General features: G+C 63.2%; 61 protein-coding genes and 2 pseudogenes. 32 read left to right on the top strand and 31 right to left on the bottom strand.

Features of this window, described 5'->3' with window-relative positions; genetic code table 11:
• Positions 1-240 precede the first annotated feature (240 nt).
• On the bottom strand, positions 241-459 hold the full coding sequence (locus B5X82_RS24115) for a hypothetical protein (RefSeq protein WP_020818471.1): 219 nt from the start codon (positions 457-459) through the stop codon (positions 241-243).
• 554 nt (positions 460-1,013) lie between these two features.
• On the opposite strand from B5X82_RS24115, the gene B5X82_RS24110 reads away from it, so the two are divergent.
• The 5 genes from B5X82_RS24110 (at position 1,014) to B5X82_RS24090 (ending at position 7,646) form a co-directional block, all read left to right on the top strand.
• Positions 1,014-1,304, top strand: coding sequence for a hypothetical protein (locus tag B5X82_RS24110; RefSeq protein ID WP_025160433.1), 291 nt, complete (start codon positions 1,014-1,016; stop codon positions 1,302-1,304).
• Positions 1,294-3,600, top strand: a complete 2,307-nt coding sequence (locus B5X82_RS24105; protein ID WP_020818473.1) for a type IV secretion system DNA-binding domain-containing protein — start codon at positions 1,294-1,296, stop codon at positions 3,598-3,600. Before B5X82_RS24110 ends, B5X82_RS24105 begins: the two co-directional genes overlap by 11 nt.
• Positions 3,600-6,671, top strand: a complete 3,072-nt coding sequence (mobF, locus tag B5X82_RS24100) for a MobF family relaxase (RefSeq protein ID WP_020818474.1) — start codon at positions 3,600-3,602, stop codon at positions 6,669-6,671. The genes B5X82_RS24105 and mobF overlap by 1 nt, the downstream gene beginning before the upstream one ends.
• A gap of 49 nt (positions 6,672-6,720) precedes the next feature.
• Positions 6,721-6,921: a hypothetical protein gene (locus B5X82_RS24095; protein ID WP_020818475.1), complete on the top strand. Its 201-nt coding sequence runs from the start codon at positions 6,721-6,723 to the stop codon at positions 6,919-6,921.
• A 71-nt stretch (positions 6,922-6,992) separates the two neighbouring features.
• The gene (locus B5X82_RS24090) at positions 6,993-7,646 is read left to right on the top strand and encodes a hypothetical protein (RefSeq protein ID WP_020818476.1); all 654 of its coding nucleotides are present in this window, start codon (positions 6,993-6,995) and stop codon (positions 7,644-7,646) included.
• Between the two features lie 20 nt (positions 7,647-7,666).
• On the opposite strand, the gene B5X82_RS24085 is transcribed toward B5X82_RS24090, so the two are convergent.
• A complete protein-coding gene (locus B5X82_RS24085; protein WP_020818477.1) occupies positions 7,667-8,866 on the bottom strand; it encodes a tyrosine-type recombinase/integrase in 1,200 nt (399 codons plus the stop codon).
• A 145-nt stretch (positions 8,867-9,011) separates the two neighbouring features.
• Complete coding sequence (locus B5X82_RS27150; RefSeq protein WP_063619123.1) at positions 9,012-9,542, bottom strand: ribbon-helix-helix domain-containing protein; 531 nt, start codon at positions 9,540-9,542, stop codon at positions 9,012-9,014.
• A 132-nt stretch (positions 9,543-9,674) separates the two neighbouring features.
• Here B5X82_RS27150 and B5X82_RS24070 point away from each other — a divergent pair, with 132 nt between their 5' ends.
• On the top strand, positions 9,675-10,349 hold the full coding sequence (locus tag B5X82_RS24070; RefSeq protein WP_020818478.1) for a type IV toxin-antitoxin system AbiEi family antitoxin domain-containing protein: 675 nt from the start codon (positions 9,675-9,677) through the stop codon (positions 10,347-10,349).
• Entirely contained in the window at positions 10,342-11,205 is an 864-nt protein-coding gene (locus tag B5X82_RS24065; protein WP_020818479.1) for a nucleotidyl transferase AbiEii/AbiGii toxin family protein, read from the top strand. Before B5X82_RS24070 ends, B5X82_RS24065 begins: the two co-directional genes overlap by 8 nt.
• 20 nt (positions 11,206-11,225) lie before the next feature.
• Here B5X82_RS24065 and B5X82_RS24060 read toward each other — a convergent pair whose 3' ends face one another.
• A complete protein-coding gene (locus B5X82_RS24060) occupies positions 11,226-11,825 on the bottom strand; it encodes a hypothetical protein (protein ID WP_020818480.1) in 600 nt (199 codons plus the stop codon).
• 178 nt (positions 11,826-12,003) lie between these two features.
• On the opposite strand from B5X82_RS24060, the gene B5X82_RS24055 reads away from it, so the two are divergent.
• The 3 genes from B5X82_RS24055 to B5X82_RS24045 all read left to right on the top strand — a co-directional run bounded on the left by B5X82_RS24055 (position 12,004) and on the right by B5X82_RS24045 (position 14,303).
• Entirely contained in the window at positions 12,004-12,924 is a 921-nt protein-coding gene (locus B5X82_RS24055) for a hypothetical protein (protein WP_020818481.1), read from the top strand.
• A gap of 282 nt (positions 12,925-13,206) precedes the next feature.
• The gene (locus B5X82_RS24050; RefSeq protein WP_020818482.1) at positions 13,207-13,680 is read left to right on the top strand and encodes an Hsp20 family protein; all 474 of its coding nucleotides are present in this window, start codon (positions 13,207-13,209) and stop codon (positions 13,678-13,680) included.
• Between the two features lie 104 nt (positions 13,681-13,784).
• The gene (locus B5X82_RS24045) at positions 13,785-14,303 is read left to right on the top strand and encodes an Hsp20/alpha crystallin family protein (RefSeq protein ID WP_025160432.1); all 519 of its coding nucleotides are present in this window, start codon (positions 13,785-13,787) and stop codon (positions 14,301-14,303) included.
• A gap of 123 nt (positions 14,304-14,426) precedes the next feature.
• Here B5X82_RS24045 and B5X82_RS24040 read toward each other — a convergent pair whose 3' ends face one another.
• From B5X82_RS24040 to B5X82_RS27145, 3 genes are read right to left on the bottom strand one after another with little or no spacing between them, the layout of a single operon-like run.
• Positions 14,427-14,798 carry a hypothetical protein gene (locus tag B5X82_RS24040; RefSeq protein WP_223308157.1) on the bottom strand — a complete coding sequence of 124 codons (372 nt, stop codon included), beginning with the start codon at positions 14,796-14,798 and terminating at the stop codon, positions 14,427-14,429.
• Between the two features lie 8 nt (positions 14,799-14,806).
• The gene (locus B5X82_RS24035; protein ID WP_020818485.1) at positions 14,807-15,076 is read right to left on the bottom strand and encodes an usg protein; all 270 of its coding nucleotides are present in this window, start codon (positions 15,074-15,076) and stop codon (positions 14,807-14,809) included.
• On the bottom strand, positions 15,073-15,309 hold the full coding sequence (locus B5X82_RS27145) for a hypothetical protein (protein ID WP_021224284.1): 237 nt from the start codon (positions 15,307-15,309) through the stop codon (positions 15,073-15,075). The genes B5X82_RS24035 and B5X82_RS27145 overlap by 4 nt, the downstream gene beginning before the upstream one ends.
• Before the next feature lie 272 nt (positions 15,310-15,581).
• On the opposite strand from B5X82_RS27145, the gene groES reads away from it, so the two are divergent.
• The 3 genes from groES to B5X82_RS24015 all read left to right on the top strand — a co-directional run bounded on the left by groES (position 15,582) and on the right by B5X82_RS24015 (position 18,117).
• On the top strand, positions 15,582-15,896 hold the full coding sequence (groES, locus tag B5X82_RS24025; protein ID WP_020818486.1) for a co-chaperone GroES: 315 nt from the start codon (positions 15,582-15,584) through the stop codon (positions 15,894-15,896).
• Positions 15,897-15,952: 56 nt separating this feature from the next.
• The gene (gene groL / locus B5X82_RS24020; RefSeq protein ID WP_020818487.1) at positions 15,953-17,572 is read left to right on the top strand and encodes a chaperonin GroEL; all 1,620 of its coding nucleotides are present in this window, start codon (positions 15,953-15,955) and stop codon (positions 17,570-17,572) included.
• 158 nt (positions 17,573-17,730) lie between these two features.
• Positions 17,731-18,117 carry a SpoIIAA family protein gene (locus tag B5X82_RS24015; RefSeq protein WP_020818488.1) on the top strand — a complete coding sequence of 129 codons (387 nt, stop codon included), beginning with the start codon at positions 17,731-17,733 and terminating at the stop codon, positions 18,115-18,117.
• 46 nt (positions 18,118-18,163) lie between these two features.
• Here B5X82_RS24015 and B5X82_RS24010 read toward each other — a convergent pair whose 3' ends face one another.
• The gene (locus B5X82_RS24010) at positions 18,164-18,592 is read right to left on the bottom strand and encodes a hypothetical protein (protein WP_125445839.1); all 429 of its coding nucleotides are present in this window, start codon (positions 18,590-18,592) and stop codon (positions 18,164-18,166) included.
• Positions 18,593-18,727: 135 nt separating this feature from the next.
• Between B5X82_RS24010 and B5X82_RS24005 the strand changes: the two genes are divergently transcribed.
• Positions 18,728-18,934, top strand: coding sequence for a hypothetical protein (locus tag B5X82_RS24005; RefSeq protein WP_020818490.1), 207 nt, complete (start codon positions 18,728-18,730; stop codon positions 18,932-18,934).
• A 6-nt stretch (positions 18,935-18,940) separates the two neighbouring features.
• Here the strand turns inward: B5X82_RS24005 and B5X82_RS24000 are convergent, their stop codons facing one another.
• The 19 genes from B5X82_RS24000 to B5X82_RS23910 all read right to left on the bottom strand — a co-directional run bounded on the left by B5X82_RS24000 (position 18,941) and on the right by B5X82_RS23910 (position 38,042).
• Complete coding sequence (locus B5X82_RS24000; protein ID WP_020818491.1) at positions 18,941-21,742, bottom strand: conjugal transfer protein TraG N-terminal domain-containing protein; 2,802 nt, start codon at positions 21,740-21,742, stop codon at positions 18,941-18,943.
• 16 nt (positions 21,743-21,758) lie between these two features.
• On the bottom strand, positions 21,759-23,225 hold the full coding sequence (locus B5X82_RS23995) for a conjugal transfer protein TraH (RefSeq protein ID WP_020818492.1): 1,467 nt from the start codon (positions 23,223-23,225) through the stop codon (positions 21,759-21,761).
• Positions 23,225-24,046, bottom strand: coding sequence for a conjugal transfer protein TraF (locus B5X82_RS23990; RefSeq protein ID WP_025160430.1), 822 nt, complete (start codon positions 24,044-24,046; stop codon positions 23,225-23,227). Before B5X82_RS23990 ends, B5X82_RS23995 begins: the two co-directional genes overlap by 1 nt.
• Positions 24,047-24,191: 145 nt before the next feature.
• A complete protein-coding gene (locus tag B5X82_RS23985) occupies positions 24,192-26,006 on the bottom strand; it encodes a conjugal transfer protein TraN (protein WP_029986356.1) in 1,815 nt (604 codons plus the stop codon).
• A gap of 17 nt (positions 26,007-26,023) precedes the next feature.
• Positions 26,024-26,770 (bottom strand): type-F conjugative transfer system pilin assembly protein TrbC, encoded by a 747-nt coding sequence (gene trbC / locus B5X82_RS23980; protein ID WP_020818495.1) that lies wholly within the window; start codon positions 26,768-26,770, stop codon positions 26,024-26,026.
• Between the two features lie 11 nt (positions 26,771-26,781).
• Complete coding sequence (gene traU, locus B5X82_RS23975) at positions 26,782-27,804, bottom strand: conjugal transfer pilus assembly protein TraU (RefSeq protein WP_020818496.1); 1,023 nt, start codon at positions 27,802-27,804, stop codon at positions 26,782-26,784.
• Positions 27,801-28,070, bottom strand: a complete 270-nt coding sequence (locus B5X82_RS23970) for a hypothetical protein (RefSeq protein WP_020818497.1) — start codon at positions 28,068-28,070, stop codon at positions 27,801-27,803. The genes traU and B5X82_RS23970 overlap by 4 nt, the downstream gene beginning before the upstream one ends.
• Complete coding sequence (gene traW / locus B5X82_RS23965) at positions 28,070-28,675, bottom strand: type-F conjugative transfer system protein TraW (RefSeq protein WP_021223066.1); 606 nt, start codon at positions 28,673-28,675, stop codon at positions 28,070-28,072. Before traW ends, B5X82_RS23970 begins: the two co-directional genes overlap by 1 nt.
• Positions 28,676-28,722: 47 nt before the next feature.
• Complete coding sequence (locus tag B5X82_RS23960) at positions 28,723-29,259, bottom strand: S26 family signal peptidase (RefSeq protein ID WP_020818499.1); 537 nt, start codon at positions 29,257-29,259, stop codon at positions 28,723-28,725.
• Positions 29,240-29,893, bottom strand: a complete 654-nt coding sequence (locus B5X82_RS23955) for a type-F conjugative transfer system protein TrbI (protein WP_020818500.1) — start codon at positions 29,891-29,893, stop codon at positions 29,240-29,242. The genes B5X82_RS23960 and B5X82_RS23955 overlap by 20 nt, the downstream gene beginning before the upstream one ends.
• Positions 29,886-30,245 carry a hypothetical protein gene (locus tag B5X82_RS23950; RefSeq protein ID WP_020818501.1) on the bottom strand — a complete coding sequence of 120 codons (360 nt, stop codon included), beginning with the start codon at positions 30,243-30,245 and terminating at the stop codon, positions 29,886-29,888. The genes B5X82_RS23955 and B5X82_RS23950 overlap by 8 nt, the downstream gene beginning before the upstream one ends.
• A 3-nt stretch (positions 30,246-30,248) precedes the next feature.
• Positions 30,249-32,840 (bottom strand): type IV secretion system protein TraC, encoded by a 2,592-nt coding sequence (gene traC, locus B5X82_RS23945; RefSeq protein WP_020818502.1) that lies wholly within the window; start codon positions 32,838-32,840, stop codon positions 30,249-30,251.
• 1 nt (position 32,841) lies between these two features.
• Positions 32,842-33,642 (bottom strand): TraV family lipoprotein, encoded by an 801-nt coding sequence (locus B5X82_RS23940; protein ID WP_223308159.1) that lies wholly within the window; start codon positions 33,640-33,642, stop codon positions 32,842-32,844.
• Positions 33,643-33,818: 176 nt separating this feature from the next.
• Positions 33,819-34,691, bottom strand: a complete 873-nt coding sequence (locus B5X82_RS23935) for a DsbC family protein (RefSeq protein ID WP_020818504.1) — start codon at positions 34,689-34,691, stop codon at positions 33,819-33,821.
• Positions 34,678-36,003: a TraB/VirB10 family protein gene (locus B5X82_RS23930; RefSeq protein WP_020818505.1), complete on the bottom strand. Its 1,326-nt coding sequence runs from the start codon at positions 36,001-36,003 to the stop codon at positions 34,678-34,680. The genes B5X82_RS23935 and B5X82_RS23930 overlap by 14 nt, the downstream gene beginning before the upstream one ends.
• 4 nt (positions 36,004-36,007) lie before the next feature.
• Entirely contained in the window at positions 36,008-36,808 is an 801-nt protein-coding gene (locus tag B5X82_RS23925) for a type-F conjugative transfer system secretin TraK (protein WP_021223067.1), read from the bottom strand.
• Complete coding sequence (locus tag B5X82_RS23920; protein WP_020818507.1) at positions 36,805-37,371, bottom strand: type IV conjugative transfer system protein TraE; 567 nt, start codon at positions 37,369-37,371, stop codon at positions 36,805-36,807. The genes B5X82_RS23925 and B5X82_RS23920 overlap by 4 nt, the downstream gene beginning before the upstream one ends.
• A gap of 1 nt (position 37,372) precedes the next feature.
• Positions 37,373-37,663 (bottom strand): type IV conjugative transfer system protein TraL, encoded by a 291-nt coding sequence (gene traL / locus B5X82_RS23915; RefSeq protein WP_020818508.1) that lies wholly within the window; start codon positions 37,661-37,663, stop codon positions 37,373-37,375.
• A gap of 58 nt (positions 37,664-37,721) precedes the next feature.
• Positions 37,722-38,042, bottom strand: a complete 321-nt coding sequence (locus B5X82_RS23910; RefSeq protein WP_020818509.1) for a hypothetical protein — start codon at positions 38,040-38,042, stop codon at positions 37,722-37,724.
• A gap of 349 nt (positions 38,043-38,391) precedes the next feature.
• On the opposite strand from B5X82_RS23910, the gene B5X82_RS23905 reads away from it, so the two are divergent.
• Positions 38,392-38,841 carry a hypothetical protein gene (locus tag B5X82_RS23905; protein WP_020818510.1) on the top strand — a complete coding sequence of 150 codons (450 nt, stop codon included), beginning with the start codon at positions 38,392-38,394 and terminating at the stop codon, positions 38,839-38,841.
• A gap of 167 nt (positions 38,842-39,008) precedes the next feature.
• Positions 39,009-39,503 carry a helix-turn-helix domain-containing protein gene (locus B5X82_RS23900; protein ID WP_020818511.1) on the top strand — a complete coding sequence of 165 codons (495 nt, stop codon included), beginning with the start codon at positions 39,009-39,011 and terminating at the stop codon, positions 39,501-39,503.
• A 40-nt stretch (positions 39,504-39,543) separates the two neighbouring features.
• On the opposite strand, the gene B5X82_RS23895 is transcribed toward B5X82_RS23900, so the two are convergent.
• Complete coding sequence (locus B5X82_RS23895) at positions 39,544-40,497, bottom strand: lytic transglycosylase domain-containing protein (protein ID WP_021223069.1); 954 nt, start codon at positions 40,495-40,497, stop codon at positions 39,544-39,546.
• A gap of 110 nt (positions 40,498-40,607) precedes the next feature.
• On the opposite strand from B5X82_RS23895, the gene B5X82_RS23890 reads away from it, so the two are divergent.
• The 10 genes and pseudogenes from B5X82_RS23890 (at position 40,608) to B5X82_RS23845 (ending at position 45,914) form a co-directional block, all read left to right on the top strand.
• A complete protein-coding gene (locus B5X82_RS23890; RefSeq protein ID WP_020818513.1) occupies positions 40,608-41,903 on the top strand; it encodes a hypothetical protein in 1,296 nt (431 codons plus the stop codon).
• 100 nt (positions 41,904-42,003) lie between these two features.
• Positions 42,004-42,528, top strand: a complete 525-nt coding sequence (locus B5X82_RS23885) for a hypothetical protein (RefSeq protein WP_037485683.1) — start codon at positions 42,004-42,006, stop codon at positions 42,526-42,528.
• A gap of 284 nt (positions 42,529-42,812) precedes the next feature.
• Positions 42,813-42,884: pseudogene (locus tag B5X82_RS27385) on the top strand (hypothetical protein); the annotation flags it as partial.
• A gap of 283 nt (positions 42,885-43,167) precedes the next feature.
• Complete coding sequence (locus tag B5X82_RS23875) at positions 43,168-43,431, top strand: type II toxin-antitoxin system RelB/DinJ family antitoxin (RefSeq protein ID WP_021224639.1); 264 nt, start codon at positions 43,168-43,170, stop codon at positions 43,429-43,431.
• Positions 43,418-43,699: a type II toxin-antitoxin system YafQ family toxin gene (locus B5X82_RS23870; RefSeq protein WP_020818517.1), complete on the top strand. Its 282-nt coding sequence runs from the start codon at positions 43,418-43,420 to the stop codon at positions 43,697-43,699. Before B5X82_RS23875 ends, B5X82_RS23870 begins: the two co-directional genes overlap by 14 nt.
• 31 nt (positions 43,700-43,730) lie before the next feature.
• Positions 43,731-43,913, top strand: a complete 183-nt coding sequence (locus B5X82_RS27135; RefSeq protein WP_020818518.1) for a hypothetical protein — start codon at positions 43,731-43,733, stop codon at positions 43,911-43,913.
• The gene (locus B5X82_RS23860) at positions 43,910-44,278 is read left to right on the top strand and encodes a DUF7673 family protein (protein ID WP_020818519.1); all 369 of its coding nucleotides are present in this window, start codon (positions 43,910-43,912) and stop codon (positions 44,276-44,278) included. The genes B5X82_RS27135 and B5X82_RS23860 overlap by 4 nt, the downstream gene beginning before the upstream one ends.
• 37 nt (positions 44,279-44,315) lie before the next feature.
• Entirely contained in the window at positions 44,316-44,687 is a 372-nt protein-coding gene (locus tag B5X82_RS23855) for an antitoxin PaaA2 family protein (RefSeq protein ID WP_020818520.1), read from the top strand.
• Positions 44,684-44,944 (top strand): hypothetical protein, encoded by a 261-nt coding sequence (locus B5X82_RS23850; RefSeq protein WP_020818521.1) that lies wholly within the window; start codon positions 44,684-44,686, stop codon positions 44,942-44,944. Before B5X82_RS23855 ends, B5X82_RS23850 begins: the two co-directional genes overlap by 4 nt.
• Positions 44,941-45,914, top strand: a pseudogene (locus tag B5X82_RS23845) (tyrosine-type recombinase/integrase). The gene B5X82_RS23850 and the pseudogene B5X82_RS23845 overlap by 4 nt, the downstream one beginning before the upstream one ends.
• A gap of 10 nt (positions 45,915-45,924) precedes the next feature.
• On the opposite strand, the gene B5X82_RS23840 reads toward B5X82_RS23845, so the two are convergent.
• The 3 genes from B5X82_RS23840 to B5X82_RS23835 all read right to left on the bottom strand — a co-directional run bounded on the left by B5X82_RS23840 (position 45,925) and on the right by B5X82_RS23835 (position 49,241).
• Entirely contained in the window at positions 45,925-46,374 is a 450-nt protein-coding gene (locus tag B5X82_RS23840; protein ID WP_021224259.1) for a hypothetical protein, read from the bottom strand.
• A gap of 240 nt (positions 46,375-46,614) precedes the next feature.
• Positions 46,615-46,827: a hypothetical protein gene (locus tag B5X82_RS26515; protein ID WP_020818524.1), complete on the bottom strand. Its 213-nt coding sequence runs from the start codon at positions 46,825-46,827 to the stop codon at positions 46,615-46,617.
• 167 nt (positions 46,828-46,994) lie between these two features.
• A complete protein-coding gene (locus tag B5X82_RS23835) occupies positions 46,995-49,241 on the bottom strand; it encodes a TonB-dependent receptor (protein ID WP_223308158.1) in 2,247 nt (748 codons plus the stop codon).
• A 610-nt stretch (positions 49,242-49,851) separates the two neighbouring features.
• Between B5X82_RS23835 and B5X82_RS23830 the strand changes: the two genes are divergently transcribed.
• The 6 genes from B5X82_RS23830 (at position 49,852) to B5X82_RS23810 (ending at position 53,626) form a co-directional block, all read left to right on the top strand.
• The gene (locus tag B5X82_RS23830; RefSeq protein ID WP_020818526.1) at positions 49,852-50,379 is read left to right on the top strand and encodes a helix-turn-helix transcriptional regulator; all 528 of its coding nucleotides are present in this window, start codon (positions 49,852-49,854) and stop codon (positions 50,377-50,379) included.
• An 83-nt stretch (positions 50,380-50,462) separates the two neighbouring features.
• Positions 50,463-50,771 carry a hypothetical protein gene (locus tag B5X82_RS23825; protein ID WP_020818527.1) on the top strand — a complete coding sequence of 103 codons (309 nt, stop codon included), beginning with the start codon at positions 50,463-50,465 and terminating at the stop codon, positions 50,769-50,771.
• 41 nt (positions 50,772-50,812) lie between these two features.
• Positions 50,813-51,286, top strand: coding sequence for a hypothetical protein (locus tag B5X82_RS26875; protein WP_020818528.1), 474 nt, complete (start codon positions 50,813-50,815; stop codon positions 51,284-51,286).
• A 122-nt stretch (positions 51,287-51,408) separates the two neighbouring features.
• A complete protein-coding gene (locus B5X82_RS26870) occupies positions 51,409-52,248 on the top strand; it encodes a JAB domain-containing protein (protein ID WP_158500939.1) in 840 nt (279 codons plus the stop codon).
• A gap of 500 nt (positions 52,249-52,748) precedes the next feature.
• Positions 52,749-53,201: a MucR family transcriptional regulator gene (locus tag B5X82_RS23815; RefSeq protein ID WP_020818598.1), complete on the top strand. Its 453-nt coding sequence runs from the start codon at positions 52,749-52,751 to the stop codon at positions 53,199-53,201.
• On the top strand, positions 53,198-53,626 hold the full coding sequence (locus B5X82_RS23810) for a hypothetical protein (RefSeq protein WP_020818599.1): 429 nt from the start codon (positions 53,198-53,200) through the stop codon (positions 53,624-53,626). The genes B5X82_RS23815 and B5X82_RS23810 overlap by 4 nt, the downstream gene beginning before the upstream one ends.
• The last annotated feature ends 141 nt before the right edge of the window (positions 53,627-53,767 follow it).

Here is a 53,767-nt window from a genome sequence, read left to right as displayed (position 1 = left end):
CGTGGCGGACGAGGAGGCCGGCTACATCACCATCGACGAGGGCGATTACGGCGCGCTGCCGATGACGATCATAGACCGGATCGTCCACAGCGTGCCGGGCGGACGGCTTGACGAATTCTGAGACAGATGGGGAGGGGCGCGTCTGCGCCTCTCCCTTTTTTTGCTGTGGGGTCAGAACGGACATGGAGGGCATCGAGCCCTCCATGTCCGTGCCGCGAGCATGCTCGCGGCGGGGGCTGTTCACGCCGTCAGGCGCTTTTCCACTTCGTCTATCCCGAGGCTCCGAATCCGGCCGAGAAGGTTCCCCAGCCGCTTTGTCTCGAGTTTGAGAAGACCGGTCTTCTCGATGGCCTGAATGGCTGCCTCGCGTTCCTTCTCTTCCAGTCTTTGCCGCCGCTCTTCGAGCTTGCGGACATCCTTTTCGATCGCGGCTCTTTCCTGTTCCAATGTGCGTGCCATGAAGGGCCTCTTGGTTCACGCTGATCGGGCTATGAACCGCGACACTATAGCCTCTCGCGACCGGCCTCGAAAGCGGAACGTCGCCGATGTTTTTCGGTGCACTTTTCCTCGTGCAAACAAATCCCATCAGCGTCGTTCACAACGCTAAGACGCGCAGACTGGCAGTCTCGCTTCGCGTAATCACGCCTTGCACGCCGTTCCGTCCAAAGGACGGCGAGGCGCCCCGCCGAAGGCATTTTTCATCCCAGACCATCTGTGTCACATGACGACCCGAGGGTGGAGATCTGCCCTGGTACAGAGCAGCACACCCTACGCACCAGGGTGCAGGAGCTTTCTTCGCGTTTTCAAGAAGATGAGGCGAAAACCGCGCGTGTTCGCCTGTGGGACGCATGTGGCGCCCACACGCAAACCGCTATTTTGCGGGCATTTCAGTGTGTTACGCGAGAACACGGGCCGCTCGCCAGATCGAGAATTCTTGCCATGCGGGCATGGCTGAACTATAAGACGGGCAGGTTTCTGAGACCCCACCAGCCTCCCTGCTAGGAGGCCTGGTTTTGATGACCCCCAACAAGCATTGCACGGTCAGGCTCGACCGCAGCAAATATGACCGTCTAGTCGCGATCGCGGCCGAGCGCGAATGCACCGCCTCAGACCTCATCCGGCACGCGGTCGACGCCTTCCTTGGAGCCGGCCAGATTCTCGCTGGAAGCCAGCGGCGGCTCGCGCGGATCAACGAGTTTCAGCACCTCGCTCTCGACATCATCATCCGCGAGCAATTCCCCGAATATCGCGATCGCATCCTCGCTGAAACCGACAAGCGTCTGGAGACCTACCATGGCGCGTAAGGACATTCGATCGAACGGGCGCAACATCCCCCTCATTCATCACAGCGCGCGCGGAAATGTGCAGCGCAACTCAGGCAATTTCACGCGCGGAAGCCAGCTCCTCACGCACGAGATGCTGATGTGGTTCTCGGGCGCGAAGCTGCCCTTCCTGCTATGGTTTTTTGTCTTCCTCATAGCCTTCTGCCTCATCCTCGCCGTGAAGCTCGACGAGCACGGCGTCCAGCTCATCGGAATGAAGCTCTATTCGGCCTTGTGGAACTGGATCGACCTCGATCCGAACAAGCGCGTCAACGTCACGCTTCCCAGCGGAGACGTCCTTCGCACCGTGATGCCGGCAGTCCCCTACATCCCCGAGGTGATCAGGGCATGGACCGTCGCCATGAGAGGACTGTTGGGCGCGTTCCTCATCTCGGCCTTCATCACCATTCCGTTGACCATTTGGTTCATCGACATCTCGCATCGACGCGGCCGCGCGATCCTTCAGGAACGGCATGAACGCGGCGCCATGCTTGTCGACCACGATATCCTTCTCAACGAGATCAATGAATATAATCGCGAGAAGTTCGAAACCGAGGCGGTCGAACTCTTTCCCGGGAAGTCGCCGCGGGACGTCCTCGCGCTTCCCTTCGCCGTGCGCAAGGCAGCCGGAATCCACCATCCCTACAAGCTCGCCGACATCCCTTTCCCCCATCGGCTCGAGCAGTCGCATGCGATGCTATTCGGAACGACCGGCGCCGGGAAAACGACACAGCTTCGCGATCTGATTGTGCAGATGCGCCAGCGCCAGGACAACGCCGTCGTTTTCGACCTCACGGGCGCCTACGTCGAAGCGTTCTACGACCCGGAACGCGACACGATCCTCAACCCGATGGACCAGCGCTGTCCCGCCTGGACCATCTTCAACGACTGCACGAGCTACAGTCATTTCACGGCAGCGGCTGCCTCTCTCGTTCCGTCCGACGGCGGATCGTCCGAGCCCTTCTGGGCGCTCGCCGCGCGCACTCTCTTCATCGAAATGTGCATCAAGCTCCGCGAGCGCGGCCAAACGACCAATCTCGCTCTCTCCGACAATCTGATGACGGCCGACCTGAAGCGCGTGCACCGCTATCTGGCCAACACAATCGCGGACCCGCTGACCGCCCCGGAAGCTGCACGGATGGCGGAATCGATCCGGGCTGTCTTCAATACCAATGCGCAGGTCCTGCGGTTCCTCCCCGACGAGGGCGAGCCTTACTCCATTCGCAGGTGGATGACGGCCGACAAAAGGCCCGGCGCCATCCTCTTCATCACCTCCGATTATGAGGACCTGGAGCTGAACCGTCCGCTCCTGACGCTCTGGACGAACCTGTCCATCACGAGCCTCATGTCGATGCCGCGGACGAACAGTCTGCGCACCTGGTTCGTGTTCGACGAACTCGCCGCGCTCCACCGTCTGCCGGCCATCGAGAAGGGACTTCAGACCGCACGCAATTTTGGCGGAGCAATGCTCCTCGGCCTCCACAGCTTTCCGAAGCTCGTCGAGGTCTACGGCGAAGAAGGCGCTCGAAATCTTGCTTCGCTAGCACGCACCAAGCTGATCCTCGCCACCGGCGAATATAAGACCGCCGAAGAATGCTCCCTCTACATCGGAAACCGTGAGGTTCGCCAGATGGATGAGGCCTATTCTTACGGCTATAACAACACGCGCGACGCTTCGACGCTGACTCCGCGAAAGCAGGTCGAACCGCTTGTCCTTCCCGACGACATCACCAACCTTCCGGCGCTTCACGGATATGTCAAATATCCGGACGGATTCCCCGCAGGACGGATCAAGCTCGAATGGAAACGATACCCCGTTGTCGCCGAGGGCTTCATGCCTCGCGCCAATGTTCAACCCGTTCGATCAAGGCGCGGAGAAGGGGCGTTCGAGGAGGATGGGGCAGGGGAAGCCGGCGGGCGGGACGGCTCGTTGCTGGTGATCGACGAGATTCTGGAATCTCCCAATCTCGCGCGGGATTTGGCCGCCGGGATATTGTCGGCGGAAGCAGAAGAAGAGGGGAACGCGGCGGCACGGGCGGCGCAGGGCACGGACGACCGCGGTGATCAGGGATCGGTAAAGGGTGAAAGCGCCGAAAAGGCGCCCGCGGCACCGGCCCGATCAGACGAGCAGGCTGTTGCGGCGCGGGATCGCGACGATCGGAGCGATGGCCATCGGCAGGGTCAGGGGACGCCCCAGGTCGAGGATCAGACGCTCGCCGAACTGCGTCAGGACTTCTCGGCCGGCCGTGACGACAACGATCTCGATATGGGCATCTGATGCTCTCCGTCGCCCCGATCCGCTCGGCCGCCGGGTCCGCGAATTATTTCGCGAAGGACGACTATTACACCGTCGAGGATTCGTCCGAGGTCAGCGCCTGGGCAGGGGAAGGGGCCGACATCGCTGGTCTCTCTGGCGAGGTGTCGAAGGACGCCTTCGAAGGGATTCTAAACGGGTTCCTGCCGAGCGGGGAAGGGGTCGCCCAGGTCGAGAACCGCCGGCACGGCCTCGACCTTACCTTTTCGATGCCGAAGTCCGCGTCGGTGATGGCCTATGTCGCCGGCGACAAGCGCGTGCTCTCCGCCAACATGGCGGCCGTCAAGCAGACGATGGCCTGGGTCGAAAAGAACCTTGCCGAAGGCCGGCGCGACGTCGACGGCCGCAAGGTTCCGGTCCAGACCGGCAATCTCGTCTATGCGCTCTTCCAGCACGATACCAGCCGGGCGCTCGATCCGCAGGGCCATATTCACGCTGTGATCGGCAACATGACGCAGATGCCCGATGGCAAGTGGCAAGCCCTTCACGCCGACAAGATCTGGAGCCACAACAGCATCATCGGCGCGATTTACCACAGCTACCTGCGGACGGCGCTCGAGAAGATCGGCTACACTGTAGAGCTTCGCGGCAAGCACGGAACCTTCGAGATCGTCGGCGTGCCAAAGGCCGCGCGTGAGGAGTTCAGCCAACGGCGCGAGGACATTCTCAACAAGGCGGCCGAAACCGGCATAACATCCCACAAGGGCCGCGACCAGATCACGATCAATACCCGCGATCCCAAGCTCGACGTCGAGGATCGCGGCGCGCTCAGGCAAAGCTGGATCGAGCGGGCCGCTGCGCTCGGTTTCGACGGAAAGGACCTGCGCGCGGCCGCGGAAGCGCGTGCTGGCATGATGACCGCGGTCGGGCCGCTCGAGCGCGGCTATCGCGCGATCGTCGATGCCATCGATCTCGCGCGCAGCCGGCTCGGCGATTTCCTTCGCCCACACGACCCGTTAGTCGACCATGCGCTCGCGCGCGCGGTCAAGTCACCCGAAGAGGCCCGCACGCAACTCGCGGTCGCATCGGCCGTCCGCATCCTGTCCGAACGCGAGGCGGCCTGGCCGCTTCATATGGTGTCGAAGACTGCGCTCGATCTCGGTCTCAAAGGCGTCACCGTCGAAAGCGTCGAGCGCCGGATCGATCAGCTCGTCCAGAATCGGCAGATCGTGATGGGAACTGCCCATGCCACGGACCGCGACGGCAAGATGGTGACGACCCAGGAGGCGCTGCGCATCGAGGAGAAGATCCTCGACCTGGTGAAGGAAGGCAATGGCGCCGCAAATCCCGTCCTGTCTGCTGCCGACGCGCCCGCGCGCCTTCAGGCAGTCGCGGAGCATCCACTCAATCCCGGGCAGCTTGCCGCCGCGACCCTGATCCTCTCCTCTGACGATCGCACGATCACGATCCAGGGAAAGGCGGGCACGGGCAAGTCCACGATGCTGCAGGCGGTCTCGCGCGTCGCGGAGGCCGAAGGCCGTACGATCCGGGGTCTCGCGTTCCAGAACAAAATGGTCGGCGATCTCGCCGAGGGCGCCGGCATCCAGGCCCAGACGATCGCCTCCTTTGTCCTCGCCCACGAGCGCTTCATCGCCGAACGGAACACGCCGCGCTATGAAGCGGCGCGGGAAAGGCTCGCCGGCACCATGCTCCTCGTGGACGAGACCTCGATGGTCTCGGCAAGCGATATGCTGAAGCTTCACCAGATCAGCGCGGCGATGGGCGTCGACAAGCTCGTCCTCGTCGGCGACAGGCAGCAGCTCTCCTCGATCGACTGGGGCAAGGCCTTCGCCATGATCCAGGCTGCCGGCGCGACGATGGTGCGGATGACCCAGAATATCCGCATCGGGAAGCCGGGCCAGCCGCTAACCGAAGAGCAGCAGAAGCTGAAGGTTGTCGCCGAACTCGCGAACGTGGGAAAGGCGGGCGCCGCCATGAAGGTGCTCGGCGAGCATATCGTGGAAGAGAAGGATCCGGCCGCCGCCGCGGCCGATAGTTGGCTCGGCCTTTCACCGGAAGAGCGTGAGGCGACCGCCGTATTCGCATCAGGCAGAGACGCGCGCGAGACTATCAACAAGCGCATTCAAGCCGGATTGATCGCCGAAGGAAGCGTCAAGGGCGAGGCGCTCCAGCTCACAGTCTATGATCGAGTGAATACGACGCGCGAGGAATTGCGCTATGCGTCGACCTATCGCCCCGGCCAGACCCTCGAGGTGGGTCGGGGCGGGGCGCAGGATGTCGGCATCCAGGCCGGGCGATACGATGTCCTCAAGGTCCATGCCAGTGGCAAGGTCGACCTCGCAGACGGACGGCGCAGGATCCGCTTCGATCCGCAGAAGCTGTCGCCGGCAGAGCAGCGGGACCGGCTCCAGCTCTCCGAGAAAAAGCCGCTCGATATCCACGAGGGCGACCGCATCCGCTGGACCGCGAACGACAAGGGCCGCGGGCTTCACAACGCCACCCTCGCCCGGGTGGTGAGCGTCGACGGCTCCGGCGTCACGGTAGAGACGGCGGGCAAGGAGCAACTGACCCTGCCGATGGGCGATCCGATGCTCTCGCGCCTCGACCTCGCCTACTCGCTGAACATGCATATGGCGCAAGGCATCACAACCGACAGGGCGATCGGCGTCATGTCCTCATTCGAGCGTTTCCTGTCCAACCAGCGCCTGTTCAATGTCCTCGTGACGCGCGTGCGCGACGGCCTGACGATGATCGTTGACGACAAGGAGAAGCTGGCACGGCAGCTCGACATGAACCCGGGCAACAAGACCTCTTCGCTCGAAACCGTCGGCCGCCTCGACATAGATGGGAACATGGCCAAGGGCGCGAAGGCGCGCGAGGATTTCAATCCCGGCCCGATCGACGGCGTCGACCTGTCCGATCTCCCGCCGCTGCCTGACGACCTGCCCCCGCTCCCTGACGCCGGCGCCGCAGCGCCGGTCGGAAAGGACCAGGCAGCGAAGCCCGAACCGAAGCCCGACCGGGCGGAACAATTGCCGCCGCTGCCCGAGCGCAGCCTCGGCCTCGATTTGTAGCATGAAGCCGCCGGCGCGGCGCCGGGGGCGAAAGGAAGGAGACGAAACGATGGCATGGGAATTTGAGCAGGCCGGCAAGTTCGGCAGCGAGAAGGCGGCTGACGATTATGCCAGGCGCAACAATCTCGATCCGCGCGATGTGCAGATCACCCGCAAAGGCGGGGAAGTGGAGCTCAGCATCCGCCGATCGGCGCTCGACGGGCGCAACCTGCGCGACAATGGCGAAGGCCGGCGGGATGGGTGGGGCTGAAGGAGGCGGTCATGGAATTCACTCAGCGCCGCGGCGACGCGCCCCCTCGGGCAATCGGAGGATAACCGCGCATGGGCATCGACGATCGAGACTATATGCGCGAGCGGCAGCGCGCGCGGAGCGGAAGCACGCGCTGGAATGACCGAGCCGGGCGCGTGGAGGGCGCCTGGTTCGACCCGGCCATTCGAAGCTTCGACTATCAACGCGGACGCTGGCGGGGCTCCAGGCGTTCCAGCCCTGTTCGATATATTCCCTTTGCCCTGAGCCTCCTCCTCATTCTGATCCCCCTCTACGGCGAAGCTCAACGGGCGGGCTGGCTGCCGGATCGCGAGGCGGCGATGCCATTTCCGGAATCAGGGTCGGTAACTGTGGCGAGTTGGGCGATGCACGAACCCGTTAGCAGCTTCCTCACCGTCGAGACGGCGGACAGCAATGCCGTCGTGCAGCTCATCGACCCGACCACCGGCCGACACGCCATTTCGATCTATGTCTCGAAAAATGACCGGATTCGCGTGCCGGTGCCGCAGGGCACATTCCGGCTCCGGCTCATCGAAGGTCAGAAGTGGCACGGACCGGTGCGCTATTTCGGGTCGAATACATCCTACGAGACAGCCGCTGAACTCATGATCTTTGCACCTCGGGCCGGCCACATCATTGACCTTCATCGGAGGCCCGATGGCAATCTCAAAACGCGTATGATGTTGTCGCGCCCCGAAGCTCTGTGATTCCGGACGCGTAAGTGTGGTCAGCGGCGCACGCGCGATAGGACCCGGGCGGCGACATTGCTGCGAACCGCGAGCTTGCGGCCATAGCGTAATGCCGTAGCGGGCGAGCTCCAGCGCAGCGCCTGGGCTATTCCCGCGCCGTCCTCTCCGGCAGCAAAAAGGTCCTGGGTCAGGCCGACGCGAAGGGAGTGAGTGGACAATGCCTGCACCGCGGCGGTCAACTCGCTGGCGGGGAGACTCACCAATCCCAGTTCGAATGCTGCAAGCGCGACGCGTCGGTAGATGCCGTTGACGCCCTGGCGTGTCAGCGGCGCCGTTCCGATGGAATAGGTCGTTCGGGCGAGCGCCGTTTCAGAATCGCTGGCGCGTACGCGCCGCCGATCGACTCCGACCCTGCGGAACAGGGGGCCTTCCTCGATACCGCTCGCTTCCAGCCAGGCGCCGACCCGCCGCATGGTCTCGGCCGACAGCCATGCCCAGGCGCCTTCGCCTTCCTGGTCGGTCTTGGAGAAGGGGATGAACAGCGTCGCCGAACCATCCTGCTGGGGATCGATATGCACAGCTTCGACCACCGTGAGTTCGCTTACGCGCAGCCCCGCGTCATATCCGAGCGATAGCAGGGCAGCGTCGCGCAGCCCCTGCAGGTCGCCGCCGCAGGCATCGAGAAGCGCAGCGAGGGTGAATCCCTTGGTGACATGGCTGTCCAGTGCCTTGCCGAGCCGCAATGGCGCTGCCTGGCGCTGCAAGGCTCCTCTGCGCCTGCGGACGGCCTTGAGCGCCGCGCGCACCATCGGTGCGTCGGTAGGCGCGGCTTCGCCCGCCAATCCCATCATGCGGTGGACCGTGCCGAGGCTAGCGATCCGGCGCGCGAGCGTCGCGGGCTTCTTGCCCCTGCCATCGAGCGCATTCACATAGCGAACCAGATCTTCGGGATCGGCGGGCAGCGGTGAGCGGCCTTCCTCACCGCACCAGCCGCTCCAGCAGTCGAGATCGGCGGCGATCGCCGCCTTTGTCGCGTCGGCCATGGCCGCCAGCGTCGTCTCGAGTCCGAGTTGGCTGATCGGCGGCAGATCCGCTGGAACGATGCTGGCGATCGTGCGCAGCAGCCGCATGTCGACGGTCTCGGGATCCGCGTTTGGCGATCGCGTCGGCAGCGCGGCATCGTTGGTCCGGACCACCACGATTTCGGCGTCGGAACGGCTGGCGGGTTTTTCGGCCATCGTTGCTACGCGCCCTTGCGCCGGGCATTGTGCTCATGCGGCACAAGGCGCGGCACATTTGTGCCGCGTGATTTCGCTGCCATTTTCGCGATCGTCATTTTGGCCCTTCCCTGCTGTTTCCGCGCACTTGTTCTTACCATAACGATCAATTATGGTAAGTGACAGATCGCGCGGGGAGGGCGGTTTTTGGGGCTGTTTTACAAGCTTTTCCGATAATGCTGATCAGAGCGCGATATCGACGCGCGTGCAGGACGGTCACGATGCCCGACGGATCCATCCGACAGAAACGCCAAAAGACATAGTGATGCTCATGGCGGCCGAAAAAGCCCTCGACCCCGAATTCTGCCGGAATGGCGCGCCATCGCGTTTCGCGCCTAGCGATCCGATCGAAGCAGTCGAAGAGGCCGCGAATGTAGGCATCCGCCTTGGGCCTCGCCCCAGCGGTCGCGTACAGGCATAAATTTCGCCCAGCCGCCCTCCGGCGCATTGAATGCCTGCGTAAGCTCTGCCTTGAGGCGACCAAACTGCTCGGCTTGAGCCGTTCCTTGTCCCGGCGGATGAGGTCGCGGACATATTCGCTGACATTTTCGTAGGAGCCTTCGGCGCCGACATGTGCCATGACGAAATCGCCTAGTGCGCCCCTGATCCGAACATTGAGCGTAACAGGCTTGCTCATGGCGATAACCTCCTGTTTGATATTCTGGACAGGATCAAGGGCAGACTAAGCAATGCTGGGTGCCTCCGCTGCTTCCCGCCCTTCGTCAGAAAATTCTGGAAACTTTCATACATTGGAAGTATCGGGAATTTCATGTCCTCCCTGGCGCAACAGATCACGGCAGCGGGTCTGGCCGATCATATCCTCAGCGAACGCCAGCTCGGCAATCTGCTGGGCGGCGGAGACGCCCGGCGCTACGGCCTGGTCAATCGGGCGCTCAAGGATGGTTCCCTGCTCCGCGTGAAGCGCGGCACCTACCTGCTGGCTAAGCGCTATCGGGCCGAAACCATCCATCCCTTCGCCATTGCGCAAGGTCTGATGCCGGGTAGCTATGTCTCTTTCGAAAGCGCGCTCGCCCATCATGGCTGGATCCCCGAAGCGGTCTTTGTGACCGCGGGAGTGACGCCTGGCCGCAAAACGCTCCGCTTTGAAACGACAGACTTCGGCACGTTCAGCTTTCATCCGCTCGCTATCGCGGATTATCAGTTCCTGGCCGGCGTCGATCGCGTGCAGATGGGCAAGCTCATCGCCTTCGTCGCACAGCCGCTGCGGGCCTTGTTGGACCTCGTTGCCCTGCGCAAGCAGCAGTGGGCGGGCATCGAGTGGCTGACCCATGGCATGCGGATCGACGAGGACATGCTCCTCGGGCTCCGACGGAAGGATTTCGCCAAGCTGAAACCGGTCTACAAGCACAAGGCCGTGAACAGCTTCCTCGCCGCGCTCGAAAGCACTGTCATGGCCAGGAAGGTCCGCTCAGCACATGATTGACATCATCCAGGAGAAACTGCGCCGCTACGATCCCGCCAATGCGCTAGAGGAAGAGAATGCGGTCAAGGAAATCCTCCAGGAAATCGCGCTCTATGCCCTTTGGCGCGGCGACTTCTTCGACGTCGCGCTATTCCAGGGCGGCACGTCCCTGCGCATCCTGAACAGCCTACCGCGCTTCTCGGAAGATCTCGACTTCCTGCTGCGCCAGGCCGACCCAGACTTCGACTGGACGCCTTATCTCAAGACCCTGATCGAGGTGTTCGGCCAGTTCGGGCTGAAGCTCGATGCTCTGCCCAGGGCGAAGATGGACACGGCTATCCGCCAGGCGCTGATCAAGAACGATTCCATCGCGAGCCAACTCGACCTGTCTTTTGCGGGCGCTGGTAAGCCAAAGACGATCCGGATCAAGCTAGAGATCGACGTCAACCCACCTGCGGGTTCGGGCGAGGCGTCCAGCTATCTCGATTTTCCAGCGGACCACGAAGTTCGGCACCAGGATCTGCCGTCCAATTTCGCTCTCAAGATTCATGCCTTGCTATGCCGGGGTTTCCTCAAGGGTCGGGACTGGTTCGATTTCTCCTGGTATGTCGCCAAGGGAGTAACGCTCAATCTGGCCCTCCTGCGCAATGCCCTCATCCAGGCCGGTCCCTGGGCGGGAGATAATCACATCGCCGTCGACATGCCCTGGCTGAACGAAGCGCTGGGCAGCACGATTGCGAAGATCGACTGGAAGGCCGCCGCTGACGACGTGCGGCGTTTCCTGCGGCCGGCCGAACTCAGGTCGCTTGATCTGTGGAGTGAGCGCTTTTTCCTCGCCAAACTGGAAAAACTGACGTCGACTTCTGGTCACGCTTGAGCGGCAAACCTCCAGCGCTATCATGACACCGCCGCGCGAGGCTGGCCGTGCATTCCGCGAATGTAGAAGTCTCGCTGATGCTCACTCGTGGCGACGTTGGGATGCAGCGCGGCCCGGACGGCGGGCGTTATCGTATAGACCGCATGTCGCTGCGCCCCGCGGTTCTCATGATCCACCAGGAAACCCTGATAGTGGCGTTCGATAAGACCCGCCCGCACCAGCTCGGACACGGCCCGGCTGATCGCCGTCATGCCCGTATCCCGAATGCGCTCGCTGACTTGCGCTTCCACGATCCGTTCAGCTTCAGCCGTGTCGGCCGGCAGCTCGCCCTTCGCGGCGAGCGCCGCCCGCACCTTGCCGGCGGTCGCGCGACGCTGATGGTACCGCGCCCCGCTCGGCGCGATCGCGGTCGCCAGCCATTCACGGATCGGTACCAGAGCCTCGCCATCGCGCACGAGCGGCCCGGCCTGCCCATTCGCCCGGGCGACCCGCGAAATAAGGTCGAGCACCATGAAGGTGTAGCGCGGACGCGCTGAATGTTCGGCGATCGTGCGGACGATATCGGGTATTCCGATTGTCCGGCGGGCGGGCGGAGGTGCGAAAAGGTCCTGCTGAAACATGGAACGAATCAAGCACAAAGTTAGACTCATGTGAATCCCCCAATTACTCACAAAGACGGTCATTTGGCGATTTTGCCACCAGTGTCACTTTACCGCTGGGCAAGGTAAAGTGACGTAGTTGTCATTGTTCGGCGCTTCCCTCTCTCACGCGCGGATGAAGCTGTGCTAGAGCGTGGCGATGGATCTGGACCAGTTTCGCTCCTCCGCTGCCTCCATAGCCGCGCCGGTCGCTCGCCCATTGTTCCGGCTCACAACGGATCTCGACCTGCCGCCGCTGCCCGGGCATGCGGCCGCATCCTCGCGCCACTCCATGGCGAACCTGCTGGAGGAACTCATCGACGCTGCGGGCTGCAATGAAATTCCAGCCCCCGCCCGCGCACCCGATCAGCCCTCTATCGTTGACCTGTTCGGAGCGTTGAAGACGGCCGCTGCCGGCTTCGAAGTGGCTCCCGGCGTGGGCCTTGCCGAACACTTCTGGACGCACCCGGTCGCTCTACATAATGGCGAGGCCGCCGCCTCCCTTCTGCGCACCGCACGCAACGGGCATTCCATACACGGTTTCGCCGTCCTCTATGCCACCGATGTCCGGCCGCCATTGCTCTATGGCCCCAATATGTCGCCGCTGCGTGTGACAGGAACGATCGGCACCGAAAGCGACATCGAGGGTCCTTACCTCGCGCTCGTTGCCTTCGAAGGCGAGCCGGACGGTCGCGCCGCAGCGATCGAAGCGTACGCAGCCCCGATCTTCCATGCTCGACGGTTCATCCTCGTTCGTTCGGAACTCGATCGGGATGTGCTCCGCGCTCTCGAGCATCTTCAAGCGGCGCTGGATGCCCACGGCGTCGAATGTGCGATCCACCGCGTCCGACCGGGTGCAGACGACGAACGAACCCTGATTGAATTGGTCATCTCGAACGCGGTAGGTGGCCGGCGCATGCGGCTGGCGATCGATGCGACGCGTGAGGCCACGCGGTGCCAGGCCGAGCGTACATCTCCCGGGTTCGTGGTAACGCACCGGAACTGGAGGGACGGCAGCTTCATCGCTTGGCTCGCGCAAACGGTAATAGCTGACGGTCGAACAATCCCCGCAATTGCATAACCAGGCCCATCGCGAGAGGCAGGCTCGCGTCACTATCCTCGCTACCCCATCGCGATGCGGTTCCGTCTCCGCCTGCAGCGGGTTCAATATCCGCTTTTTCGTGGAAGCCAGCGCGGTTCGATCAGAGGTACCGCCAACGTGCGATCAGGCTCTTGAATCGAACTTTGGCCTCACTAGCTCTGCAATACCGGACGCCATCCGGGTCCGGATGGACATAGAGGGCGTCGGCTCTCGCATACCGACGCTTCTCATGCCCAAATTGCTTCGTTGGAGGATTTGGAAATGAGAACCAACTTCGACTTTACGCCGTACAGGCGATCAACGGTCGGCTTTGACCGTCTTTTCAACCTGCTTGAGGCGGGAGCACGCGAGGACGACGGCTATCCGCTCTTCGATATTGTGAAGCTTGGCGATGACAGCTTCCGCATCACCTTGGCGATCGCAGGGTTCAGACCCGACGACATCGAGATCGTGGCGCAGCAGAACCAGCTCACCGTGACCGGCAAGCGCGCCGATGATGCGGACAAGGGAGAGTATCTCCACCGAGGCATCGCGTCTCGATCGTTCGAGCGACGCTTCCAGCTTGCCGACTTCATCGAGGTCGGAGCGGCGAGCTTCGAACATGGACTGCTCTCGATCGAACTCCGGCGTGTCGTTCCTGAAGCAATGAAGCCGCGCCGAATCGAAATCGGCGGCGGAGCCCCGGACGGTCGCCAAATCGGCGAGGCGAAGGAGAAGGCGAGCGAAGTTGCCTGATCCCGCCGCCGGCCTGCCGGCGCCGCTTTCGTCCCTCCCGCCAGCGGCGGCCGGCAGGTGCCGGCAGGTATCGACAGGATCCAGCCAGAAAGGAGATGCTTATCATGGCTTTTCGTGATCTCATTCCCTGGAGCCGGCAGGAAAACCGGCTGCCTGTCTCGGTCAGCGCCGAACAGGACCGGGACACTCATCCGCTGCAATCGCTTCACCGCGAGGTGAACCGTCTCTTCGACGACGTCTTGCGTGGCTTCAACATGCCCGCCTTTGCCGGGTTTGATCGGCGCGCCGGCTGGCCTCACCTAGAGCTCGGCGAGACGGACAAGGAAATCCGTGTAACGGCCGAACTTCCCGGCCTGGATGAGAAGAATGTGGAGGTGCTGGTCGAGGACGGCGCGCTCACTCTTCGCGGCGAGAAGAAGGCCGAGGTCGAGGACAAGGACCGCGGCTATTCTGAACGAAGCTATGGCCGCTTCGAACGTCGGATCAGCCTTCCGAACGGTGTCGAACACGACAGGGCGAGCGCAACGTTCAAGAACGGCGTCCTGACTGTGACAGTGCCACGCTCCGATAAGCCCGACGAGAGTGTGCGCCGAATTCCGATCAATGGCGGTGCGGCGTCATGAGATAGGCCGGGGGCGCTCTGCTCCCGGCCACCGGCGCTCCGAAGCTCCTGCCCCGGAATTTCAGGAAGCACCATGAGCCAATTTCTCGATTAGCGGGCGGAAACGGGTCTGGTTACCAGACCGTCACCTGGCTTCACGGTCCTGGCGGTGCGCTGCCAGGTCGAGGGCGGTGAGAACACGGTCGATCACTGCTGCTTTGCTCGCGGCCTTTGGAAGTTCGCGAACGGCGAATTGCTGCATCTTCGTCAGATCGTCTCTGGGAATGCTAATCTCGATCGGTAGCATGCCCAACCGTTCGGGATCGACACCCTGTGCGGCTCGGCCCGATGCAAGCAGATGATCGAGCAGCCGCTTACGATCGGCAAAAGTCCAGCGCAGCGCCTCGAGCTCCTGCGGACTGATGGATAGCAACGCGATCGCGAACTCCATGATATCGTCGAACGGCAGGCGCACGCGCGCACCATCCTTGCGGCCGCGTCGCATCCGCTTGAACACCCCTTGATTCACTGAATCGAAATCACGCCGTCGACGGCGTTCCATTCCGTAGGGCGTATCAGCCCTTCATGGGCTATGCGCACAGAATGGAGCGCCGCCTCGATCTCGCGACGCCAGTGGTCGAGAAAATCGAACAGCACGGGAAAGTCTGGAGCGAGATCATATTCCTGCCAGACGAATAGCTGGAGAAGCGAAGGCGCGTCCGGACGATAATAGTGGATTTCCGCAGTCGTCAGGCCATAGCCGCGCAGCTGCGCAATAAATCCCCGGTCGATCACGGCGACGGCTGCGGCCGCTCATGGCCCTGATCAAGCGTGTGCATCGCCGCAAGAATTTCGTCGACTGGGATGGGACGCCTTGCTCCAGGGGGCTTGCGCAAGCCAGGCTGGTTTCTGACCGCGGACCTGTCGGACGCCCAGGACGCCAGAATTGCGCGCTTCACTTCCGGTTCCAGGCTCGGATGCCGGGCAACTTCAAAGGGATGAAGAAAACGGGAAAATGGTTGCGACATTGCTGTGCCTCCTTTCCTTCTCGTCGCTCCATTGTTGTTCGTGGCGCCACGTCCACCGCTGCAAATCTTGGTGCGCGCGTGAGTCGCGTCAAGAGGGCATTCGCGATGACCAAGGCACTGAAATCAGGGCAATTGGCACTCACTCGCGCAGAGTGCCAATATTTTTCGTTGCACCCCTTGAACGGAAAAATCTCCTTTCCTAGCTTCGGAAAGCCTGTCGTTCAGATGAACGAGAGGGCCATCACATATTGTTTTGCATCCGGAGGTTATGCATGCATTTCCGCCCCTTGCACGACCGTGTGGTCGTCCGCCGCATTGAAGCCGAGGAAAAAACCTCGGGCGGCATCATCATCCCCGACACCGCCAAGGAAAAGCCGCAGGAAGGCGAAGTCGTCGCCGTCGGTCTCGGCGCGCGCGATGACAACGGCAATCTCATCGAACTCGCCGTGAAAGCCGGCGACCGGGTCCTTTTCGGCAAATGGTCGGGGACCGAGGTCAAGATCGACGGCGAGGACCTGCTCATCATGAAGGAAAGCGACATCCTCGGCGTGATCGACAATGTCGTCCCGCTCAAGCAGGCGGCCTAGCAGGACCGCCATTCCTCAAGCATTCAGGAAGGAACAAGGAAAGGAGTTAAGCCAAGATGGCTGCCAAGGAAGTGAAATTTGCGTCGGACGCGCGTGATCGCATGCTGCGCGGCGTGGATACGCTTGCGAATGCAGTAAAGGTCACGCTCGGTCCCAAGGGCCGCAATGTCGTGATCGAGAAGAGCTTCGGCGCTCCGCGCATTACCAAGGACGGCGTCACCGTCGCCAAGGAGATCGAGCTCAAGGACAAGTTCGAGAACATGGGCGCGCAGATGCTGCGCGAAGTGGCCTCGAAGCAGAACGACAAGGCGGGTGACGGAACCACCACGGCCACTGTGCTCGCCCAGTCGATCGTGCGCGAGGGCTCGAAGGCGGTGGCCGCCGGCATGAACCCGATGGACCTGAAGCGCGGCATCGATCTGGCGGTCGGCGCCGTGGTCCAGGATCTCGCTGCGCATGCCAAGAAGGTCAGCGCCAACAGCGAGATCGCCCAGGTCGCCACCATATCGGCCAATGGCGATGCTGAAGTCGGCCGCATTCTCGCTGAAGCCATGGAGAAGGTCGGCAATGAGGGCGTCATCACAGTCGAGGAGGCGAAGAGCCTCGCGACCGAGCTCGAAACGGTCGAGGGCATGCAGTTCGATCGCGGCTATCTCTCGCCCTATTTCGTGACCAACGCCGAGAAGCTCAAGGTCGAGCTCGAGGACCCCTATATTCTCATCCACGAGAAGAAGCTGTCCAACCTGCAGGCCCTCATTCCGCTGCTGGAGCAGGTGGTTCAGTCGGGCCGGCCGCTTCTCATTATCGCCGAGGACGTCGAAGGCGAGGCGCTGGCCACGCTCGTCGTCAACAAGCTCCGCGGTGGGCTCAAGGTCGCGGCCGTCAAGGCGCCTGGCTTCGGCGATCGCCGCAAAGCGATGCTCGAGGATATCGCAATCCTCACCGCCGGCAATGTGGTCAGCGAGGAACTCGGCACGAAGCTGGAAAACGTAACGCTGGGGATGCTCGGCCGCGCCAAGAAGATCATCATCGACAAGGACAACACCACCGTCGTCGATGGCGCAGGCGCACGCTCGGACATCGATGCCCGGGTCGCGCAGATCCGTGCTCAGATCGAGACCACGACCAGCGACTATGACCGCGAAAAGCTGCAGGAGCGCGTAGCCAAGCTAGCAGGCGGCGTCGCGGTCATTCGCGTCGGCGGTGCGACCGAAGTCGAGGTCAAGGAAAAGAAGGATCGTGTCGATGACGCGCTCCACGCCACTCGCGCCGCGGTCGAGGAAGGCATCCTGCCGGGCGGCGGCATCGCTCTGCTCCGCGCGCTGAAGGCACTCGACGGTCTCAAGGCGGCCAACGACGACCAGCAGTCCGGCATCGACATCGTCAGGCGGGCTCTGCGCTCGCCGGCGCGGCAGATCGCCGACAATGCGGGCGAGGACGGCGCCTTCATCGTGGGCAAGCTTCTGGAAAGCAGCGACTACAACTGGGGCTTCAACGCCGCCACCGGCGAATATGAAGACCTGGTGAAGTCGGGCGTCATCGATCCGGCCAAGGTCGTGCGTACCGCCCTCCAGGACGCCGCCTCGGTCGCCTCGCTGCTCATCACTACCGAGGCGCTCGTGGCCGAGCTTCCAAAGGAAGATAAGGCCGCGCCGATGCCGGCGATGGATTACTGACCTCCTGGGCGGGAGGGCATGGCCTTCCCGCCCTTGCTCGCACATCTCTCGAATGCAAGCGGGCCTGCTACATCGACTATCTCCCATTTCTGACCGGACCGGAATCAGGGTAGCTTCGGTCGAGAAATTTCGTAGGATGGTGCTGGCAGGAGATCAGAATGCACGAGTTTATCGACAGTTCGGACGACGTGCTCGCCCTCGCAGTCTCAGGCAAGATCACCGGCTCGGATCTTGACGCGATCATGACCCGATTGGACAGCGCGATGGCGCGACACGAAAAGGTGCATATGTTCGTTGAGACGCGGACGATCGACGGCATCGAATTGTCGGGCTTGCCCGCTTACACCGCCCGGGCAATGCCCCTCTTCGGGAAGCTCAACCGCTTCGGACGCGTTGCCATCGTTGCAGATCAGGCCTGGATTCGCTTGGCCAGCCGCCTTGAAAGCGCAATTCTCCCGTTCATCAGCTACCGCGTGTTCGAGCCCGATCAGCGCGCCGAGGCACTCGCCTGGGTTGACCCTGCGAAGACGCAAAGCGGGGCCTGAACACGAGCTGCAGCACTGAGATCGGCCGCTTGGTCCACGATCCCTGCTATCTTGACGCGGGGCGATCAAGCACCGGACATCCCCTCGCAGCCTCGCGATGGATCGCGGCAACCATGGCATTTTGGCGGTCGCTTCTCTCCCGCTGAAAGCGGTCAACCGCCGCTTGCCGCGCCCGAGCCTCATCAACTGTGAGATCCGTCTTTCCCAGATCCGGCAATTCGCTTCCGGCTTTCGCGCTCTGCGCGCGATACCATTGAACGAATTCCTGGGTGAGCTCGGGCGAAAACGCCCCGCCGTGCCGCTCGGCATAAGCAGCCTCCGCTTCGATCGCAGAGGCCATATCCCGGAGTTTCATCGCCGCCGCCTGTGCCTTGGCGGCGCACTCCCGTGGTGGCAGCGCACTCTCCTTTGCCGTCGCAAGGCCACCTTGGGCCAGGAGGGCGCTACCGGCAATGACAACTGCCATCCATTTCATCTCGAACCCCCTCCGCGCAACCTTGCGTTTGACCATTCCTAATCGGGCAAAGCGGCGCGCCGTATGGCCGTTCGGACAGTGCCGCCCCTTGTGAACAAAGATTGAACATGCTAGTGAACTTCCTGGGAGTTCACCATGCGAACCGTGAAATTCGACATCGAAACCTATAATAGGACCAAGGCTTCGGGCACGCCGGTCTGCACGCATGTTGACGAGGAATATTGCGAAATAGGGACGGCTGTCGATCACGATGGCAATCCTACGCTCGGCGGTCGCATCGGCTATGCATTGGCCTATCTGCTCATGGCTGGCTGCGTCGGCTATTTCGTCCTGTTCGTCTAAAGCTCCTCATTCTCGCAGCTTGGGATCATGGAAGAAGCCATGGTCCCTGCCCCGGTTTACCTCGCTTTGAACATCGACCGCGCCTTGGATGCGTTGACCGCGCATGGATTGGGCAGCCTCACGCGTCAGGTCGATATCCGCCCTGCCCTCTTCGATTATGTCCGCTGCCGTCGATGACTGGCCGCCTCCGGGACCGGCCGGCACTCCGGCTAGCCCGCGAGGCTGGTAGGCCGCCCGAACGTCGGCAGCGCTATCGACGGAGGGATGGTGCACATCGACGAGATCGGGCGCATGGAGCCTGCCCTCGATCTCGGACCGGATCGACGCCTGCTTTTCGTCCATCCAGCGCGTGATCATCTCCTGCCGAACCGCTCGCTGCTGATCGGTCAAGTCGGTCGCCCAGAGCTCCGGCGCGTCGAGCCCCGGATTTGCGACCTGCTGGTGGCGATACCATTGGGCGAGATCCTGACTCAGGTTCTCGCTCAATTGCATTCCATGCGTCTCCGCATAGCTCGCGTCGCGCGAGAGCTGCTGCGACAGCTCATCGAGCCGTCGCGCGGTTTCCGAATAGGATTTCGCCAGAGCCAGGGAATCTTCGGTGCTGACCGACGACGAATCCGTCCTTGAGCCACGGGCGAAGACACCGCTCCGAGCATAGGTGCCTTCCGACGTCGAAGCGCCGCTACCGTTCGCATGCTCGTCACGAACCCCGCTTGACGAGGTGTTGCCGCTCTCACTGCTCCGAGAATCGTCCGTCGTCCAATTCATGGTGTCCATCTGGCTACCCGACTTGGACACATTGATTCCGAGCCCCGGCAGCCCGCGCCCACCCGAGCCTCCGTTGCCGCCACCGCGGCGGCCGCCAAGGCCGGCCGAAAGTGCTCCACCGATCTGATCGGATATCTGCGCTTGGCGATCGTGCCGCCCCGAAACGCGCTCGCTTTGCGAAATCGTCGATCGCTCTTCCAGGCCCTGGGTACTGCTGCCCGTGCGCCGATCGAACTGCTCTACAGAGGCATTCGCCTGATTGCCGCTGCTCGATTCCCAACCCCGCGTATGCTCGGTTGAGCTTCCGAACGTGCTGCGGTTCGCATGGGTCGCGGTCAGAATCTCGTTGGCGGCATTCTCATAGGCACGCGCCTGGCGATGCGCCTCGCTGGCCATTTCGCGCCATTCAGCGACCGATCCCGATGTCATCGTCGGCGTGAACCCAAGGCGCGAGATGGCCGCGGATGTATCATATACCTCCTGGCCGTTGCCGAACCCCGTCACCATGGCGCCATTGTCCTGACGCCACCCGAAGCTGGCGCCGCCGCCCATATAGGTGGGCGCCGTCGACCATTGATCGGCCTGCCGCATGTTCGACGTGGCATTCGCCCAGCTCACGTTGCCATACGAATAGTTGCCGGTCGTCTGTTCCAGCGCCGCCGCTTCCGCAGCGTTCTGCGCCGGCGCGAGCATGGACATGGAATGCCCGGCAATCGACATCGCGCCGCGCGCGAGGCCTGCCGCGAGAAAGGGCACGCTCATAAGCATGAAGCCAGCGATCGTGGCGGTCTCGCCATTCACCGCCCCGATCCCCGCATAGCTTGCGAGCGTAACGCCGCCTTCCGCGACGCCTGTCGCTGCCGACGTCGCCCGCGTCATGCAGATCATGTGAAGGATGACGTAAAGCGGCCCCCATGCGGCGAGATAGAAGAACCCTGTCACATAGCCCTTCAGCGTCGAGACGCCCGTCTGAGGCATCAGGAAGAGCGGGAAAACGACCGGGAACATGGCGAAGAAGACCACCGTCAGCACGATGTTCAAAATCGGAACCCATGCCATCGCCTGCTGAGCGATCGAATTATAGGTGTTGCGCGCCTGAATGTCGGCACGGGTCTGCGCGAAGGTGTCGATCTCTGCGGCGCCCGTCCCGCCGGACATCGAATTTCGGGCCTGCATGAAAGCATTGATTGCTGTGTTCTGGCGCATCACCTCAGCAAAGTTGTTGCTCGTGCCCGTGAAGGCCGCACTGACGATGGGAACGTCGTGTTTGAGCTTGTCCGCCGCCAGAGCGTTGCTGAGCTTGGGATAGACCTCCTTGCCCCAAAGAGGCGCGTTGGCCTCGATCATTGGACCCCATTGCGCGTCGAGCGCCTGGTACGCCTGCCGGCAAGTGATGATGAAGCTGTTAACCGTTCCGTCACCTTGTCGCTCAAGCCATTGCTGCGATCGGGCTTCCGAGCCCGGCCCGACCGCAGCCCAGAGATCGGGCGCCTTCGCAAGATTGGTCAGCGACTTCTGATAAAGCATCACATCGCCGAACAGGCAGTTCTTGAAATGGTTTTCGAGGTTGGTCGAGAACTCCGCATCGCGAATGATGAAGTTGCGCGTCGCATCGAACAGTCGCGCGCCATACACCATGCCGTTCGTCGAGTAGTTGAGCTCGCTCGGCATGACGAAGACGGTCTCGGCCGTCCGCGTCAGCCAATCGCCCACCTGTGTCGTGAAGCTCGCAAGCACCCCCAATCCCATCGGTACATTGTCGACCGTCGATGGCGTCAGGCCCGGGTTGATGCGATCCGTTACCTTGATGTCCACCGTCGGGACCATCAGGCAAAGATAAATGGCCGTCGCTTGCAGGAACCAGTTCAGCCACGCCTTATAGTTGAGCGTGAAGGCCACCACGAGCAGCGAATAGATGAGGCCCATGACCATGACGACGCGGATGAGCGAGCGATAGCCACCGCCTCCCGACCACGCCGCGACTGCGTTGAAGATGTTTACGAGATACTCGCCGCCACCAACCGTGAAGACCTCAAGCATCGGTCTGCCCCCGCGCCTAGTTCAGACCCTGTGCGTTGAGGCCGCGCGAAAAGTTCAGCGCGGCCGCCATACCGGGCGTCATGGAATTCTGGAGCGTCGATTCCAGCATAATGCTTCGGTTGATGATCTGCATCGTCACCTGGAGCTTGTTGTTCAGCCGGACGTCCCGTTGGCTGAATTTCGCCCGGGTAGACGCGATTTGCTGTTTCCACTGCGTCGCGGTCTCTTGATCGAAGGTCTGATAATGAACCTTCGCCTGCTCGACCCGGTCGAGCATATTGTCGAGCATCGCCGAAAGCAGGTCGACGGCGACGATCTCGGACAGCGTCTCGATCTCGCCTTCCGTCAACGCATAATGCGCATAGGCCTGAACTCCCAGGATCTTATAGATCGGAACCGTGGCGAGGTTGAGGAGCTGCTTCTCGGCGGCGTCCAGCGGAGTATCGGAGCGGATCTTGTCGCTCATCGACCTGATCATCGTGGCGATCCGCGGCCGCAGCGCGGACGAAGCGGGGACGGAGAGCGTCTGCTCCCCCACATCGTAGCAATTCTCGTCGTTGCACTTCAGTATCTTGACGGGCGGCGCGTCGGCCGTGCCATCGAGCAACGCAGTGACGACCGCTTCTTCGGCAGGTCCGAACATCACGACCTTCCCGCCCACGCTCGGATCGGTCGACGGCGTGGTCACGACCGTTCCCACCAGCGTCATGATATATTCGGAGAATGTCTTGTCGAATGCGCCGAACTTCGCCGATTTCTTAAGGGCCTCCCATGTGTAGTTATGCGGTTCTCCGACCAGCTGGTCTTTCATCGACGCGTCTGTGTTTCCCGCGATGGTCGAATCCCGCCTGTTGCCGTTGTTGCAACCCTGGCGGGCTGCCGCCCAGTCCGAGAATACGCCCTGGCTGTTGCCGACGGCTTCGCAGATCGTCGCGCGCGTGGTCTCCATCTGCGGCCAGATTCCGCCGACCAGCGCCTGCGCCGTCTCGCAGCTCGAGATGTTCATCTGATTGAGGAGCTGCGCCTTCTGGCTGAACTCGTCCATCACCTTGCCGATCTCCGGCGAAACAGAATCGATGGCGAGCTTGAAGGCAAAGCCGAGCGCATTGTTGGCGGTCGCCTTCAGCATCGCGATGATCTCGCTGGCATTGATGAAGGAGAAGCTCCCACTGAAGAGGTCGATACCTCCACATCCCGCACGCGCGCTCGGAAGCTGAAGATTGAACGGCTGGACGCTTTTCTGCGGGAAGCGGGTCCAGACATTACCCAGCGAGTAATAGCCCGCCGATTGACCCTGAAACGCCGATGGGCCGGTGACGTTCGCCGCGCCGCCCACGTCCGAAAAGAAGCTGTTCATCTCGGAGGCGACGTCGGCCCGGGCGGTCCCGGTGCACGCGAGATTGGCCATAGCCAATATTCCCGCCCAGGCAGCGGACGAGCGAAGCACACGGCCGATCAAGCCGCGACGGCGAACCTGTTCCATCAGAAGTCGCTCCCCACCTTGGTGTTCGTCAGCGCGAAAATGCGATCCATGATCTCGTCGGCGCTGAGAATCCCATATCCCACCGGAATCGTGCGTTTGGTGACGGTGTCGAACAGTACGAGCGCCGGCGTCTCGTTACCCGGGACGCCCATGCGCGCGCGCTGGCCCGCATCGACGACATAATTTGGAAAATCGCGGCTCGGCCCGCCGTCCATCGAAACCGCCATCACCGCCATGCCGTGACTGTCGGCCACCGATCGCAGGATCGGTGAAAACAGGTCGCATGCGCCGCAGCTCTGCGCATAAAAGTAGAAGAGCCCGTAGCGTTGGCTAAGGTTCGCCATAACCGCATCGCGATCGGCGCGCCGGTTATCGAGCCAGGCTCGCTTGCCCACCGTCGAAACAGGCCGCTGCAGCGTGTAGTCGAGATCGGGGTTCTGCCACAGCGCGCGCTGCCAGGTGTCTGAGAAGGTCGAAGCACGGTCGAGCTGCTCGCGCTGAAATCGGACGTAAGCGATGACATTTTCCTCGGTCGGATCGAGGATCGCCCGTGCCTTGAGCTCGTCGAGCTGGCGGGTGATGGCGGACATGCGCTCGACCGCGCTCGACGGGACCGGGACGGCTTGCTTCTCCGGCTCCGTCGCTCGCGGCTTGCTGCAATAGAACCATTGACCGAGCCTGCGTTCTGCACAGTAAAAGTCATCGCCGGCATCGGCCCGCTCGACGCCATCCGACGCTCCATCGCGCGGCTGGGCCGCCGCGGGAACAGCCAGGCCAGCGAGCGAAAGCGCCAGAAGCGGCGCCGCCATGATTGGATGCATGGACAAACTTCCTTTCTGATAGATGCTCTCACCCACGAGCCTCATGCGCGGGAGGGAACGGGAAAGGTCGGCCGCGGCGGAGACGTCCGTAGGCGCCGCGCCGGTCGATTCCACCGAAACGCTGCGCATCGCGTCCTTGACCATGCTATTTGCCGTGCAGGTCATAGTACCCCTGAATTTTCAGCTGGATCTGGGTCATCGTCTCGACTTCGTCCGGAAGCCGCGCGGCATCGACGAACTCGGCATAGACCTCGGTGAAATCCATGAGGGAAAGGTCGAGCCTGGCGAATTCCTCGATCGTAAAGCCAAGGCACTGCTCCTTCTTGGGAGCGCCCCAGGGCTTGCTGAGCTGAATTCGTCCCTGCTCCTGCAGGATGCGGCTGAGCTTGCTTTCAAAGCAGCAATAGGCCGTTCGCCGGGTCTTGCAGATTCCGAGAAAGCTCGACGAACAGTAAGTGCCGACCTTGTGGCAGAAGCCCATACGATCCTTGATGTCGAGCTTCATCTCGTCCTGAGAGCATGCGAAGAGCGCGAGGAACGGCGTGGCGAGGGCCGCGATCGCGCCTGGGCCGCCGGCAAGCGCGGCTGCGCCCGCGCCCACGCTCAACAAGCCGGACACCTTGCCGGCACAGCAGTTGATCAGCCCGAATACCGGCTTGTGGCAGGTCTCTCGCGTGCCCTGGAAAACCGTGAAGTTGTTCTCGTCGAACTCCTTGCCGGCCTGGTCGATGGAGTGAAGAGCGACCAGCGCATCCTTGAACTCGGTCGACGCCTCGCGCACGATCGGCTCGCAGTCGCCATTGATGCAATAGACGTCGTCTCCGCAGATATATTGCGGTGCATCGGTCACCGCGCTGCCGGGTGTCGGGCAGCGGTAGACCCGCTCCTCAACCTTGCAGGCGCCATCCCGCTCCTCGTCGAGGCATTCGGTGCGCAGAAAGGAGCAGCTTCCGTTCGCTTCTAGATCGCCGCAATCGTTTGCCGGCGTGAAGCGATGACACACATAGTCGCGTTTCCACGCCCAGCAGGCTTGCGTCACCGGAACGCCGTCGATGATCCGCGTTTCAGGTCCTTCCGTGCAAACATCCCCGCCAGGCTGCAACGAACACATCTCATCGCCGGCAAGACTGCCGCAGCTGTCGACCCTTCTTGTTACGACAGTGCTCGTGCTGCCCTTTGCATGCCACGACGCCCCGGTGAGCGGGCTGACGCTGAGCGCGACCGGCAAATCCGCCGTGCATTCATATTCCGTCGCATAATAATCATCGCAATATTTGTTGTCAGGCCAGGGCCAGCCATAGTCGCGATGGGCAGCGCAGGCCTGTTTCCGAACGCCTGTCGGCTTGCAGACTCCTGAGGAAATATGAGGGGCAATGGCGGCATAGCGCGCGAACGGGGTTCCATATGCGCTGTCGGGCACCACATAGTATTTGTAGCTATCGACGGTTTGCACCTCGGGCACCATGCGGATGGTGCAGGTCTCGGGCCTGTCCTCGACCTTGGTGCCGCTGTTGCAGGTCGCCTCGTAATAGCCCTCAGATCCTGAGCCCGGCGGGAGCGGGACGCACGAGCCGGAGCTGCCCCCCATGCTCTCCCCGGCGAGGTAGGCCGATGGATCATTCTCGACGGTCGTGGCGCGAGCGGTTGTCTCGAGGATCTCGGAATTGCTGAACGTCGGCCGTGTCCGGTCCGCGTCCGTGGTGATGCGATACTGCTCGTTCGACGCCTTTGTCGCCGCGGCTTCCGCTTCCATTCTTTCCGGATCGTCGAAATAGGCGCCTTGCGGCAGCGCCGTGCCGCCATAGCCCGGCACCGCTTCCGCGCGGGCATTGTCGGTCGGCACCAGCGTCGTATCCTGCCGTTTCTCATTGGCGAGCGAGCGCCCTTCCTGGCGGGCCTCCTCGACCGACATCTGGGCAGAAGCGGGGGAGGCGGCGGCAAGACCCGCGATAAGCAGCATCAGCGAGAAGCGGACGCTCACGGCAACGCTCTCCTTAGATTGGAGAGACCCACCGCCGCCACGCGCGCGCCCGGACCGTTGCCCTCGGCGAACGACGACAGCGCATATTCGACGGTCACATTGCCGATCATCCGGTCGTGAGGCGGGACCTTGGTTCGGCATGAAAAGCCGGCGCAAAGGTCGAAATCCGATGAGACCGCGACGTAGGTCGGCACCGCCTGTACGTCGAAGGCGCGGAACAGTCTCGGGTCGATGCCGATGTTGGCGAAATCGTCCTCCCGGTCGACGATCTTGCCCAGAGCCTGCGAGAACTCCTTCATCGAATTGTTCGGAAAGCCGCGGAAAACGACGACGCCCCCTGCCCTCGCCGTGTCCTCGATAAGCTGGCGAAGCGCCTTGGGGGGCATCGAGAGGCTGGCGAACGCGATGAGCTGCGGCGCCTCCCCGCCGCCGACTTTGGCGTTCGTCGCAGCACCCTGCACGATTTCATCGAAGTCGACAGCCCCTGCAGGTCCTTTCGGCAGATCCGTCGCCGCGACGCGCCGCATGTTTTCCATGCCGCTGTCACGAACGGTAACCGCCTCTTCCCGAAACGCGTCACCGCGGTCCTTGATCTGATCGACGAACGCCTCGGCATCCGCCTGAAGGTCCGCCGATCGCTTCTTGATGGCCTGAACATCGATGCCATCGACGGTCTGGGCCAGGAGAGCGGTCATGCTGGCGGCTGCGACGAGGCCAACGGCGCCCAAGATGAGAAGTCGCATCGCTCCCTCCTTCACAGCACGCAGCAGTTGCGCTTGCGCCAGACCAGATAGCCCATGTCCTCGCCCCCCGCGGGATAGGCACGACCGGCATCCGGCGGCATTGTCGAAGCTCCGATCGCCGAGCAGGCGAAGCGCCCGCTCACCGTCGGAATCGGATTGGTCATCTGAAACCGGTACTGCTGTTTGCGCATGACTGGCATGAGGTACTTCTTGCACAGCCCTTCCGAGCCCATCGTGCCCCAGGCGAGCGCCTGCCGGTGCATCTTGTAGGCAAAGCGCGACAATGCGAGCCGCGAGGACTGGACATGGCCGATCGACGCCGGGATGTTCCCGTTCAGGGGATACATGGACCCCTGACAACCTGCGCACCAGAATAGCTGGTCGAGCGGCAGGTTCACCGTGCCGGCGACGCAGTCGCCCGCACAGGCTGCCTTGGCGAGCGGATTTGCGAAAATGATCGCTTCGGGGTTGATGAGCGCCGCAAGCGAGTCATCCTGCCAGAGCGGATCGACCTCGGTCATATAGGCGATGTCGAAGCTCGCCTGCTCGAAGCAGACGAAATCCGTAAGGATCTCCATCCAGTAGAGCAGCGGATAGACATACCAATGCACATGCCATTTGGCCGTGCTCTGCGACCTGCCGCCGACCATCGAAGGGCCGGCCAGATAGCCCTGACCGATATCGAAGCCCGGAGCGATGCGCACTCCGCCAAGATTGGGAAAACACCAGGGCTTCATGGTGACGTCCGCCAGGCGGGCAGGCTCCCAGAAGCCCACGGAAATGCCGATGCGCGGTAGAGGATCTGCACAGGCGCATATGGGAGACGCCGGGTTCTTCGTGTCGGGTCGGCCGCTCGGCCAGATCTTCAATCCGCCCACCGACAGCGGAAACAGGCATGACCAGCAGACGTCGGTAATCGGGTTGACGAACTTCCCATTGCAGGTGGGACCGGCAGCCTCGGCGCGTGGCGCCAGCATGATGGCGAACAGGACGACGAGAAACGTGCCGAAAATCGGTCGAAGTCCGCGCATCATTCTCTCTCCGCCAGTTGATCGAGATACGCCGCGTCGGCGCGCCGCTTCGCCCGAAGGTAAAGGACCGTGACCACGAGCGCTGTGGCGAGCAGCACGGCGATCAAACAGGGCGCGGCTCGGCCGATGCGACCGCGCAGCTGGTCGAGAAGAGTCACTGCGCCGGCCAGGGTGACGCAGAGAGCGAGCCAGGACAGGCGCATGGTCCTTAGCCTCGCCGTCTCGGGCGCCGCCATCGGCGTTCGGAGCATGTCGAGCCACAGCGCCATCAGCCGGACTTCCCTGGCTTCAGCACGATCTCGGAAACGCGCATCGTCCTGCCGTTTTGGCTGACCACCGCAGGCGTATGCTCGATCCCGAACGTTGCAGTGAGCTTGCCTTCCTGGTCGAAATAGAAGCGCCGCTTCTTCGCCGTCATCGCATCGATCGGCGAACCGTTGACGAAGATGATCTTGGCCTTGAGATCCGTATAGCGCGAGGTCGCCCACGCGAGTTGCGTCGCATCGTCGCCGTCGACGAAGACGAGGTCCTGCTTTATCTCGACGAAATCGAGCGGATTGATGCGATGACCGGCACCCGCAATCAGATTACCCTTCTGGTCCCGAATGTCGCGCTCGATCGCGATGGTCGGATCATAATCCCAGCTTCGCGCCATGCGCGCCGGAGTGATCCCGTCGACAGGCTTGGGCCGGCGAACTCTCTGTTCGACCCTTCTGGCAAACTGCTCGTTCATGCGGGCAAGCTCGCCGCTGCCCTCCGCCCGCCGCAGCCGCGCCTCGATCGTCGCCAGCAGATCCGGCTCGATGATGGGAAAGACCTGGCCGACATGGCCATAATCCCTGGCTTCGCCAGGGATAGGGCCGATGAGGAGCATGGCCGCCGCGAATGAAGCGATGCCGGCACCGCTTGTCAGAACAGCTTTCACAGGATCGGCTCCCCGGTTCCGATGACTTGCCGGCCGCAAACAAAGCCGATCTCGGCATAGCGACTGTCGAAGCCGTCCTTGTGCGGCGTCGCCGCGAAATAGCAGCCTGGGGGCACGACCCCCGTCGCACCGGGCACAAGGCGTTCGCCCGCCTTGGTGAAGGGCTTCATGCGAACAGTCGGAACGCCGTTGATCGTTACCGTCATGCCGTCATGCGCGATCACGTCTCCCGCGACAGCATAGACCTTCTTTCCAAACATCCTTGGCCTGGCGCCAAAATGGCGGCGCAACAGCGCGCTCGCCGGCGGATCGAAAAATATGAACTCTCCCTTGGCAGGCAGGCGGCCCCGCTCGATGAGGAAGGCCCAGTTCGGCAGGGAGTCCGTCGTATTGACGAGGAAAAGGTGGTCGTCGCTCCAATCTGCCAGCCCTGTCAGGGCAACGCTTCCGCCGACGAAGGCGCCAAGCAGAAGCCAAAGCTTCGGGTTCGGTCGCCAGCCCCGCTTCGCCGCGTCATTGACCGCCGCTGCCATCGGGACCTCCAAAGGTTGAAACGGTGGCAGCCGGCGGCTCGTACTGGGGCGCTGACGCGGCCGGCGCCCCGGGCATCATAGGCGCCGGTGCCATGGGATCCGGGTATCCGACCGGCGCCGCGGGCTGCGCCGTCATGGGCTGCTGCGGCTGTGCCGCGAGCATGGCCTGCTGCTCGAGCTGCTGAAGCTCCAGAGCCGATGCTTGCTTCGGCCGAGCAACGCCGGATGCATAGACCGCCTCCTTCAGCTTGTCGGTGATGTCGGGGACATTCTTCGTGAGAACGGCTTCCCCGACGAGCACGATCTCACCGCCCGAGCTTCGCCGCTCGAGCTCCTTGTCCAGCGATGCCATGAACTTGCGCATCTCCGCCTCGACTTGCGCCGGCGGAGAGGTGGAGCGCGCTTGTGCCTGGACATACTCGCCGACGATCGAGGACAGCCGCGCGGAAACGATCCGCTCCTGCTTGGGCGTGATCAGCGCCTTTGTGACCCACATCCCCCATATCAGGACACCAATGACCAGAAGGCCCGCGACGATCTGAACGGACGAGAAGCCCGCGAAAATTGCGCGCTTCGCTGCGGCCGCCGGTTGGGGCGCAGGGGACGGCAGGTCGAGCTCGGTCTGTTCAGCCATGATCAGCTTTTCCTTCGGGCAGGGCCGCAGGCACGATCTTCTCGCGGCGCAGAACGATCAGTCCGGCGGCAATCAGGAGATGTGCGGCGATGAAGATGTTCTTGAATGACGCGATGCGGTCAGGAGACGCGGCGACGTAGCGGGCCGTCAAATTGTTGAGCTGGTGCATGAGCCCATCGAGCGAGAAACCCCCGAGCGCCACGAAGAAGAGCGCGAACAGCCCCCAGGTCAGCAAGAGCGTCGATGCCGTGAAGCCGATCAAGTGCAGATAGAAATGGAGCAAGCTCCGCAGGGCGGGCTGTCGCCCGACCGCGATGTCCGCGCCATTCCTCCTGTGCGCTGCGGCATCCATGGCCTACTCCGCCGCCTCGGCAACGTCGACTTGCTCGTGCGACGCCCACTTTTCCGGATTGCCGGGGAAGGCGACCCGTTCGATCGCCTCATCCATGCTTAGCCCTCGCGCGACCAGCGCCTCGATCGCCGCGTAGATAGCCGGGCTCGACGAATAGACGGTGGCCGAGAACGGATCGAGCACCAGCCTGCCGACGGCCAGGGTCTCGGGGCCCTTGATAAGGATGTCGGAATATTCGCGGCCGTTGATCTTCAAGGACCGCAGCAGCGCGTCGGTATAGTCGTCCATCTCAAAGCGGTCGTGCTTCTTGAAGTCCGCGATTGTCTCGGGCTTCTGCTGGAGAATGACGAACCAGTCGGAGTTCTCCAGCGCCGCGACGGACCCGGCCGACTTATAGTAATCGTTCAGGGACTGCGTCGCCGTCACCAGCGCCGCGCCATATTTCCGGCAGGTGCGAGCATAGGTCTCGATGAAATCGGCCATCGCACCGCCGCGCAGCATCTGCCACGCTTCATCCAGAAGCAGCGCCTTCGGGACCGAACGATCGACTTTGCGCATCATCTGCTGCGACATGAACATGATCGCGGTCAGCACGACGCTGCGCAGTTCCTCGCGGGATGAAAGGTCGGAGAGCTCGAACACCGTGAGCTGCGCCGACAGTTCGAACGATACCTCGCCCTGGAAAAATCGCCCGTACGTCCCTGCCGACGAAAAGGGGCGCATGGCGATGCCAAGATCCATGGCAAGGCCATTTCCGGTGGCTTCGAGCGCAGCGATCACGTCGTCGATCGAGCCCTGGCGTCCCTTTTCGCTCCAGACGCTGTTAACGGCCCCGTCGATGAGGCCACGCTCGGTATCGTTCAGCCGGTCGATGTGGCGCGACATCTGGTTCACGATGGCTTTGAGCATCGCCATGCAGTCGAGCAGGTAATCCTCGTCGCTGCGGGCCAGCTCCTCATCGATCATGCTGAAGGGGTTGAGGCAGAAGCCGGACGACATCGTAAATTCGACGAACGCGCCGCCCTGGAGCTTGGCGGAGTGCTCGAAGGAGCGACCGTCGTCGATCACGACGACGCGCGCGCCGGCACCGCAAAGGGAGGCACAGAGCTCCTGCAGCGTCACGGATTTGCCCGACCCCGATTTGCCGAAGACGGCGACATTGTGGTTGCCCGCCGCATTCTCGAACGGACTCCAGAAGAAGGGTTGTCCACGCCGACCGATGAGCATGAGATGCGGCACCTGGCCGCCGAGATACTCGCCCTGGATCGGGGCCAGGTTCGCCGCCGTTGTCGTGAGCAATGTGCGCATCCGCTTCATGCGCTCGAGGTCGCGTGCAAGCCCGTTCGCCATTGTCATGGGCATGGCGCACAAAAGGCCCATCACCTGCAGGTACCGATCGTCGAGCAGGTCCCAGCCCGCTGCGCGATAAACCGATTTGAGCACGCGTTCGTTGGCGTCCCCCCTGCCCTTCGGCGAGAAGGAGGTCACGCTGAAGAAGACACGCACCAGCTTGCGCCCCTGGCGCAGCTCGTCGTTGACGTAACGCCATTCCTGGCTTTGCTCGCGCAGCTGCGGCAGGAAGCGCGCCGACTTGGAGTCCGCAAGGCTCGTGGTGCGCATGAACTTGAAGCTCGCCTTGTTCGACGATGCCAGCGGATCGGGGAACTCGACGCACAGATTTGTCGCGACCGGACATGGCATCCTGAGCTTGTCGGTGAACATGTCGCCAATGAGCCGGGCGACATCCCACGGCGCCCAGCGGCTCGGCAGGTTCCGGACCGAGAATGAGCGAACGTCGAAGACGTCCGGCAGAATCTCACCGATCTCGGGCGCCTCGTCCACCGTCGCCCCGGTTGGCCGAAATCGCTCGGTTCTGAGCAGCATGCGATCGGGCTCGATGTGAAGCTCCACATCCCGGCGCACCGCCTGGTCCGCAATCGGATCGAGCGGATTGTAGTTGACGACGTCCTCCCCCGCCGCAGTGGTCGGCGAGGTTATGTCGTCGATCCACCCGATGAGGTCGGTCGGATCCATCTTGCGGGCCGGCACATTGATCGATGCGAGGGCCGAGATCAGACCGTCCATCACCGCCACGATTTCCTCGACAGACACGCTCGAGGATTCCGGGGTCGAGTAGGAGATCGCCACACGGTGGTTCCGCAGCGAGAATGGCGCATCCGCGGAGAGCGAGCGCCACACCCCGTCGGTCAGGAAGTCGATGCGGTGCTTCGCCATGCGCTCGTAGACGCCGCGAGCCGAGTAGCGCGGAAGATACCAGCGCGAGAGACGCTCGGACACGCGCGGACTCATCCACTGGTGGAATTGCAGGCATCCCGGCGCGGGGATCGCTTCGGAAAGGAACTGGGTGAGGATCTCCCCTGTCCGTTCGTCTGCACCGATCAAGGGAGCTGCCTCGATCACAAAGCCCCGCGACGCGCTGTTGTAGAACACGCCCGTCTTTGCGTCGAAGCTGCGATAAGGGAGCCAGTCGGCCAGCATGGGCACGCCAAGCTCCGGCCGATCCGCATCGGGACGCTGGCTGTCGCCGAGGATCCCTGAAAGAAGGCTCTCGAAGAAGCCGCCCTTCCCCGCCATCTCAATGATCCTCCGGCACTGAGGCGGGGAAGTCCGCGGCGCGAACGGTCGGCGCAGATAGGTTCGGCTTCGAGGCGACGGGAGTGCCATCAGCGGCGGCATCACGCGCATCCTTCGCAGCGGACCCGGCAATCTGCCGATAGGCGGGATCGCTTTTCACCCGTTCGACGGCCTTTTCGCCCGCCGCAGAGATCGTCGTCGGCGGCGCCGCAGAAGCCGCCGGCTCCCTCGCATGGCCGCCCGCCGGCGCCCCAGAGGGGGACAAGGGCGCCGGCGAGGCGGTTACGGATGGTGCGTGGGCAACACCATCCGCGGGGGCTGCGGCTGCTGGGCTTTTTTGCTTTTGCGCGAGCCGCGCGGCGACATCCGCCTTGATTGTCTCGAGCGGGTCGCCTCTCCTCGCACGCGCGGCAGCGACGGCATCGGGATCCGGCGCAGCAGGATCCCCAACACCAGGCGACCCACCCGGCGGGTCGACGCGGTCGACGGCATCGGCCAGACTCTCCGGGACCCCTAGCGCGTAGTCCAGACGCGCATTGGATGGGACGGTCTGCGCAAGGCTCTGCTGCCATTCACCGCTCGCGACGACCGCATGTATGGCGCTTTTCTCATGCAGGCGGCCGCGCTCGTCGATGTAGGGCTGGAAGACGATCCTGAGCACCTTCTCGCGCGTCCGGGCTGGATCGGCGGGGACAGTGGCGGCGGTCCGCCTCGATGAGCCAAGACGGCTCCGATCCCTGGTGGAACGCGGGGCAGCGTCAGCCGGAAGCGCGACCCCTTCAGCTGCATCTGCCGTAATCATGGCAAGCGCGCGGTCATCGATCGTTGCGCTCGGCGCGCAGACGCCATCAGGAGCAGCGCAGGAAAAGTCGCCGCGCACATTTCCGCCGAGCGCTGCGCAACCTCCAAGCGCAAGAGCGGTCGAAAGCAGCAGCGGCGCGCCGAGACGGCGCCAGGGGCTATGCAACGCAGCGTTTCTCATGACCGCGCCTCCCGAAGCCATGCTTCAAGGAAAGCCCGGGGGCGATATCCTTCGATCATCGCGCCATCGCTACGCACGATGACGGGAGTGCCATTGAGGCCGTTCCGCTGCGCGAAGGCCTCGTTCGCATCGAGGCCGGCCGTGTTGCACGAAGCCTCGCCCTTTATCGGCTGCCCGGCATAGGCGGCATGGAGCGCAGCCTCGCGGTTCTTGGCGCAGTAAACCCGGTCGGCGAGATCCCGGCTTCCCAGCACCGAGATCGGCCGCTCGACCACGCGCACGTTCATGTCCTTGAGAACGCCAGTCAGCGCCCGGCAATAGCCGCAGCGAAAATCCGAAAAGACCGTGACGGTCGGGCCCGCCGGATTCCCCCAGACGATCGCGCCATCCTTCGGCAGGCTCGAGAGCGAAAGCGTTCGCGCCTTGGCGGGACTTGCCGGCCGCTCGAGCCGTGCAGGTGCTGCCGCCAGCTGCTGGCCCGCCTCCTCCTCGCCGCCGGCGGCAAGCGCGTTTGCCCGCGCGGAGGAGCCGACCAGCATGTCGGGGTTCATCTCGAGCAGGCGCGCCGCCGTTATGTCCTGACGGGTCTGCATGTCATAGACGCGCCCGATCACCAGATAGCGGGCGCTGGTGTCGACATAGAATAGGTTCTCGCCCGCGGTGATCTCGCACAGGCCCGCAATTTTGCCGCAGTCGATCGCACTCACGGCAGTCTTGGGTAACCGCGCCTTCAGGAGCGCCTGCACCTGGCTTTCGGCGCTGCCCACATCTGCGGCCAGCGCGATGCCCGCGACGCTCAGGGCCGCGCCGGTCGCAACCAGAAGGCGCGATCGCCGAGTGAGCGAGCGGACACGATCAATTGCGGACATAGACACCCTCCAAGAAAACAATTTCGACATCGATCCCGGTCGGCATTTCGATCACCGGCTGATATTGCTCGGCGCGCTCGATCAGATATTTCGACACCATGTCGCCCGACTGCGCGACGCCTTCGCCAAAGCCGCCTTCGAGGATTTCGCCCGTCGAAAGCTTGTCGCGCTGCCCGTTCGTGGTGATGTTCGTTCCCTGGAACACGCTGTTGGCATTCGCGGAGAAGCCGCGGCCGAAGCCGCCGGCGAGCCCGGCCAGGAACGCCTGGGTGACGAGCGAGCCCTCGCGGGACACCACCCTTCCCCGCACGCCGGTCTTGCCGCCGAAGGCAATGAATCCCTTCACCTCCGACACGGCGTAGCGGCCGCCCGGCTGCGGGCAGGTCATCTTTTGCAGCTTGACGTAGACTTTCTCGCTCGAAAGATCGCCGCGCGCCGCGCCGTTGATGAGACAGCCTTCGATCTTGGTCGTAAGCAGCCGGCCGTTCTGATAGACCGAACGCGCGGGCCCCGTAACGCGGAGCACCACCGGAAGCGGGTCGGTCTGGCTGTTCACGCCGGCGCTCGCGTCGACGCCGACGATCACCTTCGCCCTCGCGAAGCTGTTCGGCGGCAAATAATTGACGCTGTCCGTGTAGGTGGTGTTGCCTTTGGCGACCCGCGTGGCGTTCCCCGTCTCCGCCGTGTTGAAGCTGACAAGCTTCACCTCGCTTGCGGTGCCCACCGGTCCGCGCGCCGCGGCGCCTGGGGCACCGTCGGGACGCTGGTAAGCCTGCGGTCCGTTCGGGCCGTAGAGCGCCGCCGGGCCGGGCGCGGGCGGCGTGGCGGCCGGGCGCGCATTGATCTGCCGCCGCAGCTGCTCGTTCTCGGCTTGATAGGCCGACAGCACGCGCTGGCCGTCGGCCTGCATTGCCTGGTTCTGGCCCTTGAGCGCCTCCACCTGGGCGGTCAGCATCTCCAGCCGGCGGTTCTGGCCGTCGATCGACTTCAACTGATTTTCGGTGGACTGGAAGCGGTTCTCCGAGAGCGCCATCCACTCCTGCTGCGAGAGATTGCGGTTCACCAGGTCCTTGGTCGAAACGGTGACCTCGCTCGTGCCGTCGTCGGCGAGCTTGTCGCCCTTCTCATCGCCGCTGAAGATCCAGAACGAGGAGAGGATCAGGCCGGCGCCCGCCACCCCGGCCAGCAGCAGGCGCTGCTTGCGGCGAACGGCTTCGTTCGCGGTGAGATCGCTGGCGACAGGAGATACGCCCTCGTCCGAAGCCCCATCAAGAGCGGGACGCTTGCGATTCAGGAAATCGAATAATGCCATGTCCTCACCTTCCGTTCTGGGACACGAGGTAGGCGGTGGTGACCTTGCCCGGAGCGAGCTTGCTCTCGGCGATCGACACGGCCAGGGCGCTCGCTGGAGCGACCATCGCTTCGGTCAGCTCGACCTCTGACGGACCCTTGTTCTCGATGCGCAGGACCTTGCCGCTGAGCTCCGAACCGCGATATTCCGCGATCATCTGCACCTTGAGGGTGCCAACATAGACCGGCCGCAAGGCGCGCTGGCGCATCTCGTAGCCGTCGGCGACCGCATTCGAATACATCGCCTGCACCAGCTCGACCGCGGCATCGTGGGTCCCGAGCCTCTCGGCCGGACCGTTCTCCGCTGCGCGTTCGTTTGCGATCGCCGGATTGGAGACGAAGACCTGGGCGGCCTGGTCGCCGCCGATCCGGCAGACGAACTTGTAGACATAGCCGCGCTTGCTCGTGGCGAAGAAGGAGAGCGCCGGGCGGGCAAATCCGTCGGGAACGGACAGGTAGATGTCGCCGCGGACCGGCTCGTTGACGACCGAGAAGTCATCGGTCGGATTGCCGGTGGAGATCTTGGAGACCGACGCGAACTCGTCTTCGACCAGGCTGATACGCGTCAGGTCCTTGGCGGACGCCTGGCAGTCGACCTGGCTGCTGTCCGCCGCCATGATGGTCTGATCGGCCCAGGCGGGCTGCGCGCTCAGCAGAACGGCAATGCCTATCAGCGCAGCGCCCGTGCAACGGCTCAGATGACAGTTGACGCGCGAGAGGAAGGCGGTGCCCGCAGCGGCACTGCCGACGACATAGACGGACATCATTGATCCTTCCCCTGCTCGGCCGTCACCATGCCGAAGCCGATCAGCTTCAGGGACAGGCCGGAATATTCCCAGTCGTACCGAAAGGTCCGCCGCTCGTTCGAGATGACCCGATTGCCGACGATCGTATGCAGACTGCCCGTCACCTCCGAGCGCAGCCCCTTCGTGTCGAGCTCCATCTTTTCGATCGTGAAGAACTGCGAAATCGAAGATCCACGCTGTTCGTTCACGATCTTGAGCAGGTCCGCCTTGACCTTGCCCTGGGAGGCCGGCGCCGTGATATCGAGCACCGCGTTCATCCAGTATTCGAGGTTCTGCGGGCTGCGATTGAGGGTGAGCACCACCGTGTCGCGCGTGATCATCTCGAGATATTCGCGGCTGACCCCGGCGGAGCTTACCGTGACCGGCGATCGCAGGATCGGCTGCAGCACGATTTCGCGGTCCCGCGACACCGTGAAGATAAGCAGCAGGATCGTCAGTGCGCAGAGGCCGACGGCGACGATCGCGAGCAGATTCCGCTGCCGCAAGACCCGCTGGCTGTGCGAATGGCTGTAGGAAAGTTCCATATCACCCCGCCATCAATCGAAGGTACGAGGGTGGCGTGGCTCTCAGACCGGTGAAGCCGGCCGGAAGAAACCAGTAGGCCAGATGGAGAAGCCATGACGTCGCCCGGCCTGCCTTCGCTTTTCTGAGACCCCACCAGCCCGCACCCGAAAGCAACATGCCGATGAGGATGTGCTGAGACAGAATCCCCCAGACGAAGGGGATGACCATCGCCAGGAACTCATCCAGGGTCCACAGCCCGATCAGCTCGGGATCATCCAGATGAGTCGGGATGACGTACTTATCCGCCGCCATTGCACCACCCTCTCCTTGGGTCGGTCAAAGCTGCTACTTCGCCCGACCGCAGGAATGATCAGATCGTCGCGGTGACCGTCGACGTGACGATGGGAATGCCCGTGCCGGCGCCGACGCCGACACCGACCGGGATGGCGATCTGGCCCATGGAGAAGCGACCGGAGGCGAGCGCGACGATGCCGCCCGCGAGCGAAAGCACCGTGATGATCTTGCCGCCCGAGCCCTCGAGGAAATCGGTGAACTTGTTGAGCGCCGTGTCGAAGGTCGTGTCGGCGCCGGCGAATGCCGGACCGGCGAACCAGAAGGAGGCGAACAGGAGGGCGGCGATCACGACGATCGCCAACTCTGCGCGCCCGGTCTCTTTCAGGACTGACTGCATGTTGGGTTCCCTTCAATTGGAGACGCGACGAGAACCGCGCCCAGGGAAAGCTGACCAACCCGCGGCCGGGTCGTCACGGGCAGCCGGGGTGACGGGGGAAGAATCTTTCGCCGATCGAGGCCCTGCCCCCGAACGCCGGGCGGCCTGCCCGCTCATTCGGGGCATGGCGCCCCGGATTACGGGGCAGACTGGCCCGGAATGCGGGACAACTTGCCCCGGAAATTGCGGCGCTGGTGGCGTCCCGGTAGACTCGGGGCTACGACTCAGCAGATATTAACCATCGAGACTCCAGGCTCCGTCGCAGTAGTCAGCGCCATGCTGCCTTTCAGGAAGAAGGATTCATCTCGACGTGGGGACGACGGCCGCCGAACACGAAGGCTTTGTGCTCGATGTCTCCGGATATCTCTTTCGGCTGACCACCGAGTGCCTGCGCCTATTCTCCAATGAGACGAACGAGCATCAGACGCTCGTATCGCTGGTCGCGGCGCGGCTCGCCGAACCGGGTGCCGCGGGCAGGCATGAAGTGCGCACGATGCGCGAGCATTTCGCGGCGATTCCGACCCATGGCGACGTGAAAATCCGGCTTCCGCTCTCTGATGCGAATGCCCAGGCGCTTGAGGAAATGCGGCAGGCTCTCGGCCGCCGCCTCGACACCACACTGACGATCGGCGACGCGCTTTCGGCGCTGCTGTTCGACTATGTCGTCGAGCTCAAGACCTCGCAGATACTGGACCGGTTGTCGCTTGAGCAGCGCCTTGACGGGGGCGAACCGGGGCGCACGAGCACGCGGCTAAACTAGGAAATCGCCCGATCTTCGCGAGCTATATCGCGGTATCTGCGCTGGAATATTGCGCTCACTCTGGCTCCAACGACGCTTGCAAAGCGGGATTCACCGTGTTTGCCTTGTCCCCTAACGGGGAGGTTCGGGGGCTAATGTCGTCTCGCGCCACAGCTGGATCATAGTTCGTGCTCGAGCCGGATGACGAAACGATCCTGCGCGATTTCGTACCGCTCATTCGGTGCATGATGGACCGAAAGGACATCCCGCAACGCAAGCTCGCCGCCCTCACCGGCATCAGCAAGACGCGCCTGGGACTGCTGCTGCACAGCGACCCCACGAAGCGGTCGCCCATGACTGTGGACGAGCTTCAGATCATCCTGCACGCGCTCGGAACCGACATCGTCGCGGCCTATGTGCGCATCAAGGCAAGCGGGACGATCCCGCAGCCCCTGATCGAGCGCCATGACGTGCTCTTCACAATGATCTGCGACGCATTCGTCGACATGCCGGAAGGCCTGATCGTTCTGCTCGAAGAACTCGAAGGCATCGATGGCTCGGAAGTCCGCCCGGAATGGGCGGTGCCGGTCAGGCGAGCCGTCGTCCGGAAACTGCTGGACGAGGTGAGCGCCAAGCTGGCCCGCCGTGCACGCCTGGCCGAGAGCGATGACTTCCGGATCTAGCCCGACCGGATTCGGCGCCGGGCCCTTCCCCGCCGCGCTCCTAGAAGAGCGAGACGCTCGCGACGCGCGCGGGCGGCACCGACCGAGGCGGGAAGACGCTTGCGGTCTGGCGCGGCAGCACGGTTGCTTGCCGGTAGACGCCGCTCAAGCGCGCCCAGTTCATGAGGACATTGTCGACATAGGCCTGCGTCTCGGCGATGCGCGGCACGAGCCCGCCACGGACGCGGCCAGGCCCGGCATTGTATGCGGCAAGCGCCAGATGATAATGGCCGAACCTGTCGAGTTGCTGGCGAAGATATCTCGCTCCGCCGCGCAGATTATCCTCGACGCTATAGCGGTTCACTCCCAGCGAGGCAGCCGTCCCGGGCATCAGCTGGGTCAGGCCGAAGGCGTTCTTGGGCGACAGCGCATCGGTGCGATAGCGGCTTTCGCGAATGATCATCGCATCGAACAACCCGACCGGAATGCCGTATTCGCACGCGATCCCGCTCATCAGCTGATAATAGCTGGCGCGCCTGCTCTCAGCGTCCGCCCTCAAGAATCCTGTCGGCCGATAGGGAAGGACGCCGCAGCCTGGCTCGAAGCGATTGGCCGCGAAATCGAAGCTCGCGCCGCCGCGCATCCACGCAGGAACGGGGATGGCAGGCGCCGGCGGCAACCATTCGGCGGAGGCGGCCGAGCCTTCACTCCCGGCGCTTCCGCTTGCTGCCTGCTCGAGCGCAACGCCGCTGTTCGTGAAGCTGTTCGCCATCTGGAATTCCACCCACCGGCGGCTGAGGTCATGCACCCGAAAGTCCGGCGGACGGGCACCGGTCGACACCGGGTTGGGCACGCTCGGGGGTTCGGCGGCTGCATCCGGCCGGCTCTCCGGCCCGGGCGCGGTCATCGTGATGAGCTGCACTCTGCGCGCGGGCTTGGCCTCTTTCCCCTGGGCTGCCGCGCCCCCCGACACGACCAGCGCCACAATGCCGAAACCGATCCCCAACGCCCTCATTGCACCCTCCCTGCTACCGAAACAGGCCAAGGGAAGATCAGCGGCCGCCGGGTTGTCAATCCGCGTGCCCGAGCAGTGTCAGCCTCAAAAATCAAGATCAGGAGGCGCCGATGTGGCTGATCCCGCGCAATACGGACGGGACCCGCGCAGGGAGAATTGCGCTTCCCGCGCCCGTCCGAGAGGCTCTCGTCCGCTGGTATGTCGGACAGGGTTCGCGCGCCGACGAGGAAGCGGGGATCATGCTTGTCCAGCAGGCGCGCATCGGCGAGAGGTGGATCGCCTGCGACTGTTTGTCGGCCGACGCTCCGCCCCCGATCCTGACGCCGGCGTTCCTGTCGGAAGCAGAAACCTACTATCTGCGCCGTCTCACCAGCGTTAACCGTCCCGAACACAGGGCGGACTGCCCGTTCTTCCGCGATCAGGCCACCAACCGGCTGAGCGAAGTGCGAACGCAGGAGAGCCCGGCCGATCCGCCGACCGGCTATTTCGAGGTGCTGCGCCCGGCGCCCGAGAAGCTGGCGCAGCGTCCCGAAGAGGAAAGCAGCGACGACAGAACGCGCCAGGCCTCGGTGCCAAGGCTCGCCCGATTGCTCTGGCGTCTTATCAACCTCTCCGGTCTCAATCGTACGCTCTGCCTCTCCGACGAGAACCCGGAACATTCGATCAGCGACGAGTTCAAGACGCTGGCCATCGCGGCGCAGCGCGTCGAAATCGCACCGGGCATCGAGCTCGGCCGTGCCCTCTGGACGCATGCACAGGCGCTCCACAGCAAGCGCATCTATGCCCGCTTGCGCGAGCTCTCCCGAGTCTGGCCGCCCGGGCATGCGCCCCAGGGCTTCCTCGCGCTCTTCACGCAGAAGTTCGAAGGTTCGACGATCCATGTCGCCGGGAGCGATCCTGTCGTGCTGGCGAACCGCGTCCAGTCCCCCTCGATCCGCGGGAACACGATCAAGGGCCCCTATCTGACGATCGTCGTGGCGGGCCAATATCCCGAAGCGCATGGCTATGCGCCGCTTCGCGGCTATGCCCAGCCGATCTACTCGGGAAAGCGCTTCATCCCTGTCGATTCCGAGTTCGAGCGCGCGGTGCTGCGTGACCTGCTGCGGCTGCGCTGGTCCTTCGATCGCGCAGGGCTCGACCTTCTCCTCGAAAAGCCCGTGTTCGACACGCTCACGCCAATCGGATCATGCCGCCCGGATTTTCTGTTGGAAGCGCGCTCGCGCAGCACCGGCGAAACGCGGGAGATCATCGTCGAGGCAATGGGATCCACCGATGAAACCTATCTCGCCGCGAAAGCCGTGACCCACCCCCGCATGCAGCAGATCGCCCCGGTTCTGTGCGTCTCTCCGGACGACGTGGAAGAGGCGCGGATCGCGCCGCTCGTGCGGAAGGCGTTCGGCTTGTGACCGGCCCCTCTCGTTCCGTTTCGAGAGAGCGGCCTCGGACCGATGGCGCCTGCCGCTTTCTCATCGCCCGTTCATGGCATTCTGTCTGGAGGATAACGCTGTGCAGGACCGGTCCGCCGATTATGCGGCGCTCGCCGCTCACCTCAATCCCGACGATCCTGGCGACGGCGCCCGCCAGATCGATGCCACCATCATCGCCTATCAGCGTGCCCGATGCCGGCCCGGCAACCACGGACAGCTCGTGCGGCACCTCGGCATGCTGCTCATGCTGATCGCTGAAACGATCGCCGTGTTTCATGGGATGCTATGGCTCGAGCCGACCGCGCTCGCGCCCTATTTGGGCTTCATCCTAGAGGTTCCGCTTTGGACCGCGGCTCCTGTTGCGGCCATAGCCATCTGGCTCGCCTTTTTCCTGTCCTACCGCATCGAAGAGAAATCTGGTCAGGAGCTGCCGGAGCCGCCCGCCGCGATCCGCGACTGGCTCGAGGCGCACGACCATCGCCACGGAATTGCCTGGTGGCACGAGACGAGATGGCCTTGGCCCAAGCTGCGCGCCCACCGGCGCGAAATATTCGGCTATGTGATCTGGCGCAGAACGCCTCTGCCCTTGCGAGCTGCACCTTGAGGGTTGGCGGGCGTCGGCAGCTTAGGGAAGGGGCGCGGAGAGTGGCGCAAAGCTATCACCCTCGGTGGGCACGAATTCCGCAAACGTGCTCGCCTTCTGGGAATGTGGTCCGAAAAGCATCCGAAATCCCCGGCCCTAACATCCTGACGAAGCCTGACAGCGGACATAGCCAGACTGACGCGGACACATCGAACTCGCCGTCGCGGTCGACGCTAGAATTGGTCGGCGCAGCCCAGATAAGGTAGCTTAGCGCAAGGTATGCCTGGTGCTACGGAGGTCGCGCTATGGTGGCGCCAACATCAATCATACTCGATGACGCCCTTAAGGGGCGCGTCCAGCACCTGGCCGAAGTGCGTCGACGCAGCTCGCATTGGATCATGCGCGAAGCCATCGCACAGTATGTCGAACGTGAGGAAAAGCGCGAGGCATTCCGCCAGGACGCCATACGGGTGTGGGACGAATATCAGCAGACGGGCCTGCATCTGACGCTTGAGGAAGCCGATGCCTGGTTGGCGAAGCTCGAAGCCGGCGAGGACGCCTCTCAATGTCAGGGTGCGATGCAGCAACCGGATTCACCTCTAGCAATTTCACCCAAAGTGTATTACACTGAAATACAGATTTCAGATGCAGGAGTTTATCATGGCGGCAAGCCGTATGGTGCAGGCTCGCGTTCCTGGCGACATTCAGGATGCGGCCAGTCAGGTTATTCGGGCTTCGGGCCTGACGGTCAGCGACGTGGTGCGCGTGTTGATGACCCGGATCGCGCAGGACAAGGAGATTCCGGCGGCGCTGTTCCAGCCCAACGCGGAAACGCTGGCCGCCTTCGCCGAGGTCGAGCGCGGCGGCCTCGAGCGGTTTGCGTCCGTGGATGCGCTGTTCGCCGATCTTCATGCGGACGATTGAGCGCACCACGGCGTTTCGCCGGGACTTCAAGCGCGAGGCGAAAGGGCCGCGCCGCAATGTGCTGGATACCGATTTGCGGCGGATTATCGAGGCGCTGGCTACGGATGCGCCGCTGGAAGCGCGGCACCGGGATCATGCCTTGACCGGCAACTGGAAGGACTATCGGGACTGCCATGTAAAGCCCGACCTGGTGTTGATCTACCGGCTCATTGACGATGACCGGCTGATCCTCGCCCGTCTCGGCTCCCATTCGCAGCTCGATCTGTAGGCAGATGGCTTGCCGCCGATATGGAGGCCCTATGACCGATGAACTACCCGACAATCCGCCGATGGACGAAGCGTTCATGGCTGGCATGAGGCCATCCCGGCGTGGGCGCAGCGCCGAGCTGCTGACTATCGCCGACCGCGCCGCGGCGCATGTGAAGCGTCCCTATGTTGACCATGCCGAATTGCTCTACGACGAAAACGGGTTACCGAAATGATCCCCGGCACTTCGGCCACGACACCCCCGCAGCGCCGCCCAGTCATTCTGCACGTCAGCTTCGATGAGGCCGGCGCGGCGATCGGCCGCTTGCTCGCCATCGCCATGCCGCCGACGCGCGCGGCCGAGACCGGCGCATCATGGAAGGTCGCGGATTTTCTCCTGGCCTGGTGGAACGGCGACGAGTGCGGGCATTTCCCGATCATCCACTTGTGCAACGTCGATGCCGTTATTGCCGAGGATATGCTTACGATCATGGCCTATCTGGCGCAGGAGTCGACGACCTACGCCGATGCCTGGGGCTACCGCGACGCGATGGGCGACCTTTGGGTGCGCTATCGTGGCGACCCGGCCGAGGCCGTTTAAACGTGCCGGAGATCCACCGCCATCAATGGGAGGCGATATGACCGACGACGAGCTTCTGGACGACAACGCGGCCGAGCGCGCCCAAGCGGCGGCGCTGCGCGACCAGGCCCGCGCCGGGGGCTTGCGCTTCGAGGCGTATCTTACCAAAGATCAGGCCGACTGGCTGTTGGAGCAGATCGAACGGGGCAGGTTTGCCGATCCTTCCGAGGCGGTGTTCCTGACCGTCCAGAACTTCATCGAAATGGAGCCGCACGGCGATCTACGCGACGAGTTGCTGCGGCGTCGTATTCAGGCCGCGATAGATGATCCGCGGCCGGGGATTCCGCACGAAGAAGTCTGCGCCAAAATAGAGCAATGGATCGCCAAGCCGCGTCCCGAACCGGCGCGGTGGCAGAGGGCGGCGCAATGACCGCGCCCTCCCCTGCCCGGTTCAGCGCCGAGGACCGCGCCGTGCTGCTGGCCGTGAAAGGCGTCGGCCCCACGGTTCTTGAGCGCCTGGAAACGCTTGGCATCGCCAGCATGGAAGCCCTGGCGTGCCAGGGCGCGGACGAGGTGTGCCGGCGCATCGCGGCGATGCTGGGCGCAAGCTGCTGGTCGAACAGTCCGATGGCGCGCGGCGCGATCGAGCGGGCGATCGACGCGGCCCGCCAGGAGCGCGCGCGATGAATCAGCTCGCCCCCCTGGCCTCGCCTGCATCGTCGCTGCGCTGGCGCTGCCGGCGTTGATCGCGGCGGCCGACGAGCGCGCGCAGCTTCGATTCCTTGAGTTCTTCGCCGTTGCGATCCGCAATCCCCACACGCGCCGCGCCTATATGCGCGCGGCGGGCGAGTTCCTGGCCTGGTGTGAGGCGCGCGGTGTCGCCTCGCTCGCCCAGGTGCAGCCGCTCCACTTCGCGGACTGGATCGAGGCGCTAGGCGGCGAGCTGGCCCCGCCCAGCGTCAAGCAGCAGCTCGCCGGCGTGCGCCGCCTGTTCGACTGGCTGGTGACAGGCCAGGCCGTGCCGGTGAACCCCGCCGCGTCGGTGCGCGGGCCGGCGCACAGCGCGCGGCGCGGCAAGACGCCCGTTCTCGCCCCCGACGAGGCGCGCCAGATACTCGACACCATAGACGTTGCCACCCATGCCGGCTTGCGCGACCGCGCGCTTATCGGCCTCATGGTCTATAGCTTCGCGCGGATCGGCGCGGCCGTCGCCATGACCGTTGACGATGCTTTCGTCCAGAACCGCCGCCTATGGGTCCGCCTGCACGAAAAGGGCGGCAAGCGGCACGAAATGCCGTGCCACCACAACCTTGAGGAATATCTGCTCGCCTATATCGACGGCTGCGGCTTGCGCGAGCGCGCCAGGGGGCCGCTGTTCCGCACGATCGCGCGCGGCACTAAGCGCCTAAGCGATGCCCCCCTCGCCCAAGCCAATGCTTTCTTGATGGTGCGCCGCCGCGCGACCGCGGCGGGCATCGGCACCGCGATCGGCAACCACTCGTTCCGCGCGACCGGCATCACGACCTATTTGAAGAACGGCGGCACCTTGGAGACGGCCGCGACTATGGCGAACCACAGCTCCACCCGCACGACGCAGCTCTACCACCGGCGATCCGATGACGTGACGCTGGACGAAGTGGAGCGGGTGTTGATTTGAGCCGGCAGGATCAGGCGTGGCGGCTGATATTCGCGCCGTGGTCGCCTTGCATCATCTGCATGGCGCTCTGTAGCATCGCCAGGGTCATGGCGTCGTTTCGGGATTGGGCGCCTGCAATGCCGTCCCGCGCGAGCTGCACGAAGTTGACCCGTTCCCAATCATCGAGCGCGATCGGTGCGCCCTGCCCTGTCCCAACGGGTATCTTCACCGTCATTCCGAGAAACGCCGAGCTGTCATCCAGCGACATTTCGCCTCTTTTGATCTTGCCGTTCATCCAGTCGAACAGCTCCTGGCGCGTCATGCTGGTGAAATCAGGCGGCGCGGCGCTGCCTGGCCCGGTTTGAGCGGTGCTTGCCGGCGCGGTGGAGAGAGCCGCCGAGAATGAGGACGAGCTGGTGCGATCGGCCGATGATGGACGCTGACTCGCGGCCAGATAGTTGTTCGCTGTTTCAATTCGCACGAGAACGCCCTTTCCGCCAAGCCAATCGCGGACGATTGCAGGACATGGTTAATTTCAGGTGAAACGGCGTGGGATTTGAGCCGGCGAGAGACCGGACCTTAAGTATCGCCCCGCGCGGTCGCATTGTTCACGGGTAGACTATTTTCGCCGGGGGCCTTGAAGTGACGACGATCGGTGCAGCTACCAGCGCGATGCCCTATATAAAATCGCGCCGCCCAGATTGAATTATCGGTCAAGGCATCAAATGGACGCTTCACCGCTGAGGAAGTTACCGCAAGGCTTGAGGCGCGCGACGTCAGACAGCTTCGCCACGCGCAGAGCTATGAAAACCTCCTTGATGGCAAGGGGACGTATTTCGGCCACTCCGTTGGCAATAAGACCGTTTGGAAGCCGGAACTGGCGGCGCAGCAGATCAACGCTGCCCGCGCCGCTCGCGTAAAGCCTTATCTGCACATGTCCGGCCCCGTCAGCATCGAGGCGCTGAACGTCGATTCCGCCGTCAGAGCGCAGGGGATGATGAGGCAGCGCGCGGGGATCCAGATGTTCGGCCTAGAGCAAACGGTACGTCTGCCGTGTACCACGACCGGTTGTCGATCTATGGCATTACTCATGCCGCAAAATCACCACCGCGCCTCGAGCGCGATCCCCAGCACGCGCGGGTTTCCAAGGACCGCACGCGGTAGCCCGTCGAGGCGATAGTGATAATATCGATCGTCGAAAAGGTTGCTGGCAAAAGCGGACATCGTCCAGTGCCCTGTCTCATAGGCGACCCGCGCGTTCACCAGCGTGCGTCCGCTGGCCCGCGATGCGCTTTGTGGTAGGCGAACCTCGGTAAAAACCGCTGAACGATGGCTGGCGTTCAAGTTAATGGCCACTCGATCGACGGGACGAATGTTGACGCCGCCGGCGAGCGTCCAGCGCGGAGCATGAGCGAATTCAAGGCCGTCATAGTCCGTCACGCTGCCGACCGTCGTGGCAAATTCATCGAACCTCGTGCGCGAGTAGCCCACCGAGGCGTACCAGTCGAAAGCGCCGCTGGGGCTGTGCGTCGCCTCGATCTCGAACCCATAGAGATGGGACGAGCCGGCATTGACGATATGCGTGTCGTATATGCTCATGCCGAAGTTCGCTGAAACCTGCTGATCCTTCCAGTCGACATAGAAGGCGTTGGCATTCAATGTCAGCCGCCCATCGAGCCACGCGGAACGCAGCGACAGCTCGTAGTTCCAGGTGAATTCAGGATCGTAGGAAAAGGTCGCCGAACGCGCGATATTGCCGCTCGAGCCGCCTGACCGATAGCCTCGTTGGACCGTGAAACCAGTCTTGAGGTTCGGCGTCCAGGCCATTTGGATCCCCGCCTTCGGCAAGAACGCATCGAAGGTCCGATCGGTAGCGGCGGCCGAACCGCTCGCTTGGGCTACGATGCCGGCAACGCCCTGGTTGATTGCAACCACCGCGCGGTACAGCGGCGACCCGGTGGAGCCGAAAGCCCTCGGATCAGGATAGGCCCCCGCGAACCGCGCGGTCTGATCGATGCCCAAGCTGTTCGTTTCGTGGTCGTAGCGAAACCCCACGGTGAACATGAGCCTCTCGGTCAGCCTGAATTGAACATCGCCGAACAGGGCATAAGATCGCACGTGACCAGAGGCATCCGCTGAGAAATCGACCGGAATCGCTGCCAGCGCCCGGCTGTAGAGTCCGGCAACCAACTGCGCAGTCGGCGCGTCGATGCCACTGCTTCGCAGCAATGCGCTTATCGTGTCGACCGGCGTCGGAACGCTGTCATCGCTCGCCGTCGCGCTTCGGTTCCTTCGATCGTAGAAGAATGCCCCCATCAATCCGCTGAGGCGATCCCCCTCATAGTTCAGCCGGAGTTCCTGGGAGAACGTCCGATAGCGATTCTGCTGGTCGTAGGCGCCCCCATCGGCGGCCGTCATGTCGTTGTCGGAGCGATTGAACTCGCTAATCTCATTGAAGGCCGTGATCGCCGTCAGGGAGAGACCTGCGCCCAAATCGAAGCGCAGATCCGCGGTCGCGATATCGGTGCTCGCCTCACTGTCGTTAGGACTGTCGGAGAAGTTCCACCGACGGTCGAAAAAGTCGGGCACAGACGTATCGGTGAAGCTGAACGAATAGCCGCTGTAGCGGTCATAGCGCGTGTAGCCGAACCGCGCCTCGAAGCCCGGAACGGCCGTCGGCGTCCACAAGAGCTTTGCTCGGACCTGGGTCGTATCAAGAGGATTCTCGTGCGCGCGCCGTGTCGGATTCCAGGTAAATCCGTCGGCGTCTCGCTTTTCCACGCTGACGCGGAATGCGAGCTCTCCGGATACGATCGGACCGCCCAGCGCGGCGGCGAACTGCGTCTCATCGGCGTCCGTTATCATGGCGCGAGCGCGCAGCTCCCATTCCATTGTCGGTTCGGCTGTCCGCATGATGACCGCCCCGGCCAGGGCGTTCAGCCCTAGCAAGGTCGACTGTGGGCCTCGCATAATCTCGACCTGGCGGACGTCCCACATATCCGCCGGCGACGCATGAACCATGGCGGCCGGCACGGCAGCTCCATCGACAAATATCGTGGCGAGAGCTGCCCCCTCGCCGCCCATGATCCCGCGGTCGGCGATGCCTCGGATAGTGAACCCGCCGGCGCTGAACGTCTCCGTCACATTCGCCGTGCGCGCGTACACCTCCTGGAGTGATAACAGATTCTCCTCCTCGATGCGCCGAGCGGTGGTCACGGCCACGCTGCTGGGCGTGTCCTGCAGGGATCTCCGTGCTTTCTCCCCTGTCACGATGATTTCGGAGTAGGTGCCGACATGGCGCTCCTGCGCACGCGCAAAGCCACTCCAAGACAGAGCGGCCAGACCCACCACTCCCCACAACAAACAACGCACCACGATGGCCCCCCAAAGCAAATCCTTCGCCAGTAGATAAAGGCGTCGCCCGCTTGCAACAGGATTGATGAAAGGTTCGGCGATTGCCCGCGCGACCTGTGTTTCAGCCCGTGCAATCCGTGACTTTTTGCGGTGACGGCGAGACCAGACCCGCTTTGGGGAGCGTAGCTGGAGAGGCTACAGCAAATCTTGTTCGCAACTTGACTATCGTCAATGATGCGAACCGGGACGGTCGCATTGCCCGAGAATTCGAAGGGGGGAATCTTGAATAGTCGACCCATAGCCTTTGCGGCGGGAAGAAATAGCCGATGAATGGCCGACAAAAGGTCTTTCCGCCTGTGCATCGGGGGAGCCGCTTGTCAGGCCTCACCGCCGATGGCGCGTTCTCGGTCTCTTGCGCACCCGCACGAGCCATCATGGCTTTGCTCACATGCCAAGGGGTGGCGATCAGGAGCAAAATCGGATTACGTCGCCGCCATGTCTTGTCGAACGCATCCTTCCGGACGGGCCTGCCCGAAGCCGTCAGCGGGACCGCGCAGCCTCGCGCCACCCCTATGATCGCTCCTCGGCGAGAACGAAGACGGTGATGTCGATGACGATGCACGAAGATGACGACCTGGCACGCTGGCTGCGCCTGACCGAAAAGCAGCGCGCCTGTCTCGACCTGCTCATCGAGCGTAAGACCTCGAAAGAGATCGCTCGGATCCTCGGAATTTCCAAGCCGACCGTGGACCAGCGCATCACCGCTGCCCGGATCATCCTCGGCGCGGCCAATCGCGACGAGGCAGCTCTCATCTACGCGCGTCTCAAACAGCTATATGACCGGATCACATATGACTCGGTGCAGGTTCCCTCGCCGCCGACGCTGGTGCCATCCGACTTTCCGGACGGCGATCCCGAACCGGTCCTGAAGCTGAGCGACAGTGCGGCGCCCACCTTCGGCGCCGGCCAGGGATCGAGGGACTTCTTCCTGCCGTTCCGGGACGGATGGAGACACGATCACAGCATTCAGGCGCGCGTCATGATCATGGTGGGAATTCTCGTCGCCTTGGTCATCGTCGTTTTCCTGGGGCTCGGCATCGCGGAAGCGCTGACGCGGCTCGTCTCCAACTGAACCTGTTCAACTTGACCCACGGTTCGCCGGCGCGCGGGTGCGCGCCCGGCAAAGGAGAACTTATGCCTCAATCCATACCTCTGATGGCCGCCCGCCTGCAGCGCGACGTGCCGACTGCTGAATCCAAGGTCGACGACGCCATCATCGCCCTGTCGTCGCTGATGACGAGCATGGTGACCGCGCGGCGCGAAAGCGGTGCGCCCGCGAAGACCGGCCAGGCGACCATCCTGCGCCTCGCCAAGGCGCAGATGTCGCTTGTCGATGTGAGCAGCGACGTCCTGCGGATCCATGGCGACCTGCTCGAAATCGGCAAGGAAATGGGCAGTTACGATCTGCGCGATTGCCCCTCCGGCTCGGCGGAAACGACCCCGCATCTCGCGGCCGTAGCCTGACGGCGATTGACCGGGAGCGACTGGCATGAAAAGCGGGAACGATGCGCATAGCAATCTTCATCGCCCTTCTGTTGGTGGCTCTCGGCTACGCCGCCTGGCGGGGCGGTGCTCCGGAGCGGGTCATGGTGGGGATTGCCATCCTGATGGTCCTGCTCGATCGCCTGCTGGTCTCGACAGGTCAGGTGGAATATCATTCGGTCGACCTGGGTTACCTGGTGATCGACCTGATTGGTTCGGCGGCGACCATCGCCTTGGCGCTTCTGGCGCATCGCTTCTGGCCCATGATCGTTGCCGTCCTCCATGTCCTGCCGCTGCTGGCGCACATCAGCCGGGCGCTCGACGTCTCGATGAACCCGATTGCCTATCTCACGATGCAGGTCGCTTCGTCCTGGCTGCTCCCGCCCCTTCTCATCCTCGCAACCTGGCGGCACCAGCAGCGCTTGCGGCGCAGCGGCAGCGATCCGTCCTGGCACGTTTTCTGGCGTCCATCGAGCCGAATGACGGTGAGCGGCTAGCCGCCGCGCTGCTGCAGGAATTCCGCAGCATCGGACGGATCCTGGCCCAAACGCCAGAAGCGCTCGAGCGGGTTCTGGGTCACCACCCTTCGATCGCGGATATCCTGCTCGGCGCCCGGGACATGTTCCTTGAGGGTCTGCAGGCCGACCTGACAACGCAGCCGGTCGACCCTGCCTGCCCCAAGCTCGGCCAATATCTCATGGCCTCGATGGGATCGCTGCCGGACGAGGTGCTGCGCATCCTTTTCCTGGACGCTTCCTACCGCCTGATCGCGGACGAGCAATTGCACCATGGGTCCGTCCGGCAGCTCGAGCTTTATCCCAGAACGATCTTTCGGCGCGCGATCGAGCACGGCGCCACCGGACTCATTCTCGTCCACAATCACCCGAGCGGCGACGCGACCCCGAGCGAAAACGACATCGTCGCGACGCGCAGGCTTTCCGACCTTGGTCGATCGCTCGATATCGAGATCGTCGATCATATTGTCGTCACGGCGACCCACGCCCAGCGCGTCGCAGCGAGCGGGCGCATAGGATCTGATCGTGCGCCCGCCTGCGCCCATGTTCTGCGCGACAATCCCGGGTCGGGAGGCGGCGGACAACAGCAAAGTGCGTCAACCGCGCTCGCAAATGCGCGCCGAGCCTATAAGCGCCGCCAGTTCCGCCGAGAGCTGATCGGGTCGCCAAAGCTCTTCGGCGAACCGGCCTGGGACATGCTGATCGACCTCTTCATTCACGAAAGCGAGGGCAAGAAGGTGGCAACGAGCGCCCTTTGCCTCGCTTCGACCGCGCCTCCCAGCACTGCGCTGCGGCTGGTCAACAAGCTTTGCGAGGCAAAGCTGCTCGTGAAGATAGACGATCCCGACGATGGCAGGCGCCAGTTTGTCGAACTGACGCCCGACACGGCCGCGCGTCTCGAAAACTATTTTGGCGCGGATGAGGGAGGGATGCAGGAGGGTTGAGGCGCCGTCTGGAAATGGATTGGACGGGCGCAGCGTTGGGGGGAGGAGAATCCCGGAGAGGTTCACGATCGCATTGCCGCCGGCTCGCGACGTTAAATTGCTGTTAACCATCCTGTCCTATTTCGAGGCAAGGGGGCCAGCGGCAGGTCGCGGTGTGGGGGTAACGCGACCTGCCAATCAGGCAATGACATCAGGGACTGATCATTCGAAGCGCCGGGCGCACTTCGGGCCTACCGCACCGGGCTGAATCATCTCGCGCGGCGCACCGATCGCCAAACCAGGTCCGGGCGAGCGGTCGGCAGGCAAATGGCGAATGGCGCTACGAACCAGCATTAGCCGGCGGACAGGATAAAGCGCCGCTTCAAAGCGACCTGGCCTCGGTTGCAATCGATTATTGGACTGTTCGCCGTATCATTTTCACCGATGGACGCGCTTAATTCGAGCAGATAACAGGTCCCGCCGCGATCATTACGGATGCGGCGGTAAGCAGGAGCAGGGCTGTGAGCGAGGAAGCGGGGCGCAACGAGAATCTCATTACTTTGACGGCTGACATCGTTGCGGCGCATGTGACGAACAACAAGGTCGAAGTCGGCGATATTCCTCGGCTGATCGGATCGGTTTACGACGCTCTCGCCAGCGTCGGCCAGCCCGGCAAGCCTGAGCAACAGGCCCCAGTCCCCGCGGTTTCGATCCGCGCTTCGATAAAGCCGGATTACATCGTCTGTCTGGAGGACGGCAAGAAGCTCAAAATGCTGAAACGCCACCTGATGACCCACTATCAGATGACCCCTGACCAGTACCGGGCGAAGTGGGGGCTGCCTGCCGACTATCCCATGGTCGCGCCAAATTATGCCGAGCAGCGCCGCGAGCTCGCGAAGAAGATCGGCCTCGGCCGGCAACCGACCGTCCGCCGCGGCCGCGGCAAGCGCAAGAAGCTCTCCATCGCTACATGAGTATCGTGGCCGCAGGGCTGATATTCCTCTGCACGCCCACCCTTGTCGCCGATGGCGATGGCCCGGTCTGGTGTGCCGAGGGTCCACGCATCCGCATCGCGGGCATCGCCGCGCGCGAACTGGATGGTACTTGCCGTCGCGGCCATCCCTGTCCCCGCGCTGGACCGATCGCGGCGCGCAATGCATTGGTGGAGCTGCTTGGCGGCTCGCGCGGTGAGGTTCGGATCGCCAACGCAGGCATCAGCCATATCCGCGTCCGCGCAGCGCCAATGCGCTGTCTCTCGACCGGTCCGGCGGGCGGCGCCAGAACCGGTGCCTTCTGCACTCTTGCCGATGGCCGCAACCTCAGCTGCGCGATGCTTGCGACCGGCACCGTCGCGCGCTGGGAGCGCTACTGGCGTTCCGACCAGCGTTGCCGGCCCTGACAACGCCAGATCTCCTGAGCAATATTTACATCGTGGCCGGATATGTGGCTCTGTTGCAAAAATCGTGAAGCTTGAGCATGCTTGGCGGAGATTGGACGGACGGAACGATGACGGATTTCAAGTGGCGCCATTTCCAGGGTG

The sequence above is a fragment of the Rhizorhabdus histidinilytica genome (assembly GCF_900167915.1).
Classification (GTDB): domain Bacteria; phylum Pseudomonadota; class Alphaproteobacteria; order Sphingomonadales; family Sphingomonadaceae; genus Rhizorhabdus; species Rhizorhabdus histidinilytica.
Note: the sequence above shows the minus strand (reverse complement) of the source record. Positions and strands in the feature narration are given on the sequence as shown.

Excerpts from the sequence above, each read along its gene's own strand:
- B5X82_RS23920 (WP_020818507.1), bottom strand. The coding sequence starts at position 37,371 with ATGGAACTTTCCTACAGCCATTCGCACAGCCAGCGGGTCTTGCGGCAG.
- B5X82_RS24115 (WP_020818471.1), bottom strand. The coding sequence starts at position 459 with ATGGCACGCACATTGGAACAGGAAAGAGCCGCGATCGAAAAGGATGTC.
- B5X82_RS23910 (WP_020818509.1), bottom strand. The coding sequence starts at position 38,042 with ATGCAGTCAGTCCTGAAAGAGACCGGGCGCGCAGAGTTGGCGATCGTC.
- B5X82_RS24055 (WP_020818481.1), top strand. The coding sequence starts at position 12,004 with ATGGATCTGGACCAGTTTCGCTCCTCCGCTGCCTCCATAGCCGCGCCG.
- B5X82_RS23990 (WP_025160430.1), bottom strand. The coding sequence starts at position 24,046 with ATGCATCCAATCATGGCGGCGCCGCTTCTGGCGCTTTCGCTCGCTGGC.
- B5X82_RS26875 (WP_020818528.1), top strand. The coding sequence starts at position 50,813 with ATGCGCATAGCAATCTTCATCGCCCTTCTGTTGGTGGCTCTCGGCTAC.
- B5X82_RS24000 (WP_020818491.1), bottom strand. The coding sequence starts at position 21,742 with ATGCTTGAGGTCTTCACGGTTGGTGGCGGCGAGTATCTCGTAAACATC.
- traW (WP_021223066.1), bottom strand. The coding sequence starts at position 28,675 with ATGCTCCTCATCGGCCCTATCCCTGGCGAAGCCAGGGATTATGGCCAT.
- B5X82_RS23860 (WP_020818519.1), top strand. The coding sequence starts at position 43,910 with ATGATCCCCGGCACTTCGGCCACGACACCCCCGCAGCGCCGCCCAGTC.
- B5X82_RS23875 (WP_021224639.1), top strand. The coding sequence starts at position 43,168 with ATGGCGGCAAGCCGTATGGTGCAGGCTCGCGTTCCTGGCGACATTCAG.
- B5X82_RS24105 (WP_020818473.1), top strand. The coding sequence starts at position 1,294 with ATGGCGCGTAAGGACATTCGATCGAACGGGCGCAACATCCCCCTCATT.
- B5X82_RS23935 (WP_020818504.1), bottom strand. The coding sequence starts at position 34,691 with ATGTCCGCAATTGATCGTGTCCGCTCGCTCACTCGGCGATCGCGCCTT.
- B5X82_RS24050 (WP_020818482.1), top strand. The coding sequence starts at position 13,207 with ATGAGAACCAACTTCGACTTTACGCCGTACAGGCGATCAACGGTCGGC.
- B5X82_RS24095 (WP_020818475.1), top strand. The coding sequence starts at position 6,721 with ATGGCATGGGAATTTGAGCAGGCCGGCAAGTTCGGCAGCGAGAAGGCG.
- trbC (WP_020818495.1), bottom strand. The coding sequence starts at position 26,770 with ATGCGACTTCTCATCTTGGGCGCCGTTGGCCTCGTCGCAGCCGCCAGC.
- traL (WP_020818508.1), bottom strand. The coding sequence starts at position 37,663 with ATGGCGGCGGATAAGTACGTCATCCCGACTCATCTGGATGATCCCGAG.
- groES (WP_020818486.1), top strand. The coding sequence starts at position 15,582 with ATGCATTTCCGCCCCTTGCACGACCGTGTGGTCGTCCGCCGCATTGAA.
- B5X82_RS23825 (WP_020818527.1), top strand. The coding sequence starts at position 50,463 with ATGGCCGCCCGCCTGCAGCGCGACGTGCCGACTGCTGAATCCAAGGTC.
- B5X82_RS23970 (WP_020818497.1), bottom strand. The coding sequence starts at position 28,070 with ATGGCGCTGTGGCTCGACATGCTCCGAACGCCGATGGCGGCGCCCGAG.
- B5X82_RS24090 (WP_020818476.1), top strand. The coding sequence starts at position 6,993 with ATGGGCATCGACGATCGAGACTATATGCGCGAGCGGCAGCGCGCGCGG.
- B5X82_RS23830 (WP_020818526.1), top strand. The coding sequence starts at position 49,852 with ATGTCGATGACGATGCACGAAGATGACGACCTGGCACGCTGGCTGCGC.
- traC (WP_020818502.1), bottom strand. The coding sequence starts at position 32,840 with ATGGCGGGGAAGGGCGGCTTCTTCGAGAGCCTTCTTTCAGGGATCCTC.
- B5X82_RS23950 (WP_020818501.1), bottom strand. The coding sequence starts at position 30,245 with ATGGATGCCGCAGCGCACAGGAGGAATGGCGCGGACATCGCGGTCGGG.
- B5X82_RS23925 (WP_021223067.1), bottom strand. The coding sequence starts at position 36,808 with ATGATGTCCGTCTATGTCGTCGGCAGTGCCGCTGCGGGCACCGCCTTC.
- B5X82_RS24015 (WP_020818488.1), top strand. The coding sequence starts at position 17,731 with ATGCACGAGTTTATCGACAGTTCGGACGACGTGCTCGCCCTCGCAGTC.
- B5X82_RS24060 (WP_020818480.1), bottom strand. The coding sequence starts at position 11,825 with ATGTTTCAGCAGGACCTTTTCGCACCTCCGCCCGCCCGCCGGACAATC.
- B5X82_RS23955 (WP_020818500.1), bottom strand. The coding sequence starts at position 29,893 with ATGGCTGAACAGACCGAGCTCGACCTGCCGTCCCCTGCGCCCCAACCG.
- traU (WP_020818496.1), bottom strand. The coding sequence starts at position 27,804 with ATGATGCGCGGACTTCGACCGATTTTCGGCACGTTTCTCGTCGTCCTG.
- B5X82_RS23810 (WP_020818599.1), top strand. The coding sequence starts at position 53,198 with ATGAGTATCGTGGCCGCAGGGCTGATATTCCTCTGCACGCCCACCCTT.
- B5X82_RS23985 (WP_029986356.1), bottom strand. The coding sequence starts at position 26,006 with ATGCTGCTTATCGCGGGTCTTGCCGCCGCCTCCCCCGCTTCTGCCCAG.
- groL (WP_020818487.1), top strand. The coding sequence starts at position 15,953 with ATGGCTGCCAAGGAAGTGAAATTTGCGTCGGACGCGCGTGATCGCATG.
- B5X82_RS23960 (WP_020818499.1), bottom strand. The coding sequence starts at position 29,259 with ATGGCAGCGGCGGTCAATGACGCGGCGAAGCGGGGCTGGCGACCGAAC.
- B5X82_RS23895 (WP_021223069.1), bottom strand. The coding sequence starts at position 40,497 with ATGAGGGCGTTGGGGATCGGTTTCGGCATTGTGGCGCTGGTCGTGTCG.
- B5X82_RS23940 (WP_223308159.1), bottom strand. The coding sequence starts at position 33,642 with ATGATTACGGCAGATGCAGCTGAAGGGGTCGCGCTTCCGGCTGACGCT.
- B5X82_RS27145 (WP_021224284.1), bottom strand. The coding sequence starts at position 15,309 with ATGTCGCAACCATTTTCCCGTTTTCTTCATCCCTTTGAAGTTGCCCGG.
- mobF (WP_020818474.1), top strand. The coding sequence starts at position 3,600 with ATGCTCTCCGTCGCCCCGATCCGCTCGGCCGCCGGGTCCGCGAATTAT.
- B5X82_RS23890 (WP_020818513.1), top strand. The coding sequence starts at position 40,608 with ATGTGGCTGATCCCGCGCAATACGGACGGGACCCGCGCAGGGAGAATT.
- B5X82_RS27135 (WP_020818518.1), top strand. The coding sequence starts at position 43,731 with ATGACCGATGAACTACCCGACAATCCGCCGATGGACGAAGCGTTCATG.
- B5X82_RS26870 (WP_158500939.1), top strand. The coding sequence starts at position 51,409 with ATGTTCCTTGAGGGTCTGCAGGCCGACCTGACAACGCAGCCGGTCGAC.
- B5X82_RS24010 (WP_125445839.1), bottom strand. The coding sequence starts at position 18,592 with ATGAAATGGATGGCAGTTGTCATTGCCGGTAGCGCCCTCCTGGCCCAA.
- B5X82_RS23850 (WP_020818521.1), top strand. The coding sequence starts at position 44,684 with ATGACCGCGCCCTCCCCTGCCCGGTTCAGCGCCGAGGACCGCGCCGTG.
- B5X82_RS23995 (WP_020818492.1), bottom strand. The coding sequence starts at position 23,225 with ATGGAACAGGTTCGCCGTCGCGGCTTGATCGGCCGTGTGCTTCGCTCG.
- B5X82_RS24005 (WP_020818490.1), top strand. The coding sequence starts at position 18,728 with ATGCGAACCGTGAAATTCGACATCGAAACCTATAATAGGACCAAGGCT.
- B5X82_RS24085 (WP_020818477.1), bottom strand. The coding sequence starts at position 8,866 with ATGGCCGAAAAACCCGCCAGCCGTTCCGACGCCGAAATCGTGGTGGTC.
- B5X82_RS23930 (WP_020818505.1), bottom strand. The coding sequence starts at position 36,003 with ATGGCATTATTCGATTTCCTGAATCGCAAGCGTCCCGCTCTTGATGGG.
- B5X82_RS23855 (WP_020818520.1), top strand. The coding sequence starts at position 44,316 with ATGACCGACGACGAGCTTCTGGACGACAACGCGGCCGAGCGCGCCCAA.
- B5X82_RS23870 (WP_020818517.1), top strand. The coding sequence starts at position 43,418 with ATGCGGACGATTGAGCGCACCACGGCGTTTCGCCGGGACTTCAAGCGC.
- B5X82_RS24065 (WP_020818479.1), top strand. The coding sequence starts at position 10,342 with ATGATTGACATCATCCAGGAGAAACTGCGCCGCTACGATCCCGCCAAT.
- B5X82_RS27150 (WP_063619123.1), bottom strand. The coding sequence starts at position 9,542 with ATGAGCAAGCCTGTTACGCTCAATGTTCGGATCAGGGGCGCACTAGGC.
- B5X82_RS24045 (WP_025160432.1), top strand. The coding sequence starts at position 13,785 with ATGGCTTTTCGTGATCTCATTCCCTGGAGCCGGCAGGAAAACCGGCTG.
- B5X82_RS24070 (WP_020818478.1), top strand. The coding sequence starts at position 9,675 with ATGTCCTCCCTGGCGCAACAGATCACGGCAGCGGGTCTGGCCGATCAT.